This is a genomic window from Naumannella cuiyingiana, assembly GCF_013408305.1.
Taxonomy (GTDB): Bacteria; Actinomycetota; Actinomycetes; order Propionibacteriales; family Propionibacteriaceae; genus Naumannella; species Naumannella cuiyingiana.
Genome location: NZ_JACBZS010000001.1, coordinates 171,177 through 228,146, shown reverse-complemented (window position 1 = coordinate 228,146; position 56,970 = coordinate 171,177). Strand labels below are relative to the sequence as shown.

The 56,970-nt window shown below is 72.2% G+C and carries 50 protein-coding genes (2 of these 50 running past the window's edge); 36 read left to right on the top strand and 14 right to left on the bottom strand.

The window, feature by feature from the left end; translation table 11 throughout:
* Positions 1 to 368, bottom strand: partial view of a TIGR03085 family metal-binding protein gene (locus GGQ54_RS00960; RefSeq protein ID WP_179443685.1) — the 5' portion only. The gene continues 292 nt to the left of window position 1, outside the view; 368 of the gene's 660 nt are visible here — the first part of the coding sequence; the start codon lies at positions 366 to 368; its stop codon lies off the left edge, out of view.
* Between the two features lie 102 nt (positions 369 to 470).
* On the opposite strand from GGQ54_RS00960, the gene GGQ54_RS00955 reads away from it, so the two are divergent.
* From GGQ54_RS00955 to GGQ54_RS00875, 17 genes are all read left to right on the top strand, one after another.
* A complete protein-coding gene (locus GGQ54_RS00955) occupies positions 471 to 1,796 on the top strand; it encodes a cytochrome P450 (RefSeq protein WP_179443684.1) in 1,326 nt (441 codons plus the stop codon).
* A complete protein-coding gene (locus GGQ54_RS00950; RefSeq protein WP_179443683.1) occupies positions 1,793 to 2,758 on the top strand; it encodes an isocyanide synthase family protein in 966 nt (321 codons plus the stop codon). The genes GGQ54_RS00955 and GGQ54_RS00950 overlap by 4 nt, the downstream gene beginning before the upstream one ends.
* Positions 2,755 to 3,777, top strand: coding sequence for an NADP-dependent oxidoreductase (locus GGQ54_RS00945; RefSeq protein WP_179443682.1), 1,023 nt, complete (start codon positions 2,755 to 2,757; stop codon positions 3,775 to 3,777). The genes GGQ54_RS00950 and GGQ54_RS00945 overlap by 4 nt, the downstream gene beginning before the upstream one ends.
* Positions 3,778 to 3,910: 133 nt before the next feature.
* Positions 3,911 to 4,351, top strand: a complete 441-nt coding sequence (locus tag GGQ54_RS00940; RefSeq protein WP_179443681.1) for a carboxymuconolactone decarboxylase family protein — start codon at positions 3,911 to 3,913, stop codon at positions 4,349 to 4,351.
* Between the two features lie 7 nt (positions 4,352 to 4,358).
* Positions 4,359 to 5,231 (top strand): sigma-70 family RNA polymerase sigma factor, encoded by an 873-nt coding sequence (locus tag GGQ54_RS16795; RefSeq protein WP_179443680.1) that lies wholly within the window; start codon positions 4,359 to 4,361, stop codon positions 5,229 to 5,231.
* Positions 5,228 to 5,617 carry a phosphoribosyl-AMP cyclohydrolase gene (gene hisI, locus GGQ54_RS16790; RefSeq protein WP_179443679.1) on the top strand — a complete coding sequence of 130 codons (390 nt, stop codon included), beginning with the start codon at positions 5,228 to 5,230 and terminating at the stop codon, positions 5,615 to 5,617. The genes GGQ54_RS16795 and hisI overlap by 4 nt, the downstream gene beginning before the upstream one ends.
* Entirely contained in the window at positions 5,614 to 7,137 is a 1,524-nt protein-coding gene (locus tag GGQ54_RS00925) for an anthranilate synthase component I (protein WP_179443678.1), read from the top strand. Before hisI ends, GGQ54_RS00925 begins: the two co-directional genes overlap by 4 nt.
* Entirely contained in the window at positions 7,134 to 7,796 is a 663-nt protein-coding gene (locus GGQ54_RS00920) for a Trp biosynthesis-associated membrane protein (protein WP_179443677.1), read from the top strand. Before GGQ54_RS00925 ends, GGQ54_RS00920 begins: the two co-directional genes overlap by 4 nt.
* A complete protein-coding gene (locus GGQ54_RS00915) occupies positions 7,793 to 8,056 on the top strand; it encodes an HGxxPAAW family protein (protein WP_179443676.1) in 264 nt (87 codons plus the stop codon). Before GGQ54_RS00920 ends, GGQ54_RS00915 begins: the two co-directional genes overlap by 4 nt.
* A 2-nt stretch (positions 8,057 to 8,058) precedes the next feature.
* Positions 8,059 to 8,886, top strand: a complete 828-nt coding sequence (gene trpC / locus GGQ54_RS00910) for an indole-3-glycerol phosphate synthase TrpC (protein WP_179443675.1) — start codon at positions 8,059 to 8,061, stop codon at positions 8,884 to 8,886.
* Positions 8,883 to 10,178 carry a tryptophan synthase subunit beta gene (gene trpB, locus GGQ54_RS00905; RefSeq protein ID WP_179443674.1) on the top strand — a complete coding sequence of 432 codons (1,296 nt, stop codon included), beginning with the start codon at positions 8,883 to 8,885 and terminating at the stop codon, positions 10,176 to 10,178. The genes trpC and trpB overlap by 4 nt, the downstream gene beginning before the upstream one ends.
* Positions 10,175 to 11,068 (top strand): tryptophan synthase subunit alpha, encoded by an 894-nt coding sequence (trpA, locus tag GGQ54_RS00900; RefSeq protein ID WP_179443673.1) that lies wholly within the window; start codon positions 10,175 to 10,177, stop codon positions 11,066 to 11,068. The genes trpB and trpA overlap by 4 nt, the downstream gene beginning before the upstream one ends.
* The gene (locus GGQ54_RS00895) at positions 11,065 to 11,841 is read left to right on the top strand and encodes a thioredoxin domain-containing protein (RefSeq protein WP_179443672.1); all 777 of its coding nucleotides are present in this window, start codon (positions 11,065 to 11,067) and stop codon (positions 11,839 to 11,841) included. The genes trpA and GGQ54_RS00895 overlap by 4 nt, the downstream gene beginning before the upstream one ends.
* Complete coding sequence (gene lgt / locus GGQ54_RS00890) at positions 11,838 to 12,848, top strand: prolipoprotein diacylglyceryl transferase (protein ID WP_179443671.1); 1,011 nt, start codon at positions 11,838 to 11,840, stop codon at positions 12,846 to 12,848. Before GGQ54_RS00895 ends, lgt begins: the two co-directional genes overlap by 4 nt.
* Positions 12,845 to 13,651 (top strand): CPBP family glutamic-type intramembrane protease, encoded by an 807-nt coding sequence (locus GGQ54_RS00885; RefSeq protein WP_179443670.1) that lies wholly within the window; start codon positions 12,845 to 12,847, stop codon positions 13,649 to 13,651. The genes lgt and GGQ54_RS00885 overlap by 4 nt, the downstream gene beginning before the upstream one ends.
* 239 nt (positions 13,652 to 13,890) lie before the next feature.
* Positions 13,891 to 18,459: a glutamate synthase large subunit gene (gene gltB / locus GGQ54_RS00880; protein ID WP_179443669.1), complete on the top strand. Its 4,569-nt coding sequence runs from the start codon at positions 13,891 to 13,893 to the stop codon at positions 18,457 to 18,459.
* The gene (locus tag GGQ54_RS00875) at positions 18,452 to 19,918 is read left to right on the top strand and encodes a glutamate synthase subunit beta (protein WP_179443668.1); all 1,467 of its coding nucleotides are present in this window, start codon (positions 18,452 to 18,454) and stop codon (positions 19,916 to 19,918) included. The genes gltB and GGQ54_RS00875 overlap by 8 nt, the downstream gene beginning before the upstream one ends.
* A 27-nt stretch (positions 19,919 to 19,945) precedes the next feature.
* Here GGQ54_RS00875 and GGQ54_RS00870 read toward each other — a convergent pair whose 3' ends face one another.
* From GGQ54_RS00870 to GGQ54_RS00855, 4 genes are all read right to left on the bottom strand, one after another.
* The gene (locus GGQ54_RS00870) at positions 19,946 to 20,662 is read right to left on the bottom strand and encodes a maleylpyruvate isomerase family mycothiol-dependent enzyme (protein ID WP_179443667.1); all 717 of its coding nucleotides are present in this window, start codon (positions 20,660 to 20,662) and stop codon (positions 19,946 to 19,948) included.
* On the bottom strand, positions 20,662 to 21,480 hold the full coding sequence (locus tag GGQ54_RS00865; protein ID WP_179443666.1) for a fumarylacetoacetate hydrolase family protein: 819 nt from the start codon (positions 21,478 to 21,480) through the stop codon (positions 20,662 to 20,664). The genes GGQ54_RS00870 and GGQ54_RS00865 overlap by 1 nt, the downstream gene beginning before the upstream one ends.
* Positions 21,481 to 21,546: 66 nt before the next feature.
* Positions 21,547 to 22,665 (bottom strand): cupin domain-containing protein, encoded by a 1,119-nt coding sequence (locus GGQ54_RS00860; protein WP_343045811.1) that lies wholly within the window; start codon positions 22,663 to 22,665, stop codon positions 21,547 to 21,549.
* Positions 22,666 to 22,781: 116 nt separating this feature from the next.
* Positions 22,782 to 23,582 carry an IclR family transcriptional regulator gene (locus GGQ54_RS00855; RefSeq protein ID WP_179443665.1) on the bottom strand — a complete coding sequence of 267 codons (801 nt, stop codon included), beginning with the start codon at positions 23,580 to 23,582 and terminating at the stop codon, positions 22,782 to 22,784.
* Positions 23,583 to 23,630: 48 nt separating this feature from the next.
* Between GGQ54_RS00855 and GGQ54_RS00850 the strand changes: the two genes are divergently transcribed.
* Entirely contained in the window at positions 23,631 to 24,920 is a 1,290-nt protein-coding gene (locus GGQ54_RS00850; protein ID WP_179443664.1) for an MFS transporter, read from the top strand.
* 87 nt (positions 24,921 to 25,007) lie between these two features.
* Here GGQ54_RS00850 and GGQ54_RS00845 read toward each other — a convergent pair whose 3' ends face one another.
* A complete protein-coding gene (locus GGQ54_RS00845; protein WP_179443663.1) occupies positions 25,008 to 26,363 on the bottom strand; it encodes an aspartate aminotransferase family protein in 1,356 nt (451 codons plus the stop codon).
* A 124-nt stretch (positions 26,364 to 26,487) separates the two neighbouring features.
* Positions 26,488 to 29,352, bottom strand: coding sequence for an AAA family ATPase (locus tag GGQ54_RS00840; protein ID WP_179443662.1), 2,865 nt, complete (start codon positions 29,350 to 29,352; stop codon positions 26,488 to 26,490).
* A 114-nt stretch (positions 29,353 to 29,466) separates the two neighbouring features.
* On the opposite strand from GGQ54_RS00840, the gene GGQ54_RS00835 reads away from it, so the two are divergent.
* From GGQ54_RS00835 to GGQ54_RS00825, 3 genes are read left to right on the top strand one after another with little or no spacing between them, the layout of a single operon-like run.
* Complete coding sequence (locus GGQ54_RS00835) at positions 29,467 to 30,063, top strand: TetR family transcriptional regulator (protein WP_179443661.1); 597 nt, start codon at positions 29,467 to 29,469, stop codon at positions 30,061 to 30,063.
* On the top strand, positions 30,063 to 31,802 hold the full coding sequence (locus tag GGQ54_RS00830) for an ABC transporter ATP-binding protein (protein WP_179443660.1): 1,740 nt from the start codon (positions 30,063 to 30,065) through the stop codon (positions 31,800 to 31,802). The genes GGQ54_RS00835 and GGQ54_RS00830 overlap by 1 nt, the downstream gene beginning before the upstream one ends.
* Entirely contained in the window at positions 31,799 to 33,682 is a 1,884-nt protein-coding gene (locus GGQ54_RS00825) for an ABC transporter ATP-binding protein (protein ID WP_179443659.1), read from the top strand. The genes GGQ54_RS00830 and GGQ54_RS00825 overlap by 4 nt, the downstream gene beginning before the upstream one ends.
* Positions 33,683 to 33,697: 15 nt before the next feature.
* Here the strand turns inward: GGQ54_RS00825 and murD are convergent, their stop codons facing one another.
* Together murD and GGQ54_RS00815 are read right to left on the bottom strand one after the other, a co-directional pair.
* A complete protein-coding gene (gene murD, locus GGQ54_RS00820; protein WP_179443658.1) occupies positions 33,698 to 35,056 on the bottom strand; it encodes a UDP-N-acetylmuramoyl-L-alanine--D-glutamate ligase in 1,359 nt (452 codons plus the stop codon).
* Entirely contained in the window at positions 35,053 to 36,156 is a 1,104-nt protein-coding gene (locus GGQ54_RS00815) for a TauD/TfdA family dioxygenase (RefSeq protein WP_179443657.1), read from the bottom strand. The genes murD and GGQ54_RS00815 overlap by 4 nt, the downstream gene beginning before the upstream one ends.
* Before the next feature lie 224 nt (positions 36,157 to 36,380).
* On the opposite strand from GGQ54_RS00815, the gene GGQ54_RS17255 reads away from it, so the two are divergent.
* From GGQ54_RS17255 to GGQ54_RS00805, 3 genes are all read left to right on the top strand, one after another.
* A complete protein-coding gene (locus GGQ54_RS17255) occupies positions 36,381 to 36,515 on the top strand; it encodes a hypothetical protein (RefSeq protein WP_281370010.1) in 135 nt (44 codons plus the stop codon).
* A gap of 167 nt (positions 36,516 to 36,682) precedes the next feature.
* Entirely contained in the window at positions 36,683 to 40,228 is a 3,546-nt protein-coding gene (gene dnaE, locus GGQ54_RS00810; protein WP_179443656.1) for a DNA polymerase III subunit alpha, read from the top strand.
* A gap of 2 nt (positions 40,229 to 40,230) precedes the next feature.
* Positions 40,231 to 40,920, top strand: a complete 690-nt coding sequence (locus GGQ54_RS00805) for a hypothetical protein (RefSeq protein WP_246292504.1) — start codon at positions 40,231 to 40,233, stop codon at positions 40,918 to 40,920.
* Here GGQ54_RS00805 and ybaK read toward each other — a convergent pair whose 3' ends face one another.
* On the bottom strand, positions 40,921 to 41,412 hold the full coding sequence (gene ybaK / locus GGQ54_RS00800) for a Cys-tRNA(Pro) deacylase (protein WP_218843581.1): 492 nt from the start codon (positions 41,410 to 41,412) through the stop codon (positions 40,921 to 40,923).
* 79 nt (positions 41,413 to 41,491) lie between these two features.
* Here ybaK and hisD point away from each other — a divergent pair, with 79 nt between their 5' ends.
* The 6 genes from hisD to GGQ54_RS00770 are packed head-to-tail and all read left to right on the top strand — an operon-like array spanning position 41,492 to position 48,569.
* Positions 41,492 to 42,868, top strand: a complete 1,377-nt coding sequence (gene hisD, locus GGQ54_RS00795) for a histidinol dehydrogenase (protein ID WP_343045810.1) — start codon at positions 41,492 to 41,494, stop codon at positions 42,866 to 42,868.
* Entirely contained in the window at positions 42,865 to 43,995 is a 1,131-nt protein-coding gene (locus GGQ54_RS00790; protein ID WP_179443653.1) for a histidinol-phosphate transaminase, read from the top strand. Before hisD ends, GGQ54_RS00790 begins: the two co-directional genes overlap by 4 nt.
* Positions 43,992 to 44,606: an imidazoleglycerol-phosphate dehydratase HisB gene (gene hisB / locus GGQ54_RS00785; RefSeq protein ID WP_179443652.1), complete on the top strand. Its 615-nt coding sequence runs from the start codon at positions 43,992 to 43,994 to the stop codon at positions 44,604 to 44,606. The genes GGQ54_RS00790 and hisB overlap by 4 nt, the downstream gene beginning before the upstream one ends.
* On the top strand, positions 44,603 to 45,259 hold the full coding sequence (gene hisH / locus GGQ54_RS00780) for an imidazole glycerol phosphate synthase subunit HisH (RefSeq protein WP_343045809.1): 657 nt from the start codon (positions 44,603 to 44,605) through the stop codon (positions 45,257 to 45,259). Before hisB ends, hisH begins: the two co-directional genes overlap by 4 nt.
* A 53-nt stretch (positions 45,260 to 45,312) precedes the next feature.
* Positions 45,313 to 46,101 (top strand): bifunctional 1-(5-phosphoribosyl)-5-((5-phosphoribosylamino)methylideneamino)imidazole-4-carboxamide isomerase/phosphoribosylanthranilate isomerase PriA, encoded by a 789-nt coding sequence (priA, locus tag GGQ54_RS00775; RefSeq protein WP_179446345.1) that lies wholly within the window; start codon positions 45,313 to 45,315, stop codon positions 46,099 to 46,101.
* On the top strand, positions 46,098 to 48,569 hold the full coding sequence (locus GGQ54_RS00770; RefSeq protein WP_179443651.1) for an HAD-IB family phosphatase: 2,472 nt from the start codon (positions 46,098 to 46,100) through the stop codon (positions 48,567 to 48,569). Before priA ends, GGQ54_RS00770 begins: the two co-directional genes overlap by 4 nt.
* 6 nt (positions 48,570 to 48,575) lie before the next feature.
* Here GGQ54_RS00770 and GGQ54_RS00765 read toward each other — a convergent pair whose 3' ends face one another.
* Complete coding sequence (locus tag GGQ54_RS00765; RefSeq protein WP_179443650.1) at positions 48,576 to 49,028, bottom strand: DUF2871 domain-containing protein; 453 nt, start codon at positions 49,026 to 49,028, stop codon at positions 48,576 to 48,578.
* A gap of 98 nt (positions 49,029 to 49,126) precedes the next feature.
* On the opposite strand from GGQ54_RS00765, the gene GGQ54_RS00760 reads away from it, so the two are divergent.
* The 3 genes from GGQ54_RS00760 (at position 49,127) to GGQ54_RS00750 (ending at position 51,567) form a co-directional block, all read left to right on the top strand.
* Complete coding sequence (locus GGQ54_RS00760; protein WP_179443649.1) at positions 49,127 to 49,732, top strand: TetR/AcrR family transcriptional regulator; 606 nt, start codon at positions 49,127 to 49,129, stop codon at positions 49,730 to 49,732.
* 77 nt (positions 49,733 to 49,809) lie between these two features.
* The gene (locus tag GGQ54_RS00755) at positions 49,810 to 50,796 is read left to right on the top strand and encodes a GNAT family N-acetyltransferase (protein WP_179443648.1); all 987 of its coding nucleotides are present in this window, start codon (positions 49,810 to 49,812) and stop codon (positions 50,794 to 50,796) included.
* A 12-nt stretch (positions 50,797 to 50,808) separates the two neighbouring features.
* Positions 50,809 to 51,567: a YebC/PmpR family DNA-binding transcriptional regulator gene (locus tag GGQ54_RS00750; RefSeq protein WP_179443647.1), complete on the top strand. Its 759-nt coding sequence runs from the start codon at positions 50,809 to 50,811 to the stop codon at positions 51,565 to 51,567.
* Positions 51,568 to 51,653: 86 nt separating this feature from the next.
* Here GGQ54_RS00750 and GGQ54_RS00745 read toward each other — a convergent pair whose 3' ends face one another.
* From GGQ54_RS00745 to GGQ54_RS00735, 3 genes are all read right to left on the bottom strand, one after another.
* Positions 51,654 to 52,577, bottom strand: a complete 924-nt coding sequence (locus tag GGQ54_RS00745; RefSeq protein WP_179443646.1) for a glycoside hydrolase family 19 protein — start codon at positions 52,575 to 52,577, stop codon at positions 51,654 to 51,656.
* A gap of 34 nt (positions 52,578 to 52,611) precedes the next feature.
* Positions 52,612 to 53,490, bottom strand: a complete 879-nt coding sequence (locus GGQ54_RS00740; RefSeq protein ID WP_179443645.1) for an NlpC/P60 family protein — start codon at positions 53,488 to 53,490, stop codon at positions 52,612 to 52,614.
* Positions 53,491 to 53,829: 339 nt separating this feature from the next.
* Positions 53,830 to 54,786 carry an ArsR/SmtB family transcription factor gene (locus GGQ54_RS00735; RefSeq protein WP_179443644.1) on the bottom strand — a complete coding sequence of 319 codons (957 nt, stop codon included), beginning with the start codon at positions 54,784 to 54,786 and terminating at the stop codon, positions 53,830 to 53,832.
* 148 nt (positions 54,787 to 54,934) lie between these two features.
* Here GGQ54_RS00735 and ruvC point away from each other — a divergent pair, with 148 nt between their 5' ends.
* The 3 genes in view from ruvC to ruvB are tightly spaced (at most 52 nt apart) and all read left to right on the top strand, a layout consistent with a single transcriptional unit that may run on beyond the window.
* Complete coding sequence (ruvC, locus tag GGQ54_RS00730) at positions 54,935 to 55,507, top strand: crossover junction endodeoxyribonuclease RuvC (RefSeq protein ID WP_179443643.1); 573 nt, start codon at positions 54,935 to 54,937, stop codon at positions 55,505 to 55,507.
* Positions 55,504 to 56,100 carry a Holliday junction branch migration protein RuvA gene (gene ruvA, locus GGQ54_RS00725; protein WP_179443642.1) on the top strand — a complete coding sequence of 199 codons (597 nt, stop codon included), beginning with the start codon at positions 55,504 to 55,506 and terminating at the stop codon, positions 56,098 to 56,100. The genes ruvC and ruvA overlap by 4 nt, the downstream gene beginning before the upstream one ends.
* Before the next feature lie 52 nt (positions 56,101 to 56,152).
* Positions 56,153 to 56,970 carry the 5' portion of a Holliday junction branch migration DNA helicase RuvB gene (gene ruvB, locus GGQ54_RS00720; protein WP_343045808.1) on the top strand. The gene runs 253 nt beyond the window's last position, so only the first 818 of its 1,071 coding nucleotides appear in the window; the start codon lies at positions 56,153 to 56,155; the stop codon falls past the right edge of the window.

Below are 56,970 nucleotides of genomic sequence, written 5' to 3'. Positions count from 1 at the left end.
TCGCGCGGCTCGATCGGCGCCTCGGCGGCGCGCCGGACGTCCTCGTGGTGCACGAAGTACTCCAGCGTGTTGGCGCCCTCGTCGACCCCGGGGATCGCGAACACCGACAGCGGCGCCGGGCCGCGGCGTACCCGCTCGACCAACTCGGGATAGCTCCAGCGGTCCTTCGCCTCCGCCATCCGCCGCTCGGTCAGCCCGGCCAGCGGGCGGGCCAGGATGCCGGGCGCGCCGAGCGGGTCGGTCTCGCGGATCCACAGGTGTGCCGCGAGGTCATGGGTGGTCCAGCCCGCGCACAGCGTCGGTGCCGCCGGCCCCGTCTCGTCCAGCAACTGACACAGGGCGGCGCGTTCGGATTGGGCGAAGTTCACCCGCCCGATGCTAGGCGACGGTGAACCGCTGCGGGTGCTGGCCGCTGGTTCTACCCCAGCGGGGTGTGAGCGTCCGATCGCGGCCGGGAATGATCATCGGCCATGACCGCCCCCGCCTGCCCGCACCTGCCGGGCGCACCCGATCCGGACCTGCCCCGCACGCCGCTGAGCGGCGCGGCCTACCATCGCGATCCCTACCCGCTGCTGCGCGCGCTGACCGCCGCCGGCCAGGCTCATCCGGTGCGTTTCCCGGCCGTGCACGCCTGGCTGATCACGGGGTACGCCGCGGCGCGGGCGGCACTGACCGACCCGCGGCTCGGCAAGGACCATGCGCGGGCCAATCCACATTTCCTGGCCCACGCATCGGTGATGCCGCAGCCGCAGCGCTCGCGGCTGCAGGTACACCTGCTGCACGTCGACGGCGAGCGGCACCGCCGGATGCGCGCGCTCGTCGCCCGCGGCCTGTCGGCGCCCGCCGCGGAGTCGGCGCGGCCGAGCATCCGCGCGTTCGTGGACGACCTGATCGACGACTTCCCCGAGCCGGGGAGTGGCACGGCCGAGGTCGATCTCGCGGCGGCCCTCGGCCGGCCGCTGGCCCTGACCGCGCTCGCCGAGGCCATCGGTCTGCCCGATGACCTGCGGGACGCCTTCGACCCCGACTGGGGAGCCGTGGTCGCGCCGGTCGGTCCGGAGCACCCCGAACGCCCGACCTACGAGCGACGACTCCGCGAGCTGGAGGACTACATCGCGGCCGTCGTCGTCGACGCCGCCCGACCGCAGCGGCGCGCCGGAATCCTCGGCGAGGTTGTCGCCGCAGCGGCGGCCGGCGTGATCACCGCGGCCGAGCGCGACTCGATCATCTTCCAGCTCCTGGTCGCCGGCCAGGACCCGGTCAGCGCGCAACTAGGCCTGTGCGTCCTCGGCCTGTTGGAGCATCCCGGGCTGGTCGATCGCCTGCGCGCCGAGCCGTCCGCCGCGCCGGCGATCGTGGAGGAACTGCTGCGCCACGACGCCGCGTTCTCGCTGACCACCTGGCGCTTCCTGGACCGCGGCGACCGGCTCGGCGGCGTGGACATCCCGGCCGGTGACTCGGTGATCGTCTCCCTCGGTGCGGCCAATCGCGATCCGGACGCCTTCGCCGACCCGGACGCGATCGACCCCGATCGCTATGCCGTCGACGGTCCCCGTCGCCATGACGTCGACGGTCCCCGCCGCCCCCATCTTGCCTTCGGTCACGGAGCACACCGCTGCCCCGGGGCGGCGCTGGCACGGGTGCAGCTCGCCGAGGCGCTGATCGCGCTGACGAGCCGGCTGGAGGGACTGCGGCTCGCTTGCCCCCGAGACGCCCTGGAGTGGTCCACCGCGCCGCTCACCCGCGCCGTGCGTCGGCTCCCGGTGACCTACCGCGGGAAGGGGCCGCGGCGATGACGATCACCCGCGAGTCGCCGATCACCGAGCGGGCGCTGCGTACCGCCGAACGGATCGTGCAGGTCTTGCTGCGGCACCGACGGGGCATTCCCGGCGAACCTGCCCCGACCGCCGCTCCGCGGCCGCAGTTGATCAAGGTCCTGGACCGGGTGCTGGCCGGGGTGCCGATCGAGCTGGCGCTGCCCGCCTTCCCGTGCAAGTCGCCGAACCCCGCCAAGGTGTGCGGCCCGCTGCCGGACGAGGGGGAGCGGCTGGCCCTTTCCTACCTGCAGGGCATCTGCGACGAGATTGCCGACATCCATCCGCCCGGAGCCCGGGTGATCATCTGCTCGGACGGCCACGTCTTCGCCGACGTGGTCGGCGTGCCCGACGAGACGGTCACCGCCTACGGTGATCATCTTCGCGCTCTGGCCGATGCCGAGGGGCGGACCCGGATCGGCTTTTGTGATCTCGGCGATCTGTGGCCCGGCGATGATCATGCCGAACGGCGGGCGCGGCTGATTCGCGGCTGGACCGAGCCGGTCGACGAGCTACGCGTCCGGGCCCGCTCCGACGAACAGGTCGCCCGCACGCTGCGCGGCATGATCAGGTTCGTGCTCGCCGACGCCGTCGATCTGACCGGTACGCCCGCCCAGCGCCAGCGCGAGGCGAAGCGGCGGGCGTACCAGTTGCTCGCCCGCTCGCGCGCCTGGGGTGCGCTGCTGCTGGCCAGGCGACCCGACGCCGTGCGACTGTCGATCCACCCGCAGCCGCTCGGGGCGGCCAAGCTGGGGATCGCCCTGCTCGACCGCACGGCGACCGACGACGCGTGGCTGACGCCGTGGCACGCGGTGGTGCGCTACGACGTCGCCGGTACGCCACGGCTCGTCCACCACGCGGCGGTCGGCGATGCCGAGCCGGTCCGGCGCGGGGGACGGCTGTGGTGCTACCGGGATCGCCTCGCTGGTAGAAACAACCCATGAGCACCGCCGCCCCGACCGCGAGCACCCGGATCGTGCTGGCCGCCCGACCGCACGGCGAGCCGACCGCGTCCGACTTCCGCACCGAGACCGTCGAGCTTCCCCCGCCGGGCCCGGGGGAGGCGCTGCTGCGCACCCGCTACCTCTCGCTCGACCCGTACATGCGCGGCCGGATGAGCGATGCGCCCTCCTATGCGCCGCCGGTCGCGATCGGCCAGCCGATGGTCGGCGCGACCGTCTCCGAGGTGATCGACGGCAACGACACCGGCCTCGCGCCGGGCCAGCTCGTGCTGGGTCAGGCCGGCTGGCAGACCGCCAGCGTCGAGCGTGCCGACCACCTGCGCCAGCTCGATCCGGCGGTGGTCCCGCCCACCACGGCCCTCGGCGTGCTGGGCATGCCGGGATTCACGGCCTGGGCCGGGCTGCGCAACATCGGCCGGCCGAAGCGCGGCGAGACCGTCGTGGTCGCGGCGGCGACCGGACCGGTCGGCTCCGTGGTCGCGCAGCTCGCCCGCGCCTGGGGCTGTCGGGTGGTGGCCATCGCCGGCGGCCCGCAGAAGTGCGCCTGGCTCGACGAGCACGGCATCACCGCGCTCGACCACCGCGCGCCCGATCTCGCCGGAAGGCTCGCCGCGGCGACCCCCGACGGGATCGACATCTACTTCGAGAACGTCGGCGGAGCCGTCTTCGAGGCCGTGCTGCCGCGCTTCAACCCGTTCGCCCGGATGCCCGTCTGCGGGCTGGTGTCGAGCTACAACGCCACCGAGCTGCCGGCCGGGCCGGACAAGACGATGGTGTTCCTCGGCTCGGTGCTGCGCAAGAGCCTGACGGTGCGCGGCTTCATCCAGACCGAGTTCGTCGACCAGGAGCCCGAGTTCCTGGCCGAGGTGACCCCGCTGGTCGCCGACGGCCAGATCGCTTATCTGGAAGACATCGTGGACGGCCTCGATCATGCGGTCGAGGCCTTCCGGGGGCTGCTGGTCGGCAAGAACCGCGGCAAGCTGATCATCAAGGTCTCCTGACCCGACCGGCGGCCTGCGCCCACGGGCCTGTTACATCCGAGTTGTCACATCCGAGTTGTCACATCCGAGCAGCCGCCGTCGTCCAACCGGTACGGGGTGCGCACGGGCGTACCCGATGACCCAAGGAGCCCAGATGCCCAGGATGAAGCTGCAGAAGGTGACGCCGCTGGCCTATGCGCCGATGGTCGCGCTGGAGACCTATGCCCGGACCCACAACGACGCGCGGACGTACGAACTGATCAAGATCCGTGCCTCGGAGCTGAACGGCTGCGGCTACTGTCTGGCCATGCACACCCGGGACGCCCGCAAGCAGGGGGAGTCCGACGAACGGATCGCCGCGCTGGCCGGCGACTGGCGCGCCGTGGACCTGTGGTCGCCGGCCGAGGCCGCCGCGCTGGCGCTGACCGACGAGGTGACCCGGCTCGGCGAGGGCGGGGTCAGCGACGCCACCTGGGACGAGGCCGTCGCCCGCTGGGGCGAGAAGGGGGTGGCCGGACTGATCATGGCCATCGTGGTGATCAACGCCTGGAACCGGATCGCCATCCCGACCGGGCTGGAGGCCGCCGACCTGTGAGCACCCGGTGAGCGGACCCGGAGCCGACGAACTGGGCCCCGAGGAGTTCGCGCGGCTGCACACCCGGCTGCTCGGACTGGCCTACCGGATGCTCGGCGGCTGGGCCGATGCCGAGGACGTCGCGGCCGAGACGTGGCTGCGCTGGCACACCTCGCGACCGGACGATCTGGTCCACCCGCAGGCCTGGCTGACCACGGTCGCCACCCGGCTCAGCCTCGACCGCTGGCGGACCCTCGCCCGGCGTCGCGAGGACTATGTCGGGCCGTGGCTGCCCGAGCCGATCGATCCGGGCCGGCTGCCGCACGAGACGGTCGAGCAGCGCGAATCCCTCGCCTTCGGGTTGCTGCACCTGATGGAGCGGTTGACTTCGGACGAGCGCGCGGTCTACGTGCTGCGGTACGCCTTCGACCACAGCTTCGCCGAGATCGCCGAGATGCTCGGGCGAACCCCGGCGAGCTGCCGCCAGCTCGCCCACCGGGCCAGGGCGCGGGTCGCCCCGGACGGGGTCGGCGGCTCTCGTTCCGCCCAGCGCGCCCTGCTGGACCGGCTGGTCGCGGCGATCGCCGACGGTCGTGCGGGCGACGCGGTCGCGATGATCACCGAGGATGCCGTGCTGATCTCCGACGGTGGGGGAAAGGTCAAGTCGGCGCTGCGGCCGATCCTCGGACCCGACAAGATCGTCCGGTTCCTGGTCGGCATCTCCCGCGCGGTGCCCGGCGCGACGCTGACCGCGATCGACGTCAATGCCGGTGCCGCGCTGCTGCTGCGCCAGGGAGCCGAGCGCCGGCTCCTGCGCATCGACACCCGCGACGGCGCCATCTCGGCGGTGCACCTGGTCGGCAATCCGGACAAGCTGGACCGCCTAGAGTTGCCTGCGTGAGCGAGGCAGGAGTGACGACCGACGTCGCGGCGGTCCGGTTCGGGCCCGACGGGCTGGTGCCGGGCATCGTCCAGGACGCGACCGACGGCCGCGTGTTGATGCTCGCCTGGCTGAACGCCGAGGCCCTGCGGGCCACCCTGACCACCGGGCTGGCGACGTTCTGGTCCCGCAGCCGCGGCGAGCTGTGGGTGAAGGGCGCCACCAGCGGCAACACCCAGGCCGTCCGCGAGGTACGCCACGACTGCGACGGCGATGCCCTGTTGATCAAGGTCGTCCCCGCCGGCCCGGCCTGCCACACCGGCGCCGAAACGTGTTTCGACGAGGGCGAGCTGCCGCTCGCGGGTTCCGACGGGGGCGAGCTGCCGCTCGCGGGGAAGCGCGGATGAGCGCGAAGATCGAGATCGAACCGGCCCTCGACGAGTTCCTGGTCCGCGCGAAGACCCGTCGAGTCGTCTCGGTCCACACCAGGCTGCGGGCCGACACCGAGAACCCGCTCACCCTCTACCGCCAGCTCGCCGCCGATCGCCCCGGCACCTTCTTGCTGGAGTCGGCCGAGGCGGGGGTCTGGTCGCGCTGGTCCTTCGTCGGGGTCCGCTCCGCGGCCACGCTCAGCGCCCACGGGGGCGAGGGCGCCTGGACCGGTCAGCTGCCCGCCGCGCTGGACCGCACGGGCGACCCGCTCGCCCTGATCGAGCAGGCCCTGGCGGTGCTGCACACCCCGCGCGATCCGGACCTGCCGCCCTTCACCTCCGGCCTGGTCGGCACGCTCGGCTACGACGTCGTCCGCCGCCTCGAACATCTGCCCGACACCGGCACCGACGACCTTCGCCTGCCCGATGTGGCGATGCTGCTGGCCACCGACGTCGCCGCCTTCGACCACCACCGCGGCGAGGTCTGGCTGATCGCCAACGCGCTCAACTGGGACGAATCGCCGCAGCGCGCCGAGCAGGCCTGGCGCGACGCCCGCGACCGGGTGCAGGCGATGGCCGATCAGCTCGCCCGCCCGCGCGCCTCCGAGGTCGCCGTCCGCGCCAGCGGGCCGGAGCTGCCCCAGGTCCGCGACCAGCGCAGCACCGCCGACCACCACGCCGCCGTCGCCGCCGCGGTCGAGGAGATCCATGCCGGGGAGGCATTCCAGATCGTCGTCAGCCAGCGCTTCGACGTACCCACCCGCGCGGACGCGTTCGACATCTACCGGGAGCTGCGGACCGCCAACCCCAGCCCCTACATGTACCTGCTGCGGCTCGGCGATTTCGATGTGGTCGGCTCCTCCCCGGAAGCGCTGGTCACCGTCAGCGACCGCACCGCGACCACCCACCCGATCGCGGGCACCCGCTGGCGCAGCCACGATCCCGACGCCGATGCCGCCCTGGAGTCCGAGCTGCTCGCCGACCCCAAGGAGCGGGCCGAGCACGTGATGCTCGTCGACCTCGGCCGCAACGACCTCGGCCGGGTCTGCGTACCGGGCACCGTGCGGGTGATCGAGTTCATGGTGGTACGCCGCTACAGCCACGTGATGCACCTGGAGTCGACGGTCACCGGCCGGCTCGCCGACGGGGTCACGCCGCTGCGCGCCACGCTCGCCTGCTTCCCGGCCGGCACCCTCAGCGGGGCGCCCAAGGTGCGCGCCATGGAGATCATCGACAAGCTCGAGCCGACCCGGCGCGGGCTCTACGGCGGGACCGTCGGCTACTTCGACTTCGCCGGCGATGCCGACAACGCGATCGCCATCCGCACGGCCGTCCTGAAGGGCGGCATCGCCCACGTGCAGGCGGGCGGCGGGGTGGTCGCCGATTCCACGCCGGCCTACGAGGAGGCCGAGTCGCGGACCAAGGCCGCCGCCGTGCTGCGCGCGATCGCCGCCGCGGAGCGGCTCGCGCCGCTGGCATCCCGGGACGGCTCGTGACCGCCGCCCGGCCGACCGTGCCGGCGCCGGTGCGTCGGCTCGTCCTCGGCGGGCTGTTGGTCGGCATCGCCGGCGCGGCCGGTGCCGGGGCGGGGCCCTGGTGGACGCTCACCGTCCAGGCCCGCAGCGCCACCTTCTCCGGTGGCGAGTCCACCGCGGGACTGGCGATGCTGCTGGTGCTCGCCGCCGGGGCAGGGGTGTTGTTGTTGCTCGCGACCGGCCGGGCCGGGCGCCGGGTCGTCGGCATCGTGCTCGGCGCGCTCGGGGCGGCCATCGGTGTGCTCGGCGCCAGCCGGCCCGCGCCCCCGCCCGCCGAGGTGCAGGCCAGGCTGCGCAACCTTTCGCTGGCCGAGGCCTGGCAGCTCGACCCGACCCCGCTGCCGTGGCTGTACGCCCTGGCCGGGCTGGTGCTGGTCGCGGCGGCGCTGACCCTGGCGATCACGGCGCCGCGCTGGCCGGACCGGTCAGCCCGCTATCGGCGTACCGCTCCGCTCGCCGCCGACGATCCCGAGGGCTGGTGGCGCGCGCTCGACGCGGGGGACGACCCGAGCCAGGACGCGAGCGAGGTGCCCGATTCCGACGCGGGCACCGATCCCGATTACCACCCGCGCACCTCCACCCGCCAGAATGGCGATGCAGAGCGAGGAGGTCACAGATGAGCGACACCGCCACCGGTGCCACGGAGTCGGCGGTCCGGCCGCGCGACGAGGGCGGGCACTTCTACCACCACGGCCGGTCGCCCGCGGCCTGGGTCGGGTCGATGGCCACCATGGTCGCCTTCGTCGTCGGCTTCTTCGCGGTCGTGCCCGTCCTGAACCCGGTGATCGGGATCGTCGCCGCGGCGATCCTGCTCGTCGGCCTGATCGCGGCGCAGTTGCTCCGCTCCCTCGGTTACGGCCAGGGCGGCCGGCGGCGCTGATCATGGCCGCCCCGACCACCTCCGTGCTGGCCGACATCGTCGCCGGCGCGCGCGCCGACCTGGCCGAGCGCGAGCGAGCGCTGCCGCTGGCCGAGCTGAAGGCGCAGTTGCCGAGCGCACGGGAGACGATCGACCCGCGTCCGACCTTCCGCGCGGACGGCGTCGCCGTCATCGCCGAGGTCAAGCGGGCCAGCCCGAGCCGCGGAACGCTGGCCCACATCCCGGACCCCGCGGTGCTGGCCGAACGCTACGAGGCCGGCGGCGCCGCGGCGATCTCGGTGCTCACCGAGGGGCGGCGATTCTCCGGCAGCCTCGCCGATCTGGTCGCGGTCCGCCGCAGCGTGGACATCCCCGTGCTGCGCAAGGACTTCATCGTCACGGCGTACCAGCTCGTCGAGGCCCGGCTGAACGGCGCCGACCTCGCCCTGCTGATCGTCGCCGCGCTGGACGACTGCGAGCTGGTCGGGCTGATCGAGCGCGCCCGCAGCCTGGATCTGGTGCCGCTGGTCGAGGCGCACACCGCCGACGAGGTACGCCGCGCCGTCGATGCCGGGGCCGACGTGATCGGCATCAACAACCGCGACCTGAAGACCCTCGAGGTCGACCCGAGCACCTTCCACCGGCTCGCCCCGCTGATCCCCGACGGCATCGTCCGGATCGCCGAGTCCGGCGTCCGCGGCCCGCACGACGTGATCGAGTTCGCCCGCGCGGGTGCCGACGTCGTGCTCGTCGGCGAGGCCCTGGTCACCGGCGAGGACCCCCGCGCCGGGGTGGCCGATCTGGTGGCCGCCGGCGCCCACCCCGCACTGCAGCACCCGAGGAATCCGTGACCCCGAACGAGCCCCCCGCCCCGACCGCCGGCACCGGCCCCGCTCTCGACGACGAGCAGGAACGCCGCCCGGACAAGGCCGGTCACTTCGACCGGTTCGGTGGCAAGTTCGTCCCCGAGGCGCTCTACGCGGCGCTGGCCCAGCTCGAGGACGAGTTCGCCGCGGCGATGGCCGATCCCGACTTCGTGGCCGAACTGGAGCGGCTGCGGCGCGACTACACGGGTCGGCCGAGCCCGCTCACCGAGGCCCGCCGGTTCAGCGAACAGGCCGGCAACGCGCTGGTGCTGCTGAAGCGCGAGGACCTGAACCACACCGGATCGCACAAGATCAACAACGTGCTCGGCCAGGCGCTGCTGACCCGCCGGATGGGCAAGACCCGGGTGATCGCCGAGACCGGCGCGGGTCAGCACGGCGTGGCCACCGCGACCGCCGCCGCGCTGCTCGGCATGGACTGCACCGTCTACATGGGCAAGGTCGACACCGACCGCCAGGCGCTGAACGTCGCCCGGATGCAGTTGCTCGGCGCCGAGGTGGTCGCCGTGGAATCGGGCTCGCAGACCCTCAAGGACGCGATGAACGAGGCGATGCGCGACTGGGTCGCCTCGGTCGACCACACCCACTACCTGATCGGCTCGGTCGCCGGACCCCATCCGTTCCCGATGATCGTCCGCGAGTTCCAGCGGGTGATCGGCGCCGAGACCAAGGCCCAGGTACGCGAGCGCTACGGCCGGTTGCCCGATGCCGTCGCCGCCTGTGTGGGGGGCGGCTCCAATGCGATGGGCATGTTCGCCGACTTCGTCGCCGATCCCGGCGTCGCCCTGCTCGGCTTCGAGGCCGGCGGCGACGGGGTGGCGACCGGGCGGCACGCAGCCTCCATCGAGGGCGGACGGGTCGGCGTCCTGCACGGCATGCGTACCTTCGTCCTGCAGGACGACGACGGCCAGACCATCGAGTCGCATTCGATCTCGGCCGGACTGGACTATCCCGGCGTCGGACCGGAACATGCCTGGCTGGCCGAGACCGGCCGCGGCAGCTACACCTCCGTCACCGACACCGAGGCGATGCAGGCGCTCGCCCTGCTCACCCGCACCGAGGGCATCCTGCCCGCGATCGAGTCGGCGCACGCGCTGGCCGGCGCCCTGCGCTGGGGGCGGCAACTGGCCGAGACGGACCCGGACGCCCGCCCGCTGATCGTGGTCAACCTGTCCGGCCGCGGCGACAAGGACGTCGACACCGCCATCCGTTGGGCCGGCCTCGACGGCAGCGTCGACCGCTCCGAGGGGGGCGCATGATCGCCTTCGACCCCGGTCGCACCGGTACGCTGATGCGTCGGCTCGCGGCTGAGCAGGACCGCTCGGCCTTCGTCGGCTACTGGCCCGTCGGCTTTCCCGACCTGTCCGCCTCGCTGGAGTACCTGCGCGCGCTGTGCGGGCAGCGCGACGAGCCCGGCGCGGATCTGGTGGAGATCGGCATCCCCTACAGCGACCCGATGATCGACGGGTCAACCGTGCAGCGGGCCACCACCCAGGCCCTGGCGAACGGGGTGCGTACCCGCGACGTGTTCGCCGCCGCCGAGACCGTCGCCGCGGCCGGCCGGGCGCCGGTGGTGATGACCTACTGGAATCTGATCGAGCAGTACGGGGTCGACGCCTTCGCGCGCGATCTCGCCGCCGCCGGGGGACAGGGAGTGATCACACCCGACCTGACCCCCGACGAGGCGGCCCCGTGGCTCGAGGCCTCCGAGGCACACGGACTGGACCGGATCTTCCTGCTCGCGCCGTCGTCCACCCCGGAGCGGATCGCGGCGACCCTGCGGGCCTGCCGAGGCTGGGTCTATGCCACCGCGGTGATGGGCGTCACGGGCGCGCGCGCCCAGGTGTCACAGGCCGCGCCGCTGCTGGTGCAGCGAATCCGTGAGTCCGCCCCGGACGCGCTGGTCGGCGTCGGCCTCGGCGTCTCCACCGGCGAGCAGGCCGCCGCGGTCGTCGAGTACGCCGACGCCGCGATCGTCGGCTCCGCGCTGATCCAGCGGGCCTTCGACGTGGACGTCGCCGACGGCCTGAGTGCGGTCCGGGAACTGGCGAGCGAGTTCGCTCGTGGAGTTGGGTGTCGTCCCCGAACAAGCCCCCCGGGGGTAGCAAGTACCGCCGCGACCGCGGCGCCCGAGCGAGGAAACCGATGAGCAACAAGACCCGGCAGAACAAGCAGCTCAAGCGCAGCCAGGCCCCGCGTACCGATTCCCGGACCGCCCGCGACCGGGCGCGCGCCGAGGCCGAGCTGGCCGCCAGGAAGAAGCGCGACGTGCGGATCGTGATCGGGATCGCCGTTGCCGTCGTGCTGCTCGCCATCGCAGGCGGCGTCGGGTTCATGCTGTACCGGCAGTTCGGCGGACCGAGCGGCTCGGTCGCCGCCGGACCGGAGCAGTCCGTGCCCGCCCCGTCCGGGTCGGACCCGATCGTCTACGGGCAGGCCTCGGCGGCCAAGACCGTCGACGTCTACCTCGACTTCTCCTGCCCGCACTGCAAGGACTTCGAGAACGAGCAGGGCGCGACGCTGAAGCAGCTTGCCGAATCCGGAGAGTTCAAGGTCGCCTACCATCCGCTGTCCTTCATGGTCCGCCCCGGCGCGTCGGTGAACGCCGCCAATGCCTTCGCCTGTGCCGCCGAGCGCGGCTTCGGTCAGGCCTACATGGCCGAGCTGTTCCGCAACCAGGGCCTGCAGTGGTCGGACAACCAGCTCGTCGATCTGGCCCGTCAGGTCGGCGGTGACGCCGGCAGCGACACCTCCGGGTGCATCACCCGGCGCCAGAACTCGGGCTGGGTCGACGCGGTGAACGGCGCCCCGAAGCCGCCGGACTTCACCGGTACGCCCGCCATCTACGTCAACGGCACGCAGATCCAGTGGAGTGCCGGGATGACGCCGGAGCAATTCGGCCAGGCGCTGCGGGCGGCGTGATCCCCGCCTACCTGCCCAGCCCGCCGACCGGGGTCTGGTACCTCGGGCCGGTGCCGATCCGGGCGTACGCCCTGTTCATCCTGGCCGGCATCGCCGTCGCGGCGTGGCTGAGCATCCGGCGGTGGAAGGCGCGCGGTGGCAATCCCGAGACGCTGGAGACCGTGCTGTTGTGGGCGCTGCCGTTCGGCATCGTCGGCGCGCGCCTCTATCACGTGATCACCGACTATCAGCTCTACTTCGGGCCGGGCCGCGACCCGATCCGTGCGCTCTACATCTGGGAGGGCGGGCTCGGGATCTGGGGGGCCGTCGCGTTCGGCGCGCTCGGCGCCTGGATCGGCTGCCGGCGCAGCGGCGCGAGCTTCCTCGCCGTGGCGGACACGATCGCGCCCGGCCTGCTGATCGCCCAGGCGATCGGGCGGCTCGGCAACTACTTCAACCAGGAGCTGTTCGGCGCCCCGACGGATCTGCCCTGGGGTCTGCTGATCGATCCGGCGCACCGTCCCGCGGGCTATCAGCAGTTCGCGACCTTCCACCCGACGTTCCTGTACGAGATGATCTGGAACCTGCTGATCGCGGGCCTGCTGTTGTGGGCCGATCGGCGCTGGCGGCTCGGCCACGGCAAGCTCTTCGCGCTGTATGTGGCGCTCTACTCGCTCGGTCGGTTCTTCGTCGAGGCGGTGCGGATCGACACGGTGAACGAGATCGGCGGCTTCCGGCTGAACAACTACACCTCGGCCATCGTCGGCCTTGCCGGGTTCGTCTGGTTCTTGTGGCTGGTCCGCAACCGGCCCGGCCGGGAGGAGCGCGTGGACCGGTCCGGCGACCCGGCAGAGGCGGACCCGGCAGACGCGGACCCCACAGAGGACGAGCCGCCAGAGGACGAGCCGGGAGAGGACGAGCCGGGAGAGGACGAGCCGGGAGAGGACGAGCCGGCAGAGGAAGAGCCGAGCGCCGAGGCGACCGAGCCACCCGGGGCGGGGGAGACCGCCGCCGGCGACCGGACATGACGGCGCTCGCCGCACCGACGCGACCGGTTGCCGCGACGGTGGCGGTGTTCGGTGCGGCGACGGCGCTGGCCGCGGTGCCGGGCTGGCTGCTGACCCCGGTCCACCCGGCGCTCGCGGCCGCCTACCCCTTCGCGTCGGCCGCGCCCCTGGTCGGGGCGTTGGCGGTGCTGGTGCTGCGGCGCCCGGCGGCGCTCGCCGTGGTGACCGATCTCGGCGGGCCGGTGGGCCGCCGAGCGTGGCGCCGGGTGCTGCTCGCCGGGCTGGCCGGACTCGCGGTCGTGCTCGGGCTGATCCAGGCCCGGACCTTTCTCGACTGGGGTCTGGTGCCGCTGGAACTCGTCGTCCTGCCCGCGCCGCTGGCCGTGGTCGCCGCGATCACGCTGGTCGCGGTGACGGCGCAGGAGATCGGCTGGCGGGGCGTCCTGGCACCCACGCTGCGCGCGCGGTTCGGCGAGCCGGCCGCCGCGGCAGTGACCGGCTGCGCCTGGACGGCGTGGGCGCTGCCCGGGCTGGCCGTGCTCGGCGGGGCGCAGGTGGTGCTGCTCGCGATCGCCCTGGTCGGCTTCTCGGTCGTGATCGAACGGCTGCAGGGCCGGCTGCCGGGTGGCCGGCTGCTGGTGGCGATCGCGTTCCGCTGGGTGCTCGCGATGGGGCTGCTGGTCTTCGGCGACGAGGAGGCCGGCAACGTCTTCGCGCTGGCCGTGCTGGCCGGCGTCGGCGCACTCGCCGCCGCGATCGCGTGGTGGGGGGCGCCGGCGCTCGACAGGTACGCCACTGCCGCGGACCGGCGGACGCGCCCCTGAGCGGCCCGCTCCGCGCGAAGGACCGGCCCGCTGGTCTATGCTGCGCGCGGGCGTGCGGCGTACCCGTGCCGGACACGCCCGCTCGGCACCCACCGGCGCCGCCCGAAGGCTGAGACTCATTTTCCGGATCGTGGGACAACTGGTTAGTCTCGGCTCCCATTGCGCACCTCACCGCGCCCCTGCCGACATCGCGGTCGGCGCGGGCGGGTCGCGTGTGCCCGGATGGACGGAGGTCCGAGATGGTTGCGACACCGCAAGGTGCCCTTCCCCTCCCGAGTGTCGCCCCCGCGGCGCAGGGGCTCTACGATCCCGCGTTCGAGCATGACGCCTGCGGCGTGGCCTTCGTGGCCACCCTGTCCGGCGTACCCGAACACCGCATCGTCGCCCAGGGCCTGGAGGCGCTGCGCAATCTGGACCACCGTGGCGCCACCGGGGCCGACGAGCTCGCCGGCGACGGCGCGGGCATCCTGATCCAGGTTCCGGACGCCTTCCTGCGTGCCGAGTGCGACTTCGAGCTGCCACCGGCGGGCAGCTACGCCGTCGGGCTGGCCTTCCTGCCCGCCGATCCCGATGCACGCGAGGCCGCCCGGTCGCGGATCGCCGAGCTCGCGGCCGAGGAGGGGCTGGTCGTCCTCGGCTGGCGCGTGGTCCCCGTCCGCACCGACACCCTCAGCCCCGTCAGCACGGCCGCGATGCCGCACTTCGAGCACCTGCTCGTCGCGGCCCCGCCGGCCGCCGGCGGCGCCCGCCCGGCCGGGATCGAGCTGGACCGCCTCGCGTTCTGTCTCCGCCGGCGCGCCGAGCGCGAGGCGGACACCTACTTCGCCTCGCTGTCGGCCCGGACCCTTGTCTACAAGGGGATGCTGACCACGCTGCAGCTCGAGCAGGTCTTCGGCGAGCTGCACGACGAGCGGATCACCAGCGCGCTCGCGCTCGTCCATTCCCGGTTCTCCACCAACACCTTCCCGTCCTGGGACCGGGCCCACCCCTACCGGCTGATCGCCCACAACGGGGAGATCAACACCGTCCGCGGCAACCGCAACTGGATGCGGGCGCGCGAGGAGCTGCTGGCCTCGGACCTGATCCCGGGCGACCTCGAACGGCTGTTCCCGATCTGCACCCCCGAGCACTCCGATGCCGCGTCCTTCGACGAGGTGCTCGAACTGCTCCACCTGGGCGGCCGGTCCCTGCCGCATGCGGTGTTGATGATGATCCCGGAGGCCTGGGAGAACAACGCGGAGATGCCGCAGGCCCTGCGCGACTTCTACGAGTTCCACGCCTGCCTGATCGAGGCGTGGGACGGCCCGGCCTGCATCTGCTTCACCGACGGTACGCAGATCGGCGCCGTGCTGGATCGCAACGGCCTGCGCCCCGGCCGGTACTGGGTGACCGACGACGGGCTGGTGGTATTGGCCTCCGAGGCCGGGGTGCTGGACATCGCCCCGGAGCGGGTGGTCCGCAAGGGCCGGCTGCAGCCCGGGCAGATGTTCCTCGTCGACCTCGACGAGCACCGGATCGTGCCCGATGCCGAGATCAAGGACGGACTGGCGGGCGCCGCGCCGTACGGCGAGTGGCTGCACGCCGGTCGGCTGCGGTTGTCCGACCTGCCCGACCGCGAGCACACGATCCACGGCCACGCCTCGGTGACCCGGCGCCAGCAGACCTTCGGCTACACCGAGGAGGAGCTGCGGCTGATCCTCGCCCCGATGGCGAACACCGGGGCCGAGCCGATCGGCTCGATGGGCACCGATGCGCCGATCGCCGCGCTCAGCGCCCGGCCCCGGCTGATCTTCGACTACTTCACCCAGATCTTCGCCCAGGTGACCAACCCGCCGCTGGACGCGATCCGTGAGGAACTGGTCACCTCGCTCGCCGGCACCATCGGCCCCGAACACAACCTGCTCGAGCCCGGACCCGCGTCGTGTCGGCAGTTGGTGATCCCGTTCCCCGTCCTGGACAACGACGAGCTGACCAAGATCCGGCACGTCAACCTCGACGGCGACCTGCCCGGCTACGACGTGCACGTGGTACGCGGCCTCTACTCCGTGCACGGTGGACCGGAGTCGCTGGAGCGTGCGCTCGAGGCGTACTGCCGGCAGGTCTCCGACGCCATCGAGGGCGGCGCGCGAACCATCGTGTTGTCCGACCGGCACTCCAATGCGGTGAAGGCGCCCATCCCGTCGCTGCTGCTCACCGCCGCGATCCACCACCACCTGGTCCGGGAGAAGACGCGGACCAAGGTCGGCCTGGTGGTCGAGGCCGGCGACGTCCGCGAGGTGCACCACGTCGCGCTGCTGATGGGCTACGGCGCGGCCGCGGTGAACCCCTACCTCGCGTTCGAGTCCGCGGAGGATCTCGCCCGCAACGGCCTCTATGTCGATGTCACCCCCGAGCAGGCGGTGCGCAACCTGAAGCAGGCGCTGGGCAAGGGCGTGCTGAAGGTGATGTCCAAGATCGGCATCTCGACGATCGCCTCCTACACCGGCGCGCAGATCTTCGAGGCCTACGGACTCGGCGCCGACGTGATCGAGCGCTACTTCACCGGCACCACCTCCAGGCTGGGCGGCATCGGACTGCCCGAGATCGCCCGCGAGATCCGGTCCCGGCACGTCACCTCCTACCCGGTGGACGGCATCCCGCTCGCCCACCGCGAGCTGGAGACGGGCGGGGAGTACCAGTGGCGCCGCGAGGGCGAGCCGCACCTGTTCGACCCCGAGACCGTCTTCCGGCTGCAGCACGCGTCGCGGGCCGGCCGCTACGACATCTTCAAGACCTACACCGCGCGGGTCGACGACCAGGCCAACCGGCTGATGACCCTGCGCGGGCTGTTGCGCTTCGCGCCCGACCGCGAGCCCGTGCCGATCGAGGAGGTCGAGCCGGTCAGCGAGATCGTCAAGCGCTTCTCCACCGGTGCGATGAGCTACGGCTCGATCAGCGCCGAGGCGCACGAGACCCTGGCGATCGCGATGAACCGGCTCGGCGCGAAGTCGAACACCGGCGAGGGCGGCGAGGATCCCGAGCGGCTGCGCGATCCCGAGCGTTGCTCGGCGATCAAGCAGGTCGCCTCCGGGCGCTTCGGCGTCACCTCGGACTACCTGAGCCATGCCACGGACATCCAGATCAAGATGGCCCAGGGAGCCAAGCCGGGGGAGGGCGGCCAGTTGCCGGGCTCCAAGGTCTACCCGTGGGTCGCCCAGACCCGGCACTCGACCCCCGGGGTCGGGCTGATCTCCCCGCCCCCGCACCACGACATCTACTCGATCGAGGACCTCAAACAGCTCATCCACGACCTGAAGAACGCCAATCCGGCGGCTCGGGTGCACGTGAAGCTGGTCGCCGAGTCGGGCGTCGGCACGGTCGCCGCGGGCGTGTCCAAGGCCAAGGCCGACGTGGTGTTGATCTCCGGCCACGACGGCGGCACCGGCGCCGCGCCGCTGACCTCGCTCAAGCACGCCGGCGGTCCGTGGGAACTCGGCCTGGCCGAGACGCAGCAGACGCTGCTGCTGAACGGCCTGCGGGACCGGATCGTGGTCCAGGTCGACGGGCAGATGAAGACCGGCCGCGATGTGGTGATCGCCGCGCTGCTCGGCGCGGAGGAGTACGGCTTCGCGACCGCGCCGCTGGTGGTCGAGGGCTGCATCCTGATGCGGGTCTGCCATCTCGACACCTGCCCGGTCGGCATCGCCACCCAGAACCCCGAGCTGCGCAAGAAGTACACCGGTCGCGCCGAGCACGTGATCAACTTCTTCACCTTCATCGCGGAGGAGGTACGCGAGATCCTCGCCTCGCTCGGCTACCGCAGCCTCGACGAGGCGATCGGACAGGTGCAGGCGTTGGACACCAGCGACGCGGTCGCGCACTGGAAGACGCACGGGCTCGACCTGACCCCGATCCTGCACCGGCCCGAGGTCGCCGACGGCGCGCCGTTGCGCGCGGTGATCGGGCAGGACCACGGCCTGGCTGATGCGCTGGACAACGAGCTGATCGAAATCGCGCGCCCGGCCCTGCGTACCGGCCAACCGGTGCAGGCCGAGCTCGCGGTGCGCAATGTCAACCGCACCGTCGGCACCATGCTCGGTCACCAGGTGACCAGGGCCACCGACGGCCGTGGGCTGCCCGACAACACCATCGACCTGACCCTGCGCGGTTCCGGCGGGCAGAGCTTCGGCGCCTTCCTGCCCCCGGGGATCACGCTGCGGCTGGTCGGCGACTCCAACGACTATCTCGGCAAGGGGCTGTCCGGCGGCCGGATCACGGTACGCCCGGACTCGGCGTCGGCCTTCGTCGCCGAGGAGCACATCATCGCCGGCAATGTGATCGGTTACGGGGCGACCAGCGGGCAGCTCTTCCTGCGCGGCAAGGTCGGCGAACGCTTCTGCGTGCGCAATTCCGGGGCGGTCGCGGTGGTCGAGGGCATCGGTGATCATGGCTGCGAGTACATGACGGGCGGCGAGGTGTTGATCATCGGACCGACCGGACGCAACTTCGCGGCCGGGATGTCGGGTGGTGTCGCCTATGTGCTCGACCTGGATCGGGACAAGCTGAACACCGCGCTGGTCGACCCGTTGCCGGTGGAGGAGGACGATCTTGCCCGGGTGCGGCAGTTGCTGGTCAGCCACACCGAGGAGACCGGCTCGGCGGTGGCCGCGGCACTGTTGGCCGCCGAGGATGCCGAGCTGGCCCGGCGGCTGACCAAGGTGCTGCCGCGCGACTACGCCCGGGTGCTGGCCGCCCGGGAATCCGCGCAGGCCGAGGGCCTGGACGAGCAGGCCACGACGATCCGGATGATGGAGGCGGCCAATGGGTGATCCGCGCGGATTCATGAAGCACGGCGCAGAGCACGCGCAGCGCCGGCCCGTCGCCGAGCGGCTGGGCGACTGGGGCGAGGTCTATCCCGGCGGACCCGGGCGGGCGCTGCTGCCGATCATCTCCGAGCAGGCCGGCCGGTGCATGGACTGCGGGATTCCCTTCTGTCACACGGGTTGCCCGCTGGGCAACCTGATCCCGGAGTGGAACGATCTGGTCTGGCGCGGCGAGTGGGATCGCGCGCTGGAGCGCCTGCACGCGACCAACAACTTCCCCGAGTTCACCGGTCGGCTGTGCCCGGCGCCGTGCGAGTCGGCGTGCGTGGTGGCGATCAGCGACGACCCGGTGACGATCAAGAACGTCGAGGTGTCGATCATCGACCGCGGCTTCGCCGAGGACCGGGTACGCCCGCAGGTGGCCGACTGGCACACCGGGCGTACCGTCGCCGTGGTCGGTTCCGGTCCCGCCGGGCTGGCCGCCGCCCAGCAGTTGACCCGCGCCGGGCACACCGTGGCCGTGATCGAGCGCGACGACGCGCCGGGCGGGCTGATGCGCTACGGCATCCCGGAGTTCAAGCAGGAGACCGCGGTGCTCGAGCGACGGCTGGAGCAGATGCGCGCCGAGGGCACCATCTTCCGCTGCGACACCGAGGTCGGCGTCGACGTCTCCTGGCGCGACCTGAAGCGGCGCTACGACGTGGTGATCGTTGCCACCGGCGCGACCGTGCCGCGCGAGGTGCCGGTGCCCGGCCGTGACCTGAACGGCGTGCACCAGGCGATGGACTACCTGCCGCAGGGCAACCGGGCCGCCCGCGGCGAGGAGGTGCCGGACCAGATCAGTGCCGAGGGCAGGCATGTGGTGATCGTCGGCGGCGGCGACACCGGCACCGACTGTCTCGGCACGGCGCTGCGCCAGGGGGCGGCCAGCGTCACCCAGCTCGACATCCACCCCGAGCCGCCGGGCGGGCGCGCCGATCACGAACCCTGGCCGACCTATCCGCGGATCCTGCGGGTCGCGGCGGCCAACGAGGAGGGCGGCGAGCGCCAGTACGCGCTGAACACCGCCGAGTTCGTCGACGACGGCGAGGGCAATGTCCGGGCGATCCGGCTCAGCGAGGGCCGGCGGGTGAACGGGCAGTGGGAGGCGAGGCCGGATTCCGAGCGCGAGCTCCCGGCCGACCTGGTGCTGTTGGCGATCGGCTTCTCCGGACCGGAGACCGATTCGATCACCCGGCAGCTCAACACCGCACTGGACGAGCGCGGCAACGTCGCTCGCGACGAGACCTACCGCACGTCGGTGCCGGGGGTGTACTGCTGCGGCGACGCGGGTCGCGGCCAGTCCCTGATCGTCTGGGCGATCGCCGAGGGCCGGGCCTGCGCCGCCGAGGTCGATCGTTACCTCTCGGGCGAGACGAAGCTGCCCCGGCCGATCGGCCCGCACGAGCGGCCGATCACCGTCTGAGCGAGGCGGCCGCCGCGGGTCGTGCGCTCAGAGCCAGGCCGGCGCCGGCTCCTCACCGGGGAGATCGGCGCGGCCGGTGGCCCAGCCGAGCAGTGCGGTACGCGGGGCCGCCACCTCACGGGTGAGCGGGCCGGCGGTGGCGTACCGAGCGCCGGAATCGGTGTCGACCAGCGCGAGACCCGCGCCCACACCCTTGCGATCCCAGGTCGCGACGACATCGGCGAGCAGCCGGTCGGCGAGCTCGCCGGGCAGTTGGGCCAGCGTCGCGCCCGTCCGCAGGTCCACGGCATGCAGCCAGACCTCGCGGATCCGCATCCACGGCGTGGCGGACAGCGGCACCGTGCGGCCCTGCGCCGTACGCACGGGAGCAGACCATGCCGTGGGTGGCGCGTCGCGCCACTGCACGTCCAGGCTGATCGCGGCGTGCTCGGACAGGTGTCGCAGCGCGTGCGGCGGGAGCGTCGCACCGATCTCGATCTCTTCGTTGCGGGCCTGCGGCGAGGCATACATCGGCGTCTCGACCCCGGTGGTCGCCCACTCGACCAGCCGGCCGATCGCCCGCGCGTTGTAGCCGACATGCGCGACGAGCGCGCGCCGCGACCAACCGGGCAGGCCGCTCGGCTCGTCGAGCCCGGCGTCCGGGACCCGCGACAGCTCGCGGGCCCAGAACGAGGTGCCGCGCCGCGCAAGCAGCAGGTCCGCCCGCACGGCCGGATCGGTGACGAGGTCCGTGCGCGCCCCCATCAGCCGGCGACCATCGGCGTGCGCAGCTCGCCGATCCCGCCTACCGCGGTGATCACCTCATCGCCGGGCCGCAGGTAGACCGGCGGCTTGCGGGCGCGGCCGACGCCGCCGGTGGTGCCGGTCAGGATCAGGTCGCCGGGCCGGAGCACCGTCATGGTCGAGACATAGGCCACCAGCGCGGCGGGCCCGAAGACGAGGTCGCCGATGGTCGCATCCTGCATGACGTGGCCGTTCACCGTGGTCGAGACCCGCGCGCTGCGGCCCAACTCGTCCGGGGTCGCGAGCACCGGGCCGAGCGGCGTGCTGGCCTGCCAGGCCTTGCCCTGCAACCACTCCTTGGTCCGGAACTGCCAGCCACGCATCGAGATGTCGTTCGCCACGGTGTAACCGGCGATGTGGCCGAGCGCCTCGGTCTCGTCGATCCGCCGGCCCTCCTTGCCGATCACCACCACCAGTTCGGCCTCCCAGTCGACCTCGGGATCCTCGGCGGGCACCTCGACCGGATCGTTCGGGCCGGTCAGGGTGTCGGTGAACTTGGCGAACAGCGTCGGGTACTCCGGCAGGTCGCGACCCATCTCCAGGATGTGCGTGCGGTAGTTCAGCCCGACGCAGATGATCTTGGACGGGTGCGGCACGACCGGGGCCAGATCGGCCGTGGCTGCGGCGTGCCGCGGGCCGTTCGCCGCGGCCGCCGCCTGCGCCCAGTCGGCGTCGGCGAGCAGCGCGCCGACATCGGTGGCCTGCGTCTCGACGAACTCGTCGCCGTCGAGGCGGGCGGCGGCGGTCCGGCCGGGCAGGCGCAGGGTGGCAAGCTTCACGTGGGTCTCTTCCTTCGGTTCCGGGACGGGGATCGGTGCTGGCGGGAGGTCAGCGCGGCCGGTGTTTCACGGCCGCTGGACATGGGTACGCGCCAGCCCGAGTCGCTCGCTGATCGGCTGGTCGCCGAAGCGGAACAGGTCGAGGCCGGCATCGGTCTGCGCGGTGAACGGCACCCAGGAGGGAACCACGAACATGTCGCCGGTGCCGACGCGATGCTCGGTGCCGCCGAGGCTGACCGTGCCCTCGCCGTCGAAGACCTGGTAAACCGAGGAGGCGGCCTCGCGGGTGGTCGCGGTCGATGCGCCGGGGCGCAGTCGATGGAACTCGGCACGGATGGTCGGCATCACGTCGCCGCCGGTGGTCGGGTTCACGAAGCGCACCGCGGCATGCCCCAACTCGACCGTGGCGGGCTGCCCCTCGTCCTCCAGGGCGAGCTGCTCGGCCAGGGCGGCGTCGGTGTGCTCCCAGCGGTACGCCGCGATCGGCGAGTTCACCGTGTCGTCGAGCCCGGACAGCGGCCGCAGGCCCGGGTGCGCCCACAGCCGCTCCGAGCGAGACACCGGGGGAGTGGCCTCGTCGGTGACCCGGTCGATGCCGAACTCGAAGAACGTGGTGTCGGTGTAGTGCACGAACGGGATGTCGAGGCCGTCGATCCAGGCCATCGGCGCATCGGTCTCGTTGTGGTGACCGTGGAAGTTCCAGCCCGGGGTGAGCAGGAAGTCACCGCGGCGCATGGCGACCGGGTCGCCGTTCACCACGGTCCACACGCCCTCACCCTCGACGACGAACCGGAAGGCGTTCTGCGAGTGGCGGTGTTCGGGCGCGACCTCGTGACCGCCGAGGTACTGGATGGCCGCCCACAGGGTCGGCGTCGCGTACGGCCGGCCGCCCAGGCCGGGATTGGCCAGGGCGATCGCCCGGCGCTCGCCGCCGCGACCGACCGGCACCAGCCGGCCCGCGTCCTCGGCGATCGGCAGCAGCGTCGACCAGCGCCAGACGTGCGGCACCGCGGCCGGGCGCGGAGTCTGCGGCATCAGGTCGCCGATCTCGGTCCACAGCGGAATCATGTTCTCCGCGCCCATCCGGGCATACAACGCGTCCAGCTCCGCGGCCTCGGCGGCCGTCGGGGGAGTCATCACGTTCGCGGGGCGATCGGGGGCGGTGGAATTGCTGGTCGGGGTCACCGATGACCTCCTGGGGAGTCCGGACGGGGCGAGTCGCGAGACTAGGCGCGGATCCGAGGTCTCCGGGGAGGATTCTGCACCACAGAACTCATGCCTCCGTCTGAACAGAGCAGCCGTCAGTCGTCGGCGGTCAGGCCCGCCTGGCGCAGCTCCCCGTCGATGGAGCGGCCCACCTCCATCACCGCGCGCAGGGTGCGGGGCGTGTGCACCGCCTCGAAACGCCGCGTCGGCACGGTGACGGTGAGCCCCGCGATGGCGGTACCGCGGGAATCGTGCAGCGCGATGCCGATCGCGCTGACGCCCTCCTCGGTTCCGTCGACGTTGATCGCGTAGCGGCGCTCGCGGGCGTCGTCGAGCTGGGTACGCAGGTGCTGCAGCCCGTCCTCGTCGAGCCGATCGCCGGCCAGCTCGGCGGCCGCGCCCGTGAACAGGTGGCGCACGGTCGGCCAGGGCAGTTCGGCGAGGATGGCGCGGCCCGCCGACGCGCGATGGGCCGGCAGGGCAAAGCCCTGGCGGTCGCCGACCCGCAGGGCCTGGCTGCCCTCGGCCGTACTCAGGAAGCGGACCTTCGTGCCGATCCGCACCAGCAGGTTGGTCGTCTCGTCGAGCCGGTAGGACAGCGCCTCGAGGTAGGGGCTGACCAGCGAGCGCAGTTCCCTGGTCCAGCGCTGCTTCGCCGGGCCGAGCCCGACCGCCGGCCCGGGCAGATAGCGCCGGGACTCGTCCTGGGTGGCGAAACCGCGATAGACCAGCGCCGAGAGCAGCCGGTGGGCGGTCGAGGGGGCGACGCCGAGCTCGACGGCGGCCTCGGAGACCCGGAGGCTCCCGGTGTCGCGGAGCAGTTCGATCAGTACCAGGGCGTGGTCGACCGACTCGGGCAGGTAGGTCGGCCTGGTGCGGACCGGGTGTTTCTGCATATCAGAATGTTAGCCGTCGGCAGCCGCGCGTGGTGAACTCTGTGCGCCATGAGTCGACTCGATGATGAGCGCACCGCCGCCACACCCGCCGCCCCGCCGGCCACCGATTCGCCGTCCACCGGTTCGCCCGCGGTCGTGCCCGGTTCCCGGCAGGCGCTCGCCGCCGTGGCCGTGTGCTGGTTGCTGGTGGTCTGCGACGGCTACGACCTGATCGTCTACGGGTCGGTCCAGAACCAGTTGATCAACGCGACCGGATGGGGGCTGAACGCCGCCTCCGCCGGCACCATCGGGTCGATGGTCTTCATCGGCATGATGATCGGCGCGCTCGCCGCCGGCCGGATCGCCGACAGCCTTGGCCGCAAGCGCGCCATTCTCGCGTGTGCGTTGATCTTCTCCGTGTTCACGGCGGCCTGTGCGCTCGCCACCGGGCCGGTGATGTTCGGAGCCTTCCGGCTGATCGCCGGCATCGGTCTCGGTGGCCTCGTGCCGACCGCGAACGCACTGGCCGCCGAACTGGTCGGTCCGCGCTGGCGCGCGATGGTCGCCACCTTGATGATGTCCGGCGTGCCGATCGGCGGCGTGATCGCCGCCACCTCGGGAATGGCGGTGATCCCCGCGGCCGGTTGGCGGCCGATGTTCGGGATCGCGTTGATCGCGGCGGTCGTCCTGGTGCCGATCGGTGCCCGGGTGATCCCGGAGACCCTGCAGGCTCGCGCGCCCGGCGCGGAGAAGGCGGGCTTCGGGACCCTGCTGCGCGCGCCCTACCTGGGGGCCAGTCTGCTCTTCGCGGCGGCCTCCTTCGCCACCTTGTTCGCGTGGTACGGCCTCGGCACGCAGTTGCCCAAGATCATGGGCGACTCCGGTTTCGATCTCGGCTCGGCCCTGTCGTTCACGCTCGCCCTCAATCTCGGCGCCGTTGCCGGGTCGCTGATCACTGCCTGGGCCGGCGACCGCTTCGGTCCGGTGCCGTCGGCGATCATCGCGGCGGTGATCGCCGGCGCCGCGCTGATCGCGATCTTCGTCGCCGATCTGCCCACCCCGGCGGTCTACGCGGCGCTGGTGCTGGCCGGCATCGGTACCCACGGCACGCAGTGCCTGATCATCGCCGCGATCACCTCCTCGCTGCCGGCCCACCTGCGCGGTACCGGGCTCGGCTGGGCCCTGGGCGTCGGGCGGATCGGCGCGGTGCTCGCCCCGCAGACCTCGGGATTGCTGCTGGCCAGCGCCTTCAGCCCCCTGGTCAGCCTGCTCGTGTTCGGCGGTGGAGCGCTGCTCGCCGCCGGCACCCTGCTCGGCGTGCTCGGCTTCGTCCGCGCCCGCCGGGCAGCGATCGCCTGATCGCGGGCCGCCTCGCGGATTGGGGGGGACCTGCGGGGCGGTCTCGGCGGCGCCGGCGCGCGATCACGCACGCCGGCGCAGCCCGCCTCAGTGGCCGTCGGCGACCGCGAGAGCCTCGTCGAGAATGGCCAGGCCCTGGCGGGCCTCGTCGTCGCTGATGGTGCACGACGGCACGACGTGGATCCGATTCCCGGCGGTGAAGGGCAACAACCCGGCCGCCTTGCAGGCGGCGACCGTCGCCGCGACCCGATCGGCGCCGAGCGGTTCGCGCGTCTCCTGATCGGCCACCAGATCCAGCGCCCAGAACACGCCGATCCCACGCGCCTCGCCGACGCTGCGGTGGCGCTGCGCGATCTCGGCCAGCCCGGGACCGAGCACCTGCGAGCCGATCCGGTCGGCGTTGTCGATCATGCCCTCTGCGCGCATGGTGGTGATCGTCGCGACCGCCGCGGCGCAGGCCAGCGGATGTCCCGAGTAGGTCAGCCCGCCCGGATAGGGACGCTGCCCGAAGTGATCACGAATCGCGCGCGAGATCGCCACGCCGCCCAGCGGCACGTAGCCGGCGGTGACGCCCTTGGCGAAGGTCATCAGATCCGGGGTCACGTCGTAGTGGTCGAGCGCCAGCCAACGGCCGGTGCGGCCGAAGCCCGCCATCACCTCGTCCAGGATCAGCAACACCCCGTACCGGTCGCAGATCCGGCGTACCCCGGCGAGATAGCCCTCCGGCGGCGGCATGATTCCGGCGGTCCCGGGGATGGTCTCCAACATCACCGCGGCGATGGTGTCGGGTCCCTCCATCCGGATCGTCTGTTCCAGGTGCTCCAGGGCCCGGTCGCGCTCCTGCTCGGGCGTCTCGGCGTGGAAGACCGAGCGATACAGGAAGGGGCCGAAGAAGTGCACGGTGCCCGCGGTCGCGGTGTCGGACGGCCAGCGTCGCTCGTCGCCGGTGACGTTGATCGCCGTCTGGGTCGCGCCGTGGTAGGAGCGGTATCGGGACAAGATCTTGTTCCGGCCGGTGAACTGCCGCGCCATCCGGATCGCGTGCTCGGTGGCCTCCGCGCCGCCGTTGGTGAAGAAGATCGAATCGAGGTCGCCGGGGGTGAGCTCGGCGATCAGTCGTGCGGCCTCCGACTTCGCCGCCGTGGCGTGCGCGGGCGCGGTGGTGCAGAGCTGGGCCGCCTGGGCGGCGATCGCCTCGGTGACCCTGGGGTGTTGATGGCCGATGTTGGTGAAGACGAGTTGCCCGGAGAAGTCGAGGTAACGGCGGCCGTCGCCGGCGATCACGTAGTTGCCCTCGCCGCCCACGACGACCATCGGGTCGACCTTGTCCTGGGCGGACCAGGAGTGGAAGACGTGCGCGCGATCGAGGCGGGCGATCTCGGCCGGATCGGTGGGCAGGGAACCCGTCCCCGCGGCAGTGGTGGGCTCGGTGACAGCGCTCATGGCCGCATCGTGACACACCACCGCGGCACCGCATCGGGCGGGCGCGGGGGCAGCCGATCCGGCGCCCCGGGATGCTTCCGCGCTCGTCGGGCGCGAGCGCTATCCGGTCGGTGACGGACGGGATTCAGAGCAATCCCTGCCGGGTCGCCGTGGCGGCCGCCTCCGAACGATTGGCCGCGCCGAGCTTGGCCAGGATGTTGGACACGTGCACGCTGGCGGTCTTGGTGCTGATGTGCAGCCGTTCGGCGATCTGACCGTTGGTCGAGCCGGCGGCGACCAACCGCAGCACCTCGGTCTCGCGCGCGGTCAGCGGGCCGACGGTCCCGGCGGGTCGCAGGCGCGCGACCAGTTCGCCGGCGCCGAGCTGCTCCGCCAGCGTCAGCGCCGCGCGCCGCTCGTCCCGCGCGCCGGCGCGATCGCCGGAGCGTTCGAGCAGGTCAGCGAGCAGGATCCGGGCGCGGGCCTCCTCGAACGGGATGTCGCCGGCGACGAACTCGGCGAGCGAGGCGCGTGCGGCCTCGACCGACTCGGGCGGCGGGACGCGATCGCCGGCGGCGATCGCCGCCAGCAGGGGCCGCACCGCGTCGGCCCGCGCGGCCCAGGCGCGCAGCTCGACACCCGGCGTGGTGCCGGAGCCGGGCACCCGGCCCGCGGCGTACGCGGTGCGTACCCGGTCGACATCCGAACCGAGCCGGGCCACCGCCTCGCGGTGCCGGGCCGCCTGCGCCGGATCGGCCAACGCCAGATCGGCGATCCGGAGCAGCGTCGTGGTCGCGGCGCGGACCCAGAAATCGGCCCGGTCGGACCAGATCGCGCCGTCGACCGCGGCCAGGTCGGCATACACCGCCAGCATGGCCGCGACATCGCCCCGCGCGCCGTGCATGTCGATCGTGGCGACCGCGCTGTGCACGGCGACGAACATGTCGCGGGTCCAGGCCGGACGGACCAGGGTGAGCGCGGCCAGTGCCGCATCGGTACGCCCGCGCTGGGCGTCGAGCACCAGGCGCAGCGCGCGGATGGCGGCCGCCTCGACCCCGGGCGCACCGTCGGCGGCGAGCAGCTCGTCCGCGGTCTGCCACCGCCCGGTGAGGATGGCGAAGTGGCCCGCCAGTGCCCGGCCGTCGCGGGCATGCGGATTTGCGATGGCCACGCCCAGCTCGCGGCCGCGGCGGACGAGCGCCAGCAGCGCCGTCAGCGTGTCGGGGTGATCGTCGAGCCGGGCGAGCACCCTGGCCAACTGGTAGCGGGCGCGCAGCTCCGCTGCATGCCGGCCCGCGCGCTCGCTGCGCGCGATCAGGGAGCGCAGGGTCTCGGCCGAGGCCTCGGAATGGCCGGCGAAGTCGTCGAGCCGGGCGAGCGTGGTCTCGATGTCGGCGGCCAGTCCGGGCACGGCCAGCTCCCGGGCCTCCGCCAGGCTCGCCTCGCCCTGGCTGCGGGCCAGCTCGAAGTCGTCGATCCGGACCGCCATCCGGGCCGCCATGTGGCGCAGTCGGGCCCGCTGCGGGCTGGGGCGGTCGAGGCGTCCGATCATCGCCAGCAGCCGCTCCAGCGGCTGCCCCGCGACATCGAGCACGTCGTGCGCCAGCGCGAGCTCCATCAGCAGGTCGGCGCGCGTCTGCAGCTCCGCGTCGGAGGCGCCGATCGGCGCCTCACCGAGGCGGGCGAGCCGATCCTCGACCAACTCGGCGGCGCGGAACTCGTCGCCCGCGGCCCGCCAGGCCCGCGAGGCGGAGATCACCAGCGCGTCGACATCGGGCGCATCGGTCAACTCGAGCAGAGCGGGGTCGCGACCGGCCAGTTCGAGGGCGTCGGCATAGTGCCGGGCGGCTCGGTCGGGGGCTGAGGACTCCTCGGCGCGGCGCCCGGCGGCGATCAGGGCGGGGAAGGCGAGCCGGGCGTCGCCGGCCTGGCGGGCGTGCTCGGCGATCTCGGCGGGCGCGGAATCCGGGCGCTCGCCGAGCGCCGTGGCGAGGGCGCCGTGCAGTCGCGAGCGCTCCCCGGGCAACAATTCCTCGCGGATGGTGGCCGCCAGCAGCGCATGCCGGACCCGATAGCCGGGCGGGGTGTCGGTGGTCTGCAGGACGTGTTGGTCCAGCAACTCGCGCAGCGCCGCCTCGAGCTCGGGACGCGGCAGCCCGGTCACCGCGGCGAGCAGGTCGTCACCGACCCGGTGTCCGGCCAGCGCCGCGACCCGAGCGACCGTCCGGGCCTGCGGGGTGAGGCGCTCCAGGCGTACCGCCAACAACTCGGTGAGCTGATCGCTGATCCGGGTCGCGCCCAGGCTGCGGGCGGCGTGCAGTTCCTCGGCATAGAAGGGATTGCCGCCGGCGAGCTCGAGCAGCTCCGGCGCCGGATCCGGGTCGCCCAGATCGCCCAGGATCGCGCGCATCTCCTCATCGCCGAGCGGGCCCAGCACCACCCGTCCGACGCGGGGCAGGCGGGTCCATTCGGCGAGCGAGCGGCGCAGCGGATGGCGACGATCGATGTCGTCGGTGCGCCAACTGATCACCAGGCCGACCGGCCCGGTGAATCCACGGATCAACAGGTAGCCGAGCGCATCTCGGGTCGAGGAGTCGGCCCAGTGCACGTCCTCGACGATCAGCAGCAGCGGGCCCGTGGCGGCTGCCCGCTCGATCGCCCCGTGCAGGCCGAGCAGCAGCGCGGCGCGCTCCGACCACCCGCCGGCGGACCCGGCCGGCAACAACGGCGCCAGCGCGGGGAACTCATCGGCCAGCCCGGGCCCCAGGCCCGCGACCAACTCGGCGAACGGCAGATAGGGCGGTGCCGCGTCGCCGAGCTCGAGGCAGTGCCCGACCAGCACCCGGACCCCGCGATCCGCGGCGAGCCCGGCCAGAGCGTCGAGCAGGCGTGACTTGCCGACCCCGGCATCGCCGCCGAGCAGCGCCGCGCCGCCTGCCCGGCCGAGCACCGTGTCGGCCAGAGCGGTCAGTTCCTCGCCCCGCCCCACGAGTGGGCTGCTGTAGGTCACCTGCGCCATTGTGCTGGGCGGCACCGACAGCGCGCCAAGAGATTCCGGCCGCGGCCGTGCCGGGTCCGGGAAATGCGATTGTGAGTGAGTGCTCACTCCGATAAGCTTCCCGTCGTGTCACCCCGAGCCGACGCCCTGCCGCAGACCGAGCGGCGCGATCAGATCGTGGATGCCGCGTTGCCCCTGCTGAGGGAGCACGGGCGCCAGGTCACGACGCGACAGATCGCCGACGCCGCCGGAATCGCCGAGGGCACGATCTTTCGGGCGTTCGCCTCCAAGGAGGAGATCATCGAGGCCACGCTGGCTCGCCTCGCCGATGCCAGCGTGCTGGGCGAACGCATCCTCGCGATCGACCCGACCCGCTCGCTGGAGGAGCGCATCGGCGCCATCTGGCAGATCCTGCTGCATCGGCACGAGGAAGTGCTGGCGCTGGTCTTCGCACTGGGCCCCCCGAACGCCGGCAAGGGGGAGGCCGCCGACCAGCACCGCCGGCGGCACGCGGACTATCAGCGGCTGGTCGTCGAGGCCGCCGGTCAGGTGCTCGACGCCGACCGCCGGCGGCTCGCCGTCGACATCAGGTCGCTGATGTTGTTGATCAACGCGTTGGCGATGCAGGCGGCGCACCCGATGCTGCGCGAGTCGGCCCTGCGCGACCAGGCCACGGTCGTCGACCTGGTGTTGCACGGGGCGCTCGCCGGGGGGAGAAGCTGATGAACCTGATTCGACTGCTCCGGCGCTTCCTGCGCCCCTACGTCGGCTGGATCGTGGTCGTGGTCTGCCTGCAACTGGTGGCCTCGATCAGTGGGCTCTATCTGCCCACACTGAACGCGCGGATCATCGACGACGGGGTCGCGGTCGGCGACATCGGGCTGATCTGGCGTACCGGCGCGATCATGCTCGGTGCCAGCCTGCTGCAACTCGGCTGTCAGGCCGCGGCCGTCTACTTCGGCGCCCGGGCGGCGATGGCATTCGGCCGCGACGTGCGAGGCGCGATCTTCGATCGCGTGCTGTCGTTCTCCGCGCGCGAGCTCAACTCCTTCGGTGCGCCCACGCTGATCACCCGCAACACCAACGACGTGCAGCAGGTGCAGATGCTCGTGGTGATGGCCGCGACGCTGCTGGTCGCCGCGCCGATCACCATGATCGGCGGCGTGGTGCTCGCCGTGCGCGAGGACATCGGGCTGTCCTGGTTGATCGTGGTCGCGGTGGCCGTCCTGGTCGGCCTGATCGCGGTGATCGTCTCCCGGATGGGACCGCTGTTCCGGCGGATGCAGGAGAACATCGACGGCGTGAACCGGGTGCTGCGCGAGCAGATCATGGGGATCCGGGTGGTCCGCGCATTCGTCCGCGAGGACTACGAGGCCGCGCGATTCGACCGGGCGAGCGTCGCGCTGGCGGAGGTGGCCACGTCCGCCGGCCGCTGGATGGCCGCGATGTTCCCGATCGTGATGGGAGTGGCGAACCTGTCCAGCGTCGCCGTCGTCTGGTTCGGCGCGGCACGGATTGTCGAGGGCCAGCTCCAGGTCGGGCAACTGACGGCCTACATCGCCTACCTGATCCAGATCCTGATGTCGGTGATGATGGCGACCTTCTTGTTCGTGATGGCGCCGCGTGCGGCGGTCTCTGCCGACCGCATCGGACAGGTGTTGGCCACCGGATCCAGCGTGGACTTCGACCCGGACGGGGTGACCGCGCTGCCCGAGCCGGGTCGGGTCGACTTCGACCGGGTGTCGTTCACCTATCCCGGTGCCGACGCGCCGGTGCTGCGCGACATCAGCTTCTCGGCCCACCCGGGGCAGACCACGGCGATCATCGGCTCGACCGGTGCCGGGAAGACCACCCTGATCTCGCTCGTTCCGCGGTTCTTCGACGCGACCGCCGGCACCGTGTCCGTCGGTGGCGTACCGGTCCGCGAGATCGCCGCCGACGCGCTGTGGCGCAGTCTTGCCCTGGTGCCGCAGAAGGCGTTCCTGTTCTCCGGCACCGTCGCCTCCAATCTGCGCTACGGCAATCCCGACGCCACCGACGACGAGCTGTGGCGGGCACTCGAGGTGGCCCAGGCCGCCGACTTCGTCGCCGACCTGCCCGAAGGGCTGGACGCACCGATCAGCCAGGGCGGCACCAACGTCTCCGGCGGTCAGCGGCAGCGTCTGTCGATCGCCCGTGCGCTGGTGGCCCGCGCCAAGATCCTGATCTTCGACGACTCGTTCTCCGCGCTGGATGTGGCGACCGACGCCCGGCTGCGCGGCGCGCTGCGCGCCGAGACCCGCGACGCAGCGGTGATCATGGTCGGTCAGCGCATCGCCACCGTGCGCGATGCCGATCAGATCGTGGTACTCGAACACGGCGAGGTGGTCGGGATCGGCACCCACCAGGAGCTGCTGGAGACCTGCGAGACCTACGTCGAGATCGTCGCCTCCCAGCTGAGCGCCGAGGAGGCCGCGGCATGAGCGAGCGTACGAGCACCAACGCCCGTCCGGCGCCCATGCGCGGCCACGGCCGCGGCCCCCTCGCCACCCAGGCCCCCGCCGAAAAGGCACTGAACTTCGGCCCGTCGGTGCGCCGGCTGCTCGGCCATCTGCGGCCCGAGCGGGCGGTGCTCGGCTGCGCGCTGGTCTTCGCCCTCGGCGCGGTGCTGCTGAACGTGATCGGCCCCCGGATCCTCGGCTGGGCGACCGATGTCGTCTGGAACGGTGCCGTGGTCGACCGGGCGGCCGGGATCGACTTCGGCGAACTGGGCATGGTGCTGATGCTGGCCGCCGGGTGCTACCTGGTGGCGGTGTTGCTGGGCTTCGCGCAGGGCTGGTTGCTGAACGGTGCCGTCCAGCGGTCGGTACGCCGGATGCGCGGCCAGGTCGAGGACAAGCTCAACCGCCTCCCGCTGAGCTATTTCGACAAGACCCCACGCGGGGAGTTGCTGAGCCGCGTCACCAATGACATCGACAACGTCGCCCAGGTGTTGCAGCAGACCCTGGCCCAGCTCGTCAACGCGCTGCTGATGGTGATCGGCGTGATCATCATGATGTTCCTCACCTCGCCGATCCTTGCCGTGATCGCCCTGATCACCGTCCCGGTCACGCTGGGCATCTCGGCGGTGATCGGCTCGCGCGCGCAGCGCCGATTCATCGAGAACTGGGCCGCCACCGGCGCCCTGAACGCCCAGGTCGAGGAGGCCTACACGGGCCATCAACTGGTCAAGGTCTTCGGCCGGCAGCGCGAGGTGGAGGCCGAGTTCGCGCAGCGCAACGAGCGGCTGTTCGCCGCCGGGTTCGCCTCGCAGTTCCTGTCCGGGTTGATCATGCCGGCGACGATGCTGATCGGGAACCTCAACTATGTGGTGATCGCCGTGGTCGGTGGCCTCCGGGTTGCCGGCGGCCAGATGACCATCGGCGAGGTGCAGGCATTCATCCAGTACTCCCGCCAGTTCACCCAGCCGCTGTCCCAGATCGCCGCGATGGCCAACCTGCTCCAGTCCGGTGTCGCCTCGGCCGAGCGGGTCTTCGAGGTGCTGGATGCGGCCGAACAGTCGGCGGAGCCCTCCGGGGCGCTGGCGCGGCCGGTCCGGGGTCGGGTGGTCTTCGACGAGGTGTCCTTCTCCTACGATCCGGACAGCGAGTTGATCACCGGCCTCGACCTGGTCGCCGAGCCGGGCCAGACCGTGGCCATCGTGGGGCCGACCGGGGCCGGCAAGACGACCCTGGTCAACCTGCTGATGCGCTTCTACGACGTGCAGGGTGGGGTGATCGCCCTGGACGGCGTCGACCTCGCCGGCGTACCCCGCAAGGAACTGCGTGCGGTCACCGGGATGGTGTTGCAGGACAGTTGGCTGTTCGGCGGCACGATCCGCGACAACATCGCCTACGGTCGCCTCGACGCGACCGAGGAGGAGTTGCTGGCGGCCGCCCGCGCCGCCTATGTCGACCGCTTCGTGCACGCGCTGCCCGACGGCTACGACACGGTGATCGACGAGGAGGCCGACAACGTCAGCGCCGGCGAGAAGCAGTTGATCACGATCGCCCGGGCCTTCCTCGCCGACCCGGCGTTGCTGATCCTGGACGAGGCGACCAGCTCGGTCGACACCCGCACCGAGGTGCTGGTGCAGCAGGCGATGGCCAGGCTGCGGGCGGACCGGACCAGCTTCGTGATCGCCCACCGGTTGTCCACGATCCGCGACGCCGATGTGATCTTGGTGATGGAGAAGGGGCGGATCGTCGAGCAGGGTACGCACGCCGAGCTGCTGGAGCGGCACGGAGCCTACCGACGGCTCTACGACGCCCAGTTCAGCGCGCCGGTCACCGACGAGCAGGAGCGGGCGGTCGGCACGAGCTAGGGGCGGGCCGCGCGCTCAGAGCGCGGCGACCGCCGCGGTGAACCGGCGCCCGCGGTCCCACTTGTCGGCGAACATCCCGCCGTTACCGGCGGCGCCGGGGGAGAGCAGCACCACATCGCCCGGCTCGGCCAGTCGGGCGGCGGTCGCCACGATCGCGTCCATCGAGTCCCCGCCGAGAACCGCCCGGTCGTATCCGCGCCCGGCGAACAGCTCCGCCAGTTGCGGGGCGAGGTCGTCGATCAGCACCACCCCGCGGACCGACTGCTCGGCCGCGATCGCGGCCACGAAATCGGCCTGCGGCACCTGCTTGTCGATGCCGCCGATGATCAACACCTTGGGCCGGTCGAAGCTGCGCATCGCCGCCAGCGCGGCATCGGGCGCCGTGGCGTAGGTGTCGTTGTACCACCGCACGCCGCCGGTCTCGCGGATCAGCTCGAGGTGCTCGCTCAGGCCCGACCAGCGACGCAGCACGGCGCGGGCCGCGTCGAGGTCGCCGGCGATCTCGGGCCAGGTGGCCGAGACCGCGGCGCAGACATTCTCCAGGTTGTGCCGGCCCGGGAGCGCGATCTCCGCGACGTCCATGATCATCGTGTCGCCGTGCCAGAGTCGCTCGCCGTCGACGAATGCGGCCTCGCGCGCCGCCGGGGGCTCACCGATCGGCGGCACGTCGAAACCGAACCGCCGGCCCGGGCTGTGCGCGGCGGCCGCGGCGGCCGTGGCCGAGCGCGCATTGAACACCGTCACGTCCCCGGGCGCCTGGTGGGCGAACAGCCGCGCCTTGGCGCCCTGGTAGTCGGCAAGATCGGCATGCCAGTTCAGGTGCTCGGGAGTGATGCTCAGCGCCACCGCGGTCGGCACCCGGCCGGTGAAGTCGAAGAGCTGGAAGCTGGACAACTCCAGCACGCAGTGATCATCGGGGCCGACCAGGGGCAGCAGGGACAACATGCCGATGCCGATATTGCCGCCGAGATGCACCGTGCGCCCCGCCGCGCGCAGCAACTCGGCGATCAAGGTGGCAGTGGTGCCCTTGCCCTTGGTGCCGGTCACCCCGTACAGGTGGCTGCTCGGGCTGTGGCGGACGAACTCGTTCACGCTGGTGGTGATCTTGTCCGCCAGCCCCAGTGCCGCGGGATTGGCGGCCAACAGCTTGTCGGGGTGGACGCCGGAGCTGCGGACCACCAGGTCGAAGGAGTCCAGGTCGGACAGGTGGTCCGGCCCGAGCAGGCGGTCGAAGGAGGGGTCGACCTCGGTCGCGGGGTTGGCGTCGCGGATCTCGACCCGGTCGCCGCGGGCGGCGTGGTAGGCCGCGGTGGCGCGGCCGTCGGTGGCGTACCCGACGACGGCGACGCGCAACGGTGCGGCGCGCTCGCTCACTTGAGCCGGGCGAGCAGGTTCTGCGGGTTGATGATCCGCGCGGCGTCCTCGTAGGTCTTCACCCGGGAGGCGTCGTCGGCGCAGACGACGCGCTGCTGCCAGCGGTCGGTGCCGTCGAAGCGCGGGGACTTGGCCTCGGTGTAGTTGCGCCGCCCGTGCAGCACCCGCCGGTTGTCGATCAGCACCAGGCAGCCCGGGTCGGTCGGCAGGTCCACGGCGAAGTCGCCGAGCACCGAGCGGAACTCATCGAGCGCGGCCTGGGCCTCGGGATGTGCGTCCTTGACCACGATCAGGTTCGCCGTGTTCGCCCGGATGAAGGTCTCCGAGCGGCCGGGGGACTCATACAGCAGCGCCTGCGGCAGGTCGGCGTTGTTGTCGGCACCGCCCTGGCCGGGATTGGTCAGGTTGATGTAGTAGGGCTGGCGCAGCAGCTCGTTGGCGCGGTCGGACAGCGCATCGGGGTCCGGTGCGGAGACGAAGGTCGGCACCCGGTCGGGATTGCGCAGGAAGTGCAGGGTCAGCCAGTCGGGGCTGATGTCGTAGCTGGCGTCCAGCCGCGAACCGTCCTCGGCGACCGCATCGGCCAGGTTGTAGGAGGCGTCCTCGGTGTGCAGGCCGAGCTCGGCCGCGGCGTTGGCGCTCACGCCGTGCACCCCGGCCAGGCGCTGGATGGCGATCACGTCGTTGATCACGTTCCCCGGCTGCTGGGAGGTGTAGCCGAAGCCGTACCAGCCGGCGAGCCCCAGCACCAGGCCGCGGTAGATGCCGACCTTGAGCAACTCGTTGTCCTCCGGGCTGCGGTAGTCGACCGGTGTCGGCGGCAGCTCGTTCTCCGCCGCCGGCGGCAGCACCAGGACGGTCGCCTTGAACGACGTGTGGCTGGCGATGCCGGCCAGCAGCTCGGCGAGCTCCGGCACCTCCTCGCGCAGGCTCTCCCCGGCCGCATACATCCGGTCGAAGGCGGTCGCGTGGTCCAGCCCCGTCAGCTCCGGATGCAGGGCCTCGACCTGCTCGCCCAGCACCGACAGATCGTGGTCGCTGGGCACGGCCCGGACGACGGTGTCGAGGTGGGAGTAACGGTCGAGGGTCAACTGACTCATCGGTGCGGAGTTCCTTCGTGGCTTGTCGTGGGCTCGGGCTGGGGGACTCAAGTGAGGATAGCCTAAGTCCGGCGCCGGGCCGGTCCCGGCGTACCCGCATCGATGGAAACACGCGGGGCCCCCGCAGGCCAAGCGGATCGGGCTGTGAGAGCGCCCACGTCGCGCGCGATCGCCCCGGACGCAATCAGCCTAGACTGCGATGCGCCGAGGGCGAGAGGAAGCGAATGGACCGCAACAGTGCGCTGATCGCGCTGATCGTGTTGTGTGTGCTGATGGCGGCGCTGGTGGCGGGGGCGATCTGGCTGACCCGCAAGTTCTTCACCGGTTGGCTGGAGCGCAACGGGTGGGAGAAGAAGTGAGGTACGCCGCCCTGCGGCGCGCGTCCCCGAGAGGTCGGTCGGCCCGTCTAGTCTGGGACTCCGCGTGAGCCCGGGCGGCCCGTCAGCCGCCGCCCGCCGCACCGCCCCACCGAAGTTCGAGCCCCACCGCAGTTCGAGCCCACCGCAGTTCGAGGAGGCCGCACCAGATGCCGCGTGACGCCCGTAACGGCGATTCGTTCGTCCACCTGCACGTGCATTCGGAGTACTCGATGCTGGACGGCGCCGCTCGGGTCGGCGACCTGTTCGAGGTGGCGGCGGAGCAGCAGATGCCGGCGATCGCGGTCACCGACCACGGCTTCTCGTTCGGTGCCCACGAGTTCTACCGGGCCGCGAAGGGCACCGGCGTCAAGCCGATCATCGGCCTCGAGGCCTATCTCACGCCGGGCACGCATCGCGGCGAACGCAAGCGGGTGCAGTGGGGCGACGGCGGCGGCGACGACGTCTCGGGCGCCGGGGCGTACACCCACCTGACCCTGCTGGCCGAGACCACCCAGGGCATGCACAACCTGTTCCGCCTCGGCTCGCGCGCCTCGCTGGAAGGCTTCTTCTACAAGCCGCGGATGGACCGCGAGCTGCTGCACACCTATGCCGAGGGCCTGATCGCGACCACCGGCTGCCCGTCCGGGGAGGTGCAGACGCTGCTCCGGCTCGGCAAGTACGCCCAGGCCCGCGATGCGGCTGCGGAGTTCCGCGACATCTTCGGCGCCGGCAACTACTACGTCGAGCTGATGGATCACGGCCTCGACATCGAGAACCGGGTCCGGGCCGATCTGCTCAAGATCGCCAAGGATCTGGGCCTGCCGCTGGTCGCGACCAACGACCTGCACTACACCCGCCGCGAGGACGCCGCCGCGCACGAGGTGTTGTTGTGTGTGCAGTCCGGCTCCAACATGGACGACCCGAAGCGGTTCCGGTTCGACGGCGACGGCTACTACCTGAAGTCGGCAGCCGAGATGCGCGAGCTCTTCGCCGAGCTGCCCGACGCCTGCGACAACACCCTGGAGATCGCCGAGCGGTGCAATGTCGAGTTCACCGAGGGCGAGGGCCGGTTCATGCCGCAGTTCCCCGTCCCGGCGGGAGAGGACGAGACCTCCTGGTTCGTCAAGGAGGTGGAGCGCGGGCTGCACGAGCGCTATCCGGGTGGCGTACCCGACTCCGCGCGCCGGCAGGCCGAGTACGAGACCGAGGTGATCGTCGGCAAGGGCTACCCGGGCTACTTCCTGGTGGTCGCCGACTTCATCAACTGGGCCAAGAACAACGGCATCCGGGTCGGCCCGGGTCGCGGGTCGGGCGCCGGTTCGATGTGCGCGTACGCCATGCGGATCACCGACCTCGACCCGCTGCAGCACGGCCTGATCTTCGAGCGCTTCCTCAACCCCGAACGCAGGTCGATGCCGGACTTCGACGTCGACTTCGACGACCGTCGGCGCCCCGAGGTGATCCGCTACGTCACCGAGAAGTACGGCGATGACCGGGTGGCGATGATCGTCACCTACGGCACGATCAAGGCCAAGCAGGCCGTCAAGGACGCCTCCCGGGTCTTCGGCTTCCCGTTCTCCACAGGGGAGAAGATCACCAAGGCGATGCCACCCGCGGTGCAGGGCAAGGACGTGCCGCTGGACAAGATCTTCGACCCCTCGCACGAGCGCTACCACGAGGGCGGGGAGTTCCGCGGGCTGTACGAGTCCGACGCCGAGGCCAAGCTGGTCGTCGACAAGGCGATGGGCATCGAGGGTCTGAAGCGGCAGTGGGGCGTGCACGCCGCGGGCGTGATCATGTCGAGCGAGCCGTTGCTGGACATCATCCCGATCATGAAGCGCGAGGCCGACGGCGCGATCATCACGCAGTTCGACTACCCGACCTGCGAGACGCTCGGGCTGGTCAAGATGGACTTCCTCGGGTTGCGCAACCTGACCATCCTCGACGACGCGGTGAAGAACGTGAAGGCCAACCGCGACATCGACGTCGACCTGGACCAGTTGTCCAAGACCCTGGACGATCCGGCGGTCTATGCGCTGCTGACCCGCGGCGAGACCCTGGGGGTCTTCCAGTTCGACTCCACCGGCTACCGCCAGCTCTGCCGGCTGATGCGTCCGGACGGGTTCGAGGACATCTCCGCCCTCGGCGCCCTGTACCGGCCCGGGCCGATGGGCGCGGAATCGCACACCAAGTACGCGATGCGCAAGAACGGCCAACAGCACGTCGAGTACCTGCACCCCGAGCTGGCCGAGGCGCTGGAGCCGATCCTCGGCGAGACCCACGGGCTGATCGTCTACCAGGAGCAGGTGCTGCGCATCGCCCAGCAGCTCGCCGGCTACAGCCTCGGCCAGGCCGATCTGCTACGCAAGGCGATGGGCAAGAAGAAGAAGGAGGTGCTGGACGCCGAGTTCGGTCCGTTCTCCGACGGGATGCGGGCGAACGGTTACTCCGACGCCTCCATCAAGGCGTTGTGGGACGTCTTGGTGCCGTTCTCGTCCTATGCCTTCAACAAGGCACACTCCGCGGCCTACGGCCTGGTCTCCTACTGGACGGCGTACCTGAAGGCGCACTATCCGGCCGAGTACATGGCGGCGGTCCTGGAGTCGGTGAAGAACGACAAGGACAAGATGGCGATCTACCTGGCGGAGTGCCGCCGGATGGGGATCCGGGTGCTGCCGCCGGACGTCAACGAGTCCGCGCACGACTTCACCCCGGTCGGCGACGACATCCGCTTCGGGCTGACCGCCATCCGCAATGTCGGTGCCAATGTCGTCAGCGGCATCATCGCCGCCCGCGAGGAGCTCGGCCCGGCGCGGGACTTCGGCGACTACCTGGACAAGATCCCGCTCGTCGCCTGCAACAAGCGGGTCACCGAATCCCTGATCAAGGCCGGCGCGTTCGATTCGATGGGGCACGGCCGCCGGGCGTTGATGGAGGTCTTCGAGACCGCGATCGACCAGGTGGTGGAGCTCAAGCGCAACGAGGCCAACGGTCAGGACGACCTGTTCGGCGAGTTCGCCGATCCCGACGGTGGGGCCGGGGCCGCGTCCGGCCCCGTGCTGCCCGACATCGAGGACTGGGACAAGCGGACCAGGCTGGCGTTCGAGCGCGAGATGCTCGGGCTCTATGTCAGTGATCATCCGCTGCAGGGACTGGAGCACGTGCTGGCCGCAGCGCGCGACACCACGATCGGGTCGCTGCTCGGCGAGGACGGCCCGCGGGAGGCGACGGTGACGATCGCCGGGATGATCACCGCCGTGAACCGCCGGGTGACCAAGGCCGGCGACACCTGGGCGGTCGTCACCGTGGAGGACCTGGAGGCGTCGATCGATGTGCTGATGTTCCCCAAGGCGTACCAGTTGGTGGCACATGTGCTGGCGACGGACACGGTGGTCCGGGTCAAGGGCAAGGCGCGCGCCAAGGAGGACGCCGTCGAGATCATCGGGCAGGAGATGACCCTGCCCGATGTGACGACCGGTCCGGCCGGCCCGGTCGTGCTGACGCTGAACCGGACCCGGATCAACTCCCACAGCGTCGCGGAGCTGCAGAACGTGCTGCGTCGCTACCCGGGCACGACCGATGTCCAGGTGCTGGTGCCGGCGGGGGAGATGCTGGAGCGCTGGCGGCTGCCGGACACCCTGCGGGTCGCCCCGTCACCGCCCCTGATGGCCGATCTCAAGGCGCTGCTCGGCCCGGCCTGCCTGGCGAGCTGATCATGGTTTTCCAACAACCGGCCGGGGGCAGGCAGGCACCCGAGGGGCACGAGACGCGGCCCGCCGCCGAGCAGCCCGATGTGCGCTATGTCGGTGACGCCGTGACCACCGGGTCGATCCCCGTGATCACCGATGACATGGCCACCCCGCCGGAGCTGCGCCCGGCCTTCTCCGCCACCAGGATCGCCCGCTGGGCGGCGATCTGGTTCGCCCTGTGCGCGGCGACCGGCGCCCTGGCGGGGGCACTGTGGTTCGCCGTGGTCGCGTTGCCCGGTTACCAGATCGCCCCGGACGGAGCCGCCACCACGACCGAACGCGGCCTGGCGAGCTACTACGCCTCGGACGCCTGGTTCGTGGTGATCGGGCTGGTGCTGAGCCTCGCGCTCGGGGTGATCTGCTGGCGCTGGTTGTCCGAGCTGGGCTGGCCGGTCGCGGTGCTGGCGGCGCTGGGCGCGCTGGCGGCGGGTCTGGTCTGCTGGCTGGTCGGCTGGCTGCTCGGCCCCGGCGACTTCGAGTCCCGGATCGCGATGGCCCAGCCGGGCGACGTGGTCGCGGTCGCGCTGACGGTACGCGGCAGCGCGGCGCTGCTGGCCTGGCCGCTGGCGGGCGTGCTGCCGGTCCTGTTGTGGTCCTCGCTCGCCCCGGACCACGAGGAGCCGACGCCGCTGCGACTGCCCTGGCGTCGCCGCTGATCAGCGGGCGATCGCGGCCCACCGCGCATCGGTCAGCGCCGCCAGGTCGGTCGGCGCCAGCTCGACCTGCAGGCCCCGCCGACCGGCCGAGACGAAGATCGTCGGCCATGCCCGCGCGCTGTCGTCGATGATCGTCGGCAGCGGATGCCGCTGGCCCAGCGGGGAGATGCCGCCGACCACGTAGCCGCTGGACCGCTGCGCCGCGGCCGGATCGGCCAGCTCGGCGCGCTTGCCGCCGGCGGCGGCCGCGAACGCCTTGAGGTCGAGTCGGTCGGCAACGGGCAGCACCGCGCAGACCAAGCCGCCCGCCGGTCCGACCCGGGCGATCAGGGTCTTGAAGACGTGCCGCGGATCCAGTCCGAGCGCGGCCACCGCCTCGTCGCCGAACGCGGAGCTGCGCGGGTCGTGCGGATAGGGGTGCAGTGTGTGCGCCGCGCCGGCTGCGACCAGGGCGGCGATCGCCGGCGTACCAGTGCCGTCGCGTCGTGCCATGCGGCCCATTCTTCCGGGGGTGTCTCGCGCGGGCGGAACCGGCAGGCGCCCGGCGGTGCCGGCTCCTAGAATCGGGCGGGTGATCCGCACCATCGACCTGCGCGGCCGCGACCTGGCCGCCGAGGACCTGACCGCGATCGTGCCGCGCGCGCCGTTCGACGTGGCCGCCGCGGCGCGAGTCGTCGCGCCGGTGATCGACGACGTGGCCGCGCGCGGCGCCGATGCGCTGGCCGAGTACTCCGAGCGGTTCGATCATGTGGTACCCGACAGCTTCCGGGTGCCGGCAGCCGCCATCGCGGACGCGGTCGCCGGCCTGGATCCCGAACTTCGTGCCGCATTCGAGGTCGCGATCGACCGGCGTCGGCGGGTCGCCGCGGCCGAGGGCGGCGATCGGTCCACGGTGGTCGAGCTCGCGCCCGGCGCGCGGGTCGGCCAGCGGATGATCCCGGTCTCCCGGGTCGGGCTCTACGTGCCCGGCGGGCTGGCGCCGCTGTCGTCCAGCGTGTTGATGAACGTCGTTCCGGCCCAGGTCGCAGGCGTCGACCGAATCGCCGTGGCCTCCCCGCCGCAACGCGATTTCGGCGGGCTGCCGCACCCGGCGGTGCTCGCGGTCTGCGGCCTGCTCGGCGTGGACGAGGTGTACGCCGTCGGCGGGGCGCAGGCCATCGCGATGTTCGCCCACGGGGTCCCCGGCCTGTGCGAGCGCGTCGATCTCGTCACCGGGCCCGGCAACATCTACGTCGTTGCGGCCAAGCGCCTGCTGCGCGGCCAGGTCGGCATCGACGCCGAGGCCGGACCGACCGAGATCGCCGTCCTCGCCGACGACAGCGCCGAGCCCGCCCACGTCGCCGCCGACCTGATCTCCCAGGCCGAGCACGACCCGCTCGCCGGCGCTGTGTTGATCACCGATGCGCCCGCCCTGGCCGACTCGGTCGCCGCCGAGCTCGAATCGCGGGTCGCCGCCGCCAAGCACGCCGAGCGGATCGCCACCGCGCTGGGCGGCCCGCAGTCGGCGATGGTGCTGGTCGACGACCTCGCTGCCGGGATCGCTGTGGCCGACGCCTATGCCGCCGAACACCTGGAGATCCAGACCCGCGACGCCGCCTCCGTCGCGGCCCGGATCCGCAATGCGGGCGCGATCTTCGTCGGCGCGTGGTCGCCGGTCTCGCTCGGCGACTATGCCGCGGGCAGCACCCACGTCCTGCCGACCGCCGGCTGTGCCTGTCATTCCTCGGGCCTGAACGTGCGCACCTTCCTCAAGGCCGTGCATGTGATCGACTACGACCGCTCCGGGCTGGCCGAGATCGCCGACGCCGTGGTCACCTTCGCCGAGGCCGAGGACCTGCCCGCGCACGGGGCCGCGGTGAGCGCACGATTCGACTTGGCCCTGGTCGAGGGGGCCCGGGTCGACGGGGCCCGGGTCGATGGGGCCGGGGTCGAGGAGGATCCGCGATGAGCCGCCTCGCCGATCTGCCGCTGCGCCCGGAGCTGGCCGGACAGGAGCCGTACGGCGCGCCCCAACTGGACGTGCCGGTACGCCTCAACGTGAACGAGAATCCCTACCCGGCGCCGGCGGCCATGCGTACCGAACTCGGGGCCGCGATCGCGGAGGAGGCCGCCGGGCTGAACCGCTATCCCGACCGCGAGGCCGCGGATCTGCGCGCGGACCTGGCGGCCTACCTCGGGCACGGCCTGACCGCCGCGAATGTCTGGGTCGCCAATGGCAGCAACGAGGTGATGACCCAGCTCCTGCAGGCCTTCGGCGGTCCCGGCCGCAGCCTGCTGACCTTTCCGCCGACCTACTCGATGTATCCCGAGTACGCCCGCAACACCCACACGGCGATGCTGCACGTCCCGCGCCGCGACGACTTCAGCATCGACCCGGACGCCGCCGTGGCCGAGATCGCCGAGCGGCGCCCGGACGTCGTCCTGATCGCCTCGCCGAACAATCCGACCGGGACCGCGACGCCGTCGGAGCTGATCGAGGCGGTGCTGGCCGCCGCACCCGGCCTGGTGATCATCGACGAGGCGTACGCCGAATTCGCCCGGCCGGGCACCCGGTCGGCGCTGGAACTGCTGCCGGGCCACCCCAGGCTGGTGGTCAGCCGCACGATGTCCAAGGCCTTCGGGTTCGCGGGCGGGCGGCTGGGCTATCTGGCCGCCGATCCGGCCGTGGTCGACGCCTGCCGGATCGTCCGGCTGCCGTACCACCTGTCCGCGCTCAGCCAGCGTGCGGCCCGGGTCGCGCTTCGGCACTCGGCGGAGCTGCTCGGTCAGGTCGCCGCGCTGCGTGCCGAGCGCGACGGGCTGGCCGACTGGCTGACCCGGGCCGGGCTGCGCGTGGCCGAGTCCGATGCCAATTTCGTGCTCTTCGGTACCTTCACCGACCGGCACGCGGTGTGGCAGGGTCTGCTGGACCGCGGCGTGCTGGTCCGCGAGACCGGGCCGGCCGGCTGGTTGCGCGTCTCGGCGGGTACGCCGCAGGAGATGGCGGCCTTCCGCGACGCGCTGCTCGAGGTCGCCCGCGAGCTGGACCTGCCGATCACCGACCCCCGCCCGTCCGCCGAGGAGGCCCCCCGATGAGCCGCACCGCCGAACTGACCCGCGAGACGGCGGAATCGCGCGTCACGGTCCGCGTCGACCTGGACGGGACGGGCCGGACCGCGATCAGCACCGGCGTACCGTTCTTCGACCACATGCTGACCGCGCTCGGCAAGCACTCGCTGATCGACCTGCAGATCGAGACCGTGGGCGATGTCGAGGTCGATGCGCACCACAGCGTCGAGGACACGGCGATCGTGCTCGGGCAGGCGATCCGCGAGGCGCTGGGCGACAAGGCCGGCATCCGCCGCTTCGGCGACGCCACGGTCCCGCTGGACGAGGCGCTGGCGCACTGCGTGGTGGATGCCTCCGGGCGGCCGTACAGCGTCGTGTCCGGGGAACCGGAGCTGCAGGCGTACGCCCTGATCGGCGGCGGCCGCGGACAGGTGCCCTATCCCGGGTCGCTGACCGCGCATGTCGTCGAGTCGATCGCCCACCATGCGGGCATCTGCGTCCACCTGCGGCTGCTGGCCGGGCGCGACCCGCACCACATCGCCGAGGCCCAGTACAAGGCGCTGGCCCGCGCGCTGCGGGCGGCGGTCGAGCCGGATCCCCGGGTCGACGGGGTGCCCAGCACCAAGGGTGCGTTGTGACGTCGGCCCTCGGCCTGCTGCGCGGGCCGCGGGTCGTCCTGCTCGACTACGGATCCGGCAATCTGCACTCGGCCTCCCGCGCGCTCGCCGCGGCGGGCGCCGAGGTCGAGATCACCGCCGACCCGGAGGCGGTGGCCGCCGCGGACGGCCTGGTGGTGCCCGGTGTGGGCGCCTTCGCCGCCTGCATGGACGGCCTGGTCAGTGTCGACGGCCCGAGCCTGATCGCGGACCGGTTGGCCGCCTCCCGCCCGGTGCTCGGCATCTGTGTCGGACACCAGGTGCTCTTCACCAGCGGCGTCGAGCACGGCGTCGCCAGCACCGGCTGCCAGATCTATCCGGGGACGGTCGAGCGACTCCAGGCCCGGCGGCTGCCGCACATCGGCTGGAACACCGTGCAACCGGGCGCCGGCAGCCGGCTGTTCGACCAGGTGGCGGACGAGCGCTTCTACTTCGTGCACAGCTATGCGGTGCGCGAGGCGGCGGGGCTGCCCGGCGACGCGGTGGTCACCTGGGCCGAGCACGACGGCGACCGGTTCGTCGCCGCGGTGGAGTGGGGGGCGTTGGCCAGCACCCAGTTCCACCCGGAGAAGTCCGGCGAGGCCGGTGCGCGGCTGCTGCACAACTGGGTCGACAGCCTGGTCCCGGCCGGCTGAGGCGCCCTGTCCTGTCGTGGCGGTCCGGCCCGGCCGGTGTCGAGTAGGGTCGGCTGGTGCTTCAACTCGAGCTGTTGCCCGCCGTCGACGTCAAGGGCGGTCAGGCCGTCCAGCTTGTCCAGGGCGTCGACGGCACCGAGAAGGTGTTCGGCGATCCGTTGGCGGCCGCGCGGCGTTGGCAGGACGGCGGCGCGGAGTGGATCCACCTGGTCGACCTCGATGCGGCGTTCGGCCGCGGCGACAATGCCGAGGTGATCGCCGAGGTGGTCGCGGCCATGGACCTGCAGGTCGAGCTGTCCGGGGGCATCCGCGACGATGCCAGCCTGGAGCGGGCCCTGGCGACCGGCTGCCGCCGGGTGAACATCGGCACCGCCGCGCTGGAGAACCCGGACTGGTGCGAGGAGATCATCGCCGCGCACGGCGACCGGATCGCCATCGGGCTGGACGTGCGCAACGACCGACTCGCCGCCCGCGGCTGGACCCGCGAGGGTGGCGACGTCTACGCCACGCTGGCCAGGCTGTCCGAGGCGGGCTGCGCGCGCTTCGTGGTCACCGATGTCGCCTCCGACGGCATGTTGTCCGGGCCCAACTACGAACTGCTCGGCAACATCTGTGCCCGCACGGACGCCGCCGTCGTGGCCAGCGGTGGCGTGTCCACGCTGGAGGACCTGCGGCGTCTGCGGGGCCTGGTGCCGATCGGCGTGGAGGGCGCGATTGTCGGAACCGCCCTGTATGTCGGTAACTTCTCCCTGCCCGACGCGCTGGCGATCTGCCGGGGCGCCGAGCCCGCCGGCCCGGACCCCGCCGGTGCGACATCCGCCGAAGGAGAGCAGCCCAGATGACGTCGAGCGCCCCGCCGGACAGCCCCGACTCCGGCCACGCGGGGTTCGGCGAGCACGCGCCCGCGGCCAGCTTCGGCGTCGCCCCCGGCCAGCCGACGGGGACGGTCCTGGACGGGCGACTCGCCGAGCTGTTGGGCGGCAAGAAGATCGTGATGACCGGCGTCACCGGCTTCATCGGTGAGTTGTTGTTGTGGAAGATCCTGACGCAGCTGCCCGACACGAAGGTGGCGTTGTTGGTACGCCCGAAGGGCAAGCGGCCGGCGGAGACCCGGGTCCGCGCCCTGCTGCAGAAGAGCATCTTCGCCTCCGCGCGCGAGGCCGCCGCCACGCCCGAGCGGCCGGACGGGGTGGCCAACCTGCTGGCCGACCGGATCGAGGTGATCGCGGGCGATCTGCCGGACGTGCCGGCGCTGCCGCGAGACCTCGACATCGTCCTGCACTGCGCCGGCGATGTGTCCTTCGACCCGCCCATCGACAAGGCCTTCAGCACCAATGTGTTGGGCACCCGGGCGCTGATCGAGCGGACCATCGAGGCGTGCACCGGTCCCGACGGGACGCTGGACCGCGTACCGCACTATGTCCACGTCTCCACCGCCTACACCGCGGGCCGCCGCCGCGGCGCGATCCCCGAGGCCGCGCACGACCACGATGTCGACTATCTGGCCGAGACCGCTCAGGCGATGGAGATGAGCGAGACCATCGAGAAGCAGTCCCGCACCCCGGGCCAACTGGCCGAGCTGCGCCGCGCGGCCGAGCGCGACCACCGCAAGGCCGGGTACCTGACCACCTCCCGCGACACCGAGCGGCGCCGGCTGGAATGGGTCGCCGAGCGGCTCGTCGAGGCCGGCACCGAGCGCGCCCGGTCGCTGGGCTGGACCGATGTCTACACGTTCGCGAAGGCGATGGCCGAGCGGGCGGTGGAGGATCTGGGCTCGTCGATCAAGGTCAGCATCGTCCGGCCGGCGATCGTCGAGTCGGCGCTGAGCCAGCCCTACCCGGGCTGGATCGAGGGCTTCAAGATGGCCGAGCCGCTGATCATGGCCTACGGCAAGGGCCAGATGCCGGAGTTCCCGGCGTCGCCCGACTCGGTGATCGACATCATTCCGGTCGACCTCGTCGTCAACGCCACGCTGGCGGTCTGTGCCACCGACCCCGAGGTGGGCCGTCCGGAGTACTTCCATCTCAACTCCGGGGCGCGCAATCCGCTGACCTACTCGCGGATCTACCAGATCATCCGCGCGTACTTCCAGGAGCATCCGTTCGAGATCAACGGCAAGAATCCGGAACTGCCCGAATGGGACTTCCCCGGCGCCGCTGCGGTCGACCGGAAGCTGCGCTGGTACCGGACCGGGGTGGACGCCGCCCGCGGGGCGCTGCGCTTCCTGCCCCGATCGCGGACCACGCGTGAGCTCGCCCGCCGGGTGGACAAGGCCAGCGCCGAGCTGGAGTTCCTGGAGCGCTACCTGACCCTGTACGGGGAGTACCTGCAGTCCGAACTGCACTTCGTCGACGATCACACGCTCGCGCTGCACCGCTCGCTCGACCCTGCCGATGCGGCGGACTGGGCGTTCGACTCCGGGGCCTATGACTGGCGGCACTACATGGGCGAGGTGCACGCGCCGAGCGTCACCGCGCCCGTGCGTCGCGGCGAGCACCGACGCTCCCGCCAGGAAAAGGTCGCCCGGGGTGCCGCCCCGTTGCCGAAGGCCACCGATGTCCTGGCCGCCTTCGACCTGGACGGCACCATGCTGGCGACGAATGTCGTCGAGACCTATCTGTGGGCGCGGCTGCCCGAGCTGGGTCCGGCCGGTCGGCTCGGCGAGGTCGCCGCGCTCGCCCGCCGGGTGCCGGACTACCTGGTGGCGGAGAGCCGGGACCGCGGCACGTTCCTGCGCAGCTTCTACCGCCGCTACGCCGGGGCCGATCTGGCCGCGCTCGATCGCCTCGTCGACACCGAGCTGGATGGGCAGATCCTCGGCCGGTTGTCGCCCGATGCACTGCGTCGCGTCGAGGAGCACCGGGCCGCGGGGCACACCACGGTGTTGATCACCGGCGTGATCCGCCCGCTGACCCGTCCGCTGCGCCGCTACTTCGACGTGATCGTGGCCGCCGACCTGGAGACCGACGACGACGGCATCTGCACCGGATTCCTGACCGGTCCGCCGATGGTGGGGGAGTCGCGCGGCGCGTGGCTGCGGCACTACGCGCAGTTGCACGGGATCGACCTGGACCGCAGCTACGCCTATGCCGACTCCCATGCCGACGAGCCGATGCTCAGCGCGGTCGGCCGGCCGGTGGCGGTGTGCCCGGACCTCGGCCTGCTCCGGGTCGCCGATGCGCAGGGTTGGCCGATGGTCGAGTGGACCCGGGTACGCCCGGTGGTCGAGGACGCGGAGGCCCGGCTGGGCCGCGAGCGCCGGCCGGTCAGCCCCGTGCTCGCCCGGCGCGGCAGCACTGTCTGGCGCTGAGCCCGCTCAGCGCGTCGCGAGCGCGGCGGCGTCGTCGCCGCGGAGCGCGGCGTCGGAGCGCAGCCGCGGGGCGAGCGCGAGGAAGAGCAGCACGAGCGCCGCGGTCAGGCTCATGTGGCCCAGCCCGGCAATGCCGGCGAGCATCTTGGAGTCGGCGGCGGCGCTGCCGAGCACCTGCAGCGAGCCCTTTGCCACGAGCGTGCCGAAGGTCAGCGCGAGACCCGCGTTCCACAGCCAGAACCAGGCGGCGAACCGGCGTCCGGTCAGCCCGAACACCTGACGCAGGCCGAGCACCACCAGCCCCACCGTGGTGCCCAGGGCGAGCGCGTGCGTGTGGGCGACGGCGAGCTGGGTGTCGCCGGTGAACCCGTTCAGCTTGGTGAACTCGCGGTAGAACAGCCCGCTGGCCAGGCCGAGCGCGGTCCAGACAGCCGTGGCCAGATAGATCTTTCGTCCCATCGATGTTCCTCTCGTTCGGCCGGACAGTTTCCGACACCTGTGTCGGCATCATACCGACGCGGGTGTCGGGAACAAATCCCGGCGGTAGGGTGTCCGGCATGCCGCGGATCGCCGCCCCCACCGTCCAGGAACACCACGAGCGCGTGCTCGCGGCGCTGATCGACGCGGCCGAGACGATCATGCGCAGCGGCGGCCCGGGTGCGCTGACCGCGGCGGCGGTCAGCCGTGAGGTCGGGATCGCCCGCAACTCGCTCTACAGCTATGTGCGCTCGGTGGACGAGTTGCGCGGCCTCGTGCTGACCCGGCACCTGCCGCCCTGGTTGGCCGCCGTCGACGCCGCCGTCGCCGGCCGCGACGACGCCCGGGAGCGACTGCTCGCCTGGGCGCGCGGCAACCTGGACCAGGCCGCACGGTCCGGCCACGGCTGGTTGATGGGCATCGCGCGCGAGGGGGCGCTGCCGGAGCAGCTTCGCCGCGAACTCGCCGACGTCCATGCGGGCAGCGACGCGGTCACGGGGGCGTGGCGCGAACTGCTCGGACCCGGGAGGCCCGCCGATCTCGCGCTGCTCGTGGCGATGACGCACCAGCTCGTGGATGCGGGTTTCGCGCGGCTCGATGCCGGCGACGACGCCGGCGCGGTCACCGAGGGGGTGCTCGCCGCGCTGGCCGCGGTGATCGATGCCCGGGTCGGGCCGGATCGCTGACCGGTCGGCCGCGACCATAGGCGCCCGACCCCGTCGGACATAGGGTGGGCATTGTCGACAACCGAGGAGGATCAACGGTGATCCAGGATCTCGCCCACAGCGATCTCGCGCGCACGGATCTGGACTGGCGCCCGCTGCGCCGCGACGACCTCGGGGCGCTGGCCGACCTCCTCGCCGCCGCCGAACATCTCGACGACCCGGCCGATCGGCACGGCCTGGAGCGTTTGCGCGCCGACTTCGACGAGTCGCCGGTCGACCCGTCCGAGCACGCGGTGATCGGCAGCGAGGGCGGCTCGGTGGTGGCGTACGGCTGGAACCATCCGCGTGCCGGCGACGTGGACCCGGTGCGGGTGGTGCTGACCGGCGTGGTCCACCCGGCGTGGCGCTACCACCGGATCGGCCGCGGGGTGTTCGAGTGGCAGCTCCGCCGCGCCCGGGAACACCACCGCGAGACCGGGGCGAGCGGCGGCCTGCGGGTCGAGGCGTACGCCGATGAGCACCTGAACAGCCGCCGCCGGCTGTACGAACGCAACGGGCTCGCACCGCTGCGCTGGTTCAGCGACCTGCACGTGCAGCTCGACCGCGCCGGCGAGCGACCGATCGCGCCCGATCCCGTGGGCATCGAGCTGGTCCCGTTCACCGCGGCGCTGTCCGAGCCGGTCCGGCTCGCCCACAACGACGCGTTCGCGCAGGGCTGGGGCAGCCAGCCGGTCCCGCCCGACGCCTGGCGCCAGTCGATCGAACGGCGGGCGGCCCGCCCGGAGTGGTCGTGGGTCGCGCTGTCACGCGGCGAGGTCGTCGGCTATGCCCTGAACTCCGCGACCGCCCAGGAACACCCGGGTGCGTATGCGGAGGGCTGGACCGACCGGCTGGGCGTCCGCCCCGACTGGCGCGGGCGCGGCGTGGCGCGGGCGTTGCTGCAGCGTACCCTCGCCTCGTTCGCCACCGCCGGGCTGGACGGCGGCGGCCTCGGCGTGGACGCGACGGAGCGTCGTTTCGAGCTGTACGAGTCGGTCGGCTACGAGGTGACCGACACGGTGCTGTTGTACGGGCGCGAGCAGTAGGATGGGCAAGTTATGAGTGGACACTCCAAATGGGCGACGACCAAGCACAAGAAGGCCGTGATCGACGCGAAGCGCGGCAAGCTGTTCGCCAAGCTGATCAAGAACGTCGAGGTGGCGGCCCGGCTGGGCGGCCCCGATCCGGCCGGTAACCCGACGCTGTACGACGCCATCCAGAAGGCGAAGAAGTCCAGCGTCCCGAACGACAACATCGACCGCGCGGTCAAACGCGGCGGCGGCCTGGACGGCGGCGGGGCCAACTACGAGACCGTGATGTACGAGGCGTACGGCCCGGCCGGGATCGCCATGCTGATCGAGTGCCTGACCGACAATCGCAACCGGTCGGCCTCGGACGTGCGCGTCGCGGTGACGCGCAACGGAGGCACGATGGCCGATGTCGGTTCGACGGCCCGGATCTTCCAGCGCAAGGGCGTGGTGGTGCTGGAGAAGAACCAGGACGGACGCGCGGTGTCCGAGGACGACCTGCTGGAGGCCACGCTCGATGCGGGGCCGGAGGAGGTCAACGACCTGGGCGAGGTGTTCGAGATCGTCTCCGGCCCGAACGAGCTGGTCGAGGTCCGCAAGGCCGTGCAGGCCGCCGGCCTGGACTACGACTCCGCCGAGGTCGGCTTCGTGCCCGACTACACCCAGACCGTCGACGCCGACGACGCCGCGAAGCTGGAGAAGATCGTCGACGCGCTCGAGGACTCCGACGACGTGCAGAACGTCTACACCAATGCCGACGTCCCCGAGGACGCGCTGGCCGACGCCTGAGCGCGCGCCCGACCCGGGCAGCGAAACGGGGCGGCCGGCTCTCGCCGGCCGCCCCGTCGCTTCTCGTGCGCCGGAGCGGTTCCCGGTCAGCGGGCGCAGTTCACCTCGCCGGGCAGCGAGCCGCCGTTGAACAGGGTCAGCGCGGCAGTGAAGTTGTTGCAGCGCTTGGTGTCCTCGGCGTCGTTGGCGCGGTAGCCGATGCCCTTGTTGACCGCCGCCATGTCGAGCGCATCGGCCGCCGCGTTCAGGTCGCGATCGGTCCAGTACCAGGTCGCGATCCTGGCGCTGTGGTCCCGGCTCATCGCCAGCTCCGGGTTGCTGGAGAGGTCGACCCCGAGTGCGTTCGACGCGTCCGCGTAGTTGTCCGCGGTGGTGAGCTGGATGTAGCCGCGGCCCCAGTAGGGCTGGTTGTGCGACTGGTCACCCTCCTCGCGGTCGTAGGCGAGACCGCTCTCCGAGGCGAGCGTGGCCAGGAACGCCGCCTTGCGTGCCGGCGTGGTGATGCCGGCCGCCTTCATCTCGGCGTTCAGGTTGGCCAGGTCCTCGGCCAGCGTCGCCTCGTCGTGGATGTCGTTCGGGAACAGCGTCTTGAGCTGGTCGAGCGTGACGTCCTCGCCCCCGGGCGCCGGCGGCTGTGTCGGCTCGGAGTCGCCGTCGCAGGCGGGCAGGCCGAAGTCGGCCGGGCCCTGCAGGAACACGTTGTTCACGTAGCCGCCGAGCTCGTCGCTGCGCGACCACAGGTTGTTGGTGTAGCCGTCGGAGCTGACGGTCTCGCCGGCCTTCTGGCAGGTGAAGACCGCGGTGCGCTGACTGACCTTGCCCACGGAGGTGCTCTGGCTGGTGGCGTCGCTGCGGACGTTGACATCCGTGGCGTACACCGTGATCGACTGGCCGTCCGCGGCATGCGCCGGGGCGGTCGGGGCAAGGGCGGTCGGGGCCAGGGCGCCGGTCGCGGCGAGCGCGGTCGCTGCCAGGGTGAGGCCGCCGGTGCGAAGCTTGCTGGTGTTCATGATCATCTCCTGGAGTCGGTGTGGCTGCGGGTGGTCAGCAGGTCGGCAGACCGAAGTCGGCCGGGCCCTGCAGGAAGACGTTGTTCACATAGCCGCCGAGCTCGTCGGAGTAGGACCACAGGTCGTTGGTGTAGCCCTCGGAGCTGACGCTCTCGCCCCGCTTCTGGCAGGTGAAGTTGGCCGGGCGCTGGCTGACCTTGCCGACCGAGGTGCTCTGGCTGGTGGCGTCGCTGCGGACGTTGACGTCCGTGGCGTACACCGTGATCGACTGTCCGCCCGGGCTGGGCGGCGGGACGGTTCCGCCGCCGTCGCCGCCGTGCCGGAAGGTGCCCACCCGCGTCCGGTCGCCCTGCGAGCTCACCGGCTTCACGTTCAGGCCCTCGTCGGCGCCCTGGGCCTGCACCATCTGGCCTCCGCCGAGGTAGATCGCGGTGTGCCCGGTCCAGATGATGATGTCGCCGGGCTGCCAGTTGGCCTCGTCGGTGCCGACATCGGTGAAGCCGTTCGCCTCGAGCGCGTCGGGCATCCCGCTGGTGGCCACGCCGCCGAAGTCGACGCCCGTCGCCTTGAACCAGGCCCAGCGGACCAGGCCCGAGCAGTCCAGGCCGGTGCGGTTGGTGTGGTCGTAGCCGGCGTCGGGATTCGGGATGCCGGTCGACGGGCCGGGCTCGGCGTCGTGCCCGCCGCCCCACGAGTAGAGGGTGCCGGCCGCGACCTCGGCGCACGCGGCGTCGATCATCGCCGTCGCCTCGGCGGTGGCGTCGGTCTGCGCCGCGCAGCTCGCGGCGCTGGCCCGGTCGATCGGCGCCGTGGTCGCGACGCCGGCGGCGAGACCGCCGCCGAGCGCGAGGGTCGCGGCGATGCCGGCGATCGTCCTGCGGATTCCGTCGGGACGGATGGTCGTGGTGGTCATGATCTTTCCTGCCCTTCGTGAGTGTCCGGTTGTTGCGAACACCACGCTGGCCGGAGCGGATCGGGGACGACAATCCTTTGCAGAAGGACGCAAAGGTGCCCGGCGCCTGACTGCGTCGAGCTGGTCCGGGGTCGCCGAGCTGCGCCATTACCGACCACTCGCCCAGGTTCTGGCTGGCCCGGGCTGCCGCATCGCCGCCGGAACCGACCGCTCGTCGGGGTCTCGGCCGGCATCGGCCGGCGTCGGCGACCAGAACCCGGGCGAGCGGTCGGTTCCGGCGGGGCGGCGGCCGGTGGCCGGGGCGAGCAGGCGTACGCGGGTTCCCCGGCGGGCGGAGGCTCAGGCGCCGTCGAGCAGGGTCCGGCCGAGGTCGGTGAGGCGGTGCTCGACGCTGCGCCCCGTCCGGTAGGACGCCAGGAGCCCCGCGGCCCGGAGGACCGCCGCATGGCGGCTGGCCGCGGACACCGACACGCTGGCGCGGTCGGCCAGATCGCTGGTGGTGCCGGGCACGGCGGCGGCGCCGAGGATCTCGTGCCGGGCCGGCCCGATCAGCCGGGCGACGCCCGGATCGGCGGTGTCCTCCCCGGCCGCCAGCACCTCGGGGTCGTGCGCGGTGGGGTGGACCAGGGTCGGTCGGCCCAGCGGGTCGCGCAGCTTGGTCGGGTCGTCGAGGCAGAAGTACGCCGGCTGCAGCACGATCCCGCGGCCGTCGAGGTGCAGGTCCGCCGAGCGGCGCGGTCCCTTGATGATCAAAAAGGGCGGCTGCCACTCGATCCCAGGCCCGAGCGACTCCAGCAGCGCCGCGATGCCGCTGGTCGCGAGCAGTTGGCGGCGTACCTCGAGGTCTTCGTGGACGCGCCGGCGGATGCGTTGCCAGTAGGGCGCCAGCGCGAGGTGCCAGTACACGTCGAGCGCCTTGACGAGCGCGTCGATGTCGACGGCCGGCCGCTGCGCCGCGGCCAGCCCCCGTTCGGCGTCGAGCTCGGCGACCTGGGCGCCGACGATGCTGCGGTCGGTGTCGGCGATGGCGTCGCGGCCGGCATCGATGCTGGTCACCGCGTCCTCGGGGGTGAGGAAGTCGGGGGTGTAGCCGATCGGGGGCGCGAGGTGCAGCAGCACGCGGCACTGCTCCGGCAGGCCGGCGGCGAGCACCTCGGCCTGCCACGCATCGAACGCCCGGTGCCGGCGACGCGCCTGGAGCCGGTGCACGCTCAACACGAGCTCCCACATCAACGAGACGTCGTCGGCCAGGACGACGCTGGTCAGGTCCCGCTCGGTGAAATGGATGCGCAGCATGTTGGTCCCCGACCGCCCGGCGCCGACAGATTCGCGAGCAAGCTAGCAACGCCGGGGGCCGACCGGCGGTGGGCCCGGCGCGCCGGACCGCCAACCGCCGCGCCCGCCGCTAGCATCCGAACACGTGTTCTATCGATCAGGAGGCCGGATGCGCGTGCTCGGGATCGACCCGGGCCTGACCCGCTGCGGGTTGGGCGTGGTCGAGGGGACCGTCGGCCGGCCGCCGACGCTGGTCGCGGTCGGAGTGGCCAGGACACCGGCCGAGCTCGATCCGGCGCGCCGGCTGGTGCAGATCGAGCGGGCGGTGCAGGACTGGCTCGCCGAACACCGGCCCGAGGTGGTGACGATCGAGCGGGTGTTCGCCCAGCACAACGTGCAGACGGTGATGGGCACCGCGCAGGCGGCAGGGGTGGCGATGCTGGTCGCGGCGCGCGCCGGGCTGCCGGTGGTGCTGCACACGCCGAGCGAGGTGAAGGCGGCGATCACCGGCTCCGGCCGCGCCGACAAGCGCCAGGTCGGCGAGATGGTGACCCGGATCCTGCGCCTGCCGGAGGCGCCGAGGCCCGCGGATGCCGCCGACGCGCTGGCCCTGGCGATCTGTCACCTGTGGCGCGGCGGCGCCGCCGGACGGTACGCCGATGCGGTGGCGGGCGCCTCCCGACCGACGAACGGGTACGCGGCCGCGGTGGCCGCCCACGCCCGCGGCGGGAGGAAGGCGTGATCGCGCATCTGGCGGGCACGGTCGACCGGGTCGGCACGACCTCGGCGGTGATCGATCTCTCCGGATTCGGCGTACTGGTGCTGATCACGCCGGCGACGGCGAGCGAGCTGCGGCCCGGCGAGCGGGCCCGGCTCGCCACCTCGATGGTGGTCCGCGAGGACTCGATGACCCTCTACGGCTTCGCCGATGCCGACGAGCGCGATCTGTTCGAGCTGTTGATCACCGCCAATGGCGTCGGGCCGAAGCTCGCCCAGGCGGCCTTGGCGGTGCACGGGCCGGACGACCTGCGGGCAGCCATTGCCGCCGGTGATCTTGCCACCCTGACCCGGGTGCCGGGGATCGGTCGCAAGGGCGCCGAACGGATCTGCATCGAGTTGCGCGACAAGATCAACGCGGTCGGTCCGGCGGGGGTCGCGGCGCCCGCCTCGCCGACGGCGGCGTGGCGCGAGCAGGTGCTGGCGGGCCTGCAGGGTCTGGGATGGTCGGCCAAGGACGCCGAGGCGGCGTGCGACCGGGTCGCGCCGATGGCCGACGAGCGGGCGCGAGTCGCCGACCTGATGCGGGCCGCGCTGCAGACCCTCGCGCGCAAGTGATCGCCCGACCGCAGACCGGGGGCGGCGGATGACCGGCTGGCAGAATGGCCGGGTGTCTGCCGACAGCGATTCCCGCGATCCCGGCGGCCGGCGCGACGGATCGCCGGTCGACCCGGCGGCCGGCCCGGACGAGGCGGCCGCCGAGGCCGCCCTGCGGCCGCAGCGGCTGGCCGACTTCGGCGGCCAGCCGCGGGTCGCCGACCAGCTCGGGCTCGTGCTGTCTGCCGCCCGCGGGCGCGAGCACGTGCCGGACCATGTCTTGTTGTCCGGGCCGCCGGGGCTGGGCAAGACGACGCTGGCGATGATCATCGCCAACGAGCTGGGCGTCGCGCTGCGGATCTCGTCCGGGCCGGCGATCCAGCACGCCGGCGACCTGGCCGCGATCTTGTCCGGGCTGGGGGAGGGTGAGGTCTTCTTCCTCGACGAGATCCACCGGATGTCGCGTGCCGCCGAGGAGATGCTCTACCTCGCGATGGAGGACTTCCGGGTCGACGTGGTCGTCGGCAAGGGGCCGGGCGCCACGGCCATTCCGCTGGAGATCCCGCGGTTCACCCTGGTCGGCGCGACCACCCGGGCCGGCCTGCTGCCGGGGCCGCTGCGCGACCGTTTCGGGTTCACCGCACAACTGGACTTCTACGATGCCGACGCGCTGCGCGAGATCGTGTCGCGTTCGGCGCAGCGCCTGGGCGTCGCGCTGGCGCCCGATGCCGCCGCCGAGATCGCCGGCCGGTCCCGGGGTACGCCGCGGATCGCGAACCGATTGCTGCGCCGCGTGCGCGACTACGCGCAGGTCAAGGCCGACGGCGCGGTGACGCTGGAGCTGGCGCGGGCGGCACTGGCGCTCTACGAGGTGGACGAGCGCGGGCTCGA

Excerpts from the sequence above, each read along its gene's own strand:
- GGQ54_RS00955 (WP_179443684.1), top strand. The coding sequence starts at position 471 with ATGACCGCCCCCGCCTGCCCGCACCTGCCGGGCGCACCCGATCCGGAC.
- GGQ54_RS00950 (WP_179443683.1), top strand. The coding sequence starts at position 1,793 with ATGACGATCACCCGCGAGTCGCCGATCACCGAGCGGGCGCTGCGTACC.
- GGQ54_RS00945 (WP_179443682.1), top strand. The coding sequence starts at position 2,755 with ATGAGCACCGCCGCCCCGACCGCGAGCACCCGGATCGTGCTGGCCGCC.
- GGQ54_RS00940 (WP_179443681.1), top strand. The coding sequence starts at position 3,911 with ATGCCCAGGATGAAGCTGCAGAAGGTGACGCCGCTGGCCTATGCGCCG.
- GGQ54_RS00925 (WP_179443678.1), top strand. The coding sequence starts at position 5,614 with ATGAGCGCGAAGATCGAGATCGAACCGGCCCTCGACGAGTTCCTGGTC.
- GGQ54_RS00915 (WP_179443676.1), top strand. The coding sequence starts at position 7,793 with ATGAGCGACACCGCCACCGGTGCCACGGAGTCGGCGGTCCGGCCGCGC.
- trpC (WP_179443675.1), top strand. The coding sequence starts at position 8,059 with ATGGCCGCCCCGACCACCTCCGTGCTGGCCGACATCGTCGCCGGCGCG.
- trpA (WP_179443673.1), top strand. The coding sequence starts at position 10,175 with ATGATCGCCTTCGACCCCGGTCGCACCGGTACGCTGATGCGTCGGCTC.
- GGQ54_RS00895 (WP_179443672.1), top strand. The coding sequence starts at position 11,065 with ATGAGCAACAAGACCCGGCAGAACAAGCAGCTCAAGCGCAGCCAGGCC.
- GGQ54_RS00885 (WP_179443670.1), top strand. The coding sequence starts at position 12,845 with ATGACGGCGCTCGCCGCACCGACGCGACCGGTTGCCGCGACGGTGGCG.
- gltB (WP_179443669.1), top strand. The coding sequence starts at position 13,891 with ATGGTTGCGACACCGCAAGGTGCCCTTCCCCTCCCGAGTGTCGCCCCC.
- GGQ54_RS00875 (WP_179443668.1), top strand. The coding sequence starts at position 18,452 with ATGGGTGATCCGCGCGGATTCATGAAGCACGGCGCAGAGCACGCGCAG.
- GGQ54_RS00870 (WP_179443667.1), bottom strand. The coding sequence starts at position 20,662 with ATGGGGGCGCGCACGGACCTCGTCACCGATCCGGCCGTGCGGGCGGAC.
- GGQ54_RS00855 (WP_179443665.1), bottom strand. The coding sequence starts at position 23,582 with ATGCAGAAACACCCGGTCCGCACCAGGCCGACCTACCTGCCCGAGTCG.
- GGQ54_RS00850 (WP_179443664.1), top strand. The coding sequence starts at position 23,631 with ATGAGTCGACTCGATGATGAGCGCACCGCCGCCACACCCGCCGCCCCG.
- GGQ54_RS00845 (WP_179443663.1), bottom strand. The coding sequence starts at position 26,363 with ATGAGCGCTGTCACCGAGCCCACCACTGCCGCGGGGACGGGTTCCCTG.
- GGQ54_RS00830 (WP_179443660.1), top strand. The coding sequence starts at position 30,063 with ATGAACCTGATTCGACTGCTCCGGCGCTTCCTGCGCCCCTACGTCGGC.
- GGQ54_RS00825 (WP_179443659.1), top strand. The coding sequence starts at position 31,799 with ATGAGCGAGCGTACGAGCACCAACGCCCGTCCGGCGCCCATGCGCGGC.
- GGQ54_RS00815 (WP_179443657.1), bottom strand. The coding sequence starts at position 36,156 with ATGAGTCAGTTGACCCTCGACCGTTACTCCCACCTCGACACCGTCGTC.
- GGQ54_RS17255 (WP_281370010.1), top strand. The coding sequence starts at position 36,381 with ATGGACCGCAACAGTGCGCTGATCGCGCTGATCGTGTTGTGTGTGCTG.
- dnaE (WP_179443656.1), top strand. The coding sequence starts at position 36,683 with ATGCCGCGTGACGCCCGTAACGGCGATTCGTTCGTCCACCTGCACGTG.
- GGQ54_RS00805 (WP_246292504.1), top strand. The coding sequence starts at position 40,231 with ATGGTTTTCCAACAACCGGCCGGGGGCAGGCAGGCACCCGAGGGGCAC.
- ybaK (WP_218843581.1), bottom strand. The coding sequence starts at position 41,412 with ATGGCACGACGCGACGGCACTGGTACGCCGGCGATCGCCGCCCTGGTC.
- GGQ54_RS00790 (WP_179443653.1), top strand. The coding sequence starts at position 42,865 with ATGAGCCGCCTCGCCGATCTGCCGCTGCGCCCGGAGCTGGCCGGACAG.
- hisB (WP_179443652.1), top strand. The coding sequence starts at position 43,992 with ATGAGCCGCACCGCCGAACTGACCCGCGAGACGGCGGAATCGCGCGTC.
- GGQ54_RS00770 (WP_179443651.1), top strand. The coding sequence starts at position 46,098 with ATGACGTCGAGCGCCCCGCCGGACAGCCCCGACTCCGGCCACGCGGGG.
- GGQ54_RS00765 (WP_179443650.1), bottom strand. The coding sequence starts at position 49,028 with ATGGGACGAAAGATCTATCTGGCCACGGCTGTCTGGACCGCGCTCGGC.
- GGQ54_RS00760 (WP_179443649.1), top strand. The coding sequence starts at position 49,127 with ATGCCGCGGATCGCCGCCCCCACCGTCCAGGAACACCACGAGCGCGTG.
- GGQ54_RS00750 (WP_179443647.1), top strand. The coding sequence starts at position 50,809 with ATGAGTGGACACTCCAAATGGGCGACGACCAAGCACAAGAAGGCCGTG.
- GGQ54_RS00745 (WP_179443646.1), bottom strand. The coding sequence starts at position 52,577 with ATGAACACCAGCAAGCTTCGCACCGGCGGCCTCACCCTGGCAGCGACC.
- GGQ54_RS00740 (WP_179443645.1), bottom strand. The coding sequence starts at position 53,490 with ATGACCACCACGACCATCCGTCCCGACGGAATCCGCAGGACGATCGCC.
- GGQ54_RS00735 (WP_179443644.1), bottom strand. The coding sequence starts at position 54,786 with ATGCTGCGCATCCATTTCACCGAGCGGGACCTGACCAGCGTCGTCCTG.
- ruvC (WP_179443643.1), top strand. The coding sequence starts at position 54,935 with ATGCGCGTGCTCGGGATCGACCCGGGCCTGACCCGCTGCGGGTTGGGC.